Below are 57671 nucleotides of genomic sequence, written 5' to 3' on the forward strand. Positions count from 1 at the left end.
TAATTCATTTTGAGCCCTTTATGCTTTTACTAATCCATAGTTCACGTTAACTTATTATTGTCCCCATACTTAGAATGAATTAAGCTAATGTCAGGAATTGTATATATGATTGATAGGGTATTGATTATTTTTCTACTACTTATCTATAGTTGGGGATGCAAAAATAAACGTGATATCTGTGCTTCAATAGATGATCCAGTTACATCTTATCAAGATGTCGTTAACATAGTTCATGCTATTAGTACTAAATACAATGATACTCCCATTGAATTTCCTATTAATCTGAGGGAAGATAGTAGGTTTGAAAATCTATTAATAAATCCATGTACATATAAACCTCATCTTCTGAAAATTATTAAAGACGATAAATCCAGCTTTAATGAGAAATCAATAGCATTCTATGCCTTACAGCATTTATGTATAGATGATTATGTAGATGTAATTGATGTAGTGTTTACCCAATATCAAAATAAAAAAGTAAATGACTATTTTTTACATCTATCCATTTATCAAGGACAGTTTAGCATAGAGGTAATCAAAAATTATGACCATAAAAAACTCACTCAAAAGTTAGAGAATATCAAAACAGATCAGCAACGAATGGGCAAGGATGTAACCTATATTAATGACCTTCTTTCTGGAAAAATTTGGAAAGACCTTAATACCTTTTATAATCATAGTGGAGAGCAAATACCTTTTTCTTGTAATTAATTGTGTCAATCTTGCCATGAGTAGCTAAGAACACCAATTAATAACTTGGTGTAAAAAACCGAGAGTCATTTTATTTTAACTCCCATATTCAAGTTAAAATGTATTTAGAAAGTCAACTTCATTGGCTCATCAGTATGAAAGCCCGGCAGTCTTTAAGCTTAATTTTCTGTCTTTTTTTGTTACTAGTTCTAAATTTCCTGTTCAAATGTTGGGATAGGCCGCATCCGTTCCTCTTCAGTTCACCAACTATATTTATTCTATGACTTGTGTCAGATGTTTTTTTACACCATTAAAGCGTAAATTTATAGGGACAAATGAAGTAGATATGTGGGTAAGCTTGCCAAACTAGCCATTAGTCCATCTTCAAATATTTCCTCCAGTTATGTTGTTCTCTGAAGCCGAGTACTTCACGGATTTTGCGGTTTGAAAACAAGGCTTCATGTTCCCCCAATTCACGCGTAATAGGTACACCCGGAAAAAACTGTTGAGCCAGTTCTTTACTAGGAATAATGGCACCATTGTGATCATTGCCGGCATTGAAAATCTGATACCCAAGGCCATCTTTTTTCAAACATAAATCTACAATCTGTCCCAGGTCACGCGCATCAATATAACAGAAGGCATTCCTGCGGCGCACCTCTGGGTTTTTCAAATAATGAGGAAACAGCTGGGTGTATTCGTGCGGCTCAATCACATTCCCGATACGAAGGGCATAGATGTCAACTCCTGACCTGCGTTGGAAACTGCGTGCCGTTTGCTCATTAACCACCTTAGACAAACCATAGCTATCCATGGGATCAACATCGTAGTCTTCCTCCAGAGGCAGCACATGAGGGTTGGTTTGTCCATCTGAAAAACAGATACCGTAGGTGGTCTCTGAGGAAGCAATAATAATTTTCTTAATGCCCAGCTTAACCGCTGCTTCAATTACATTATAGGTACCTATGGTGTTGACCCGAAACGTTTCGTTATCGGGTTTGATCAAGATTCTGGGCACAGCAGCAAAGTGTACGACAGCATCAAATTTTGGTGTCCCAGTACCTGCTTCCAGCTCATCTAATCCGGCATACGAACGCATGGCATTAAACATTTGTCCGGAATCGGTAATGTCAGCTATCAGATTATCCACCCCCGGGTAATCTAAAGGCACCAGATCTACATTCATCACTCTATGCCCTTGGCCGAGAAGGTAGGGTACCACGTGCTTTCCTGCTTTTCCCGATCCTCCTGTAAAAAATATTCGCATTTTAGTCATGTGTTTTCCTTTTATTAATGATTTTATTTTTTACCCACTAAGAATCAGTACGCTGCATATTATATGTGGGTTCGTTTCACAAGTAGTATGCACAAATGTAGGAATTGGCCCTTATGTAAAGTAAGGCGCAGGAGGAAGAATTTATATTCCATTTTTCCCTCTTGCCTACTTTTTCATTGTAAGAGTGTAGAAAAGAGGTAGTTCAATTACCTCCTTCTTTTGAATAGCTATAAAATACACTTACCTAACATGTTCCTGAATGGAAGATTTTTTGAGCTGCAAGGTCCTGTTCTATGCTTAACGGGAAGATGATATAAGGGTTATCTTAAAAATAAGCTGATGTCGAGGAAATCCAATAGCTATGGAATGCTGGTATCACTGTTACTACATTTATCCCTGATTCGAAACAGCTTATCTGCCTTTTCTGCAAAACTTCAAGCAATGATTGGTGTAATAACATCGCCTTCATTATTCGACTATCTCGTTTTAGAAACGAACTCCTCTGTTCTGTAGAATTCTATCCTGAGGTAAATATACCTGCCTGCAACCTCGCTTTTGGAAGTTTGGGGAAAAATGTACAAGATTCCTCTCTATTTGTCCATTTCTTTGCCCTGTCCTGCGCTCTATCTTTGTCCTATCAAAATAATTACAGCAATATACTACTAACGAATTTATCTACCTTAAAAAACAACACCATGAAAACACGTATTTTAACACTCGCTTTTTTATTTACCCTTATTTTCCATTCTTCCATTTCAGCTCAAGGGAAAAGAGTACCAGCTTCGGCAGGTAGACAGGAATTCATTGAAGTAGAAAAAAACGTACGCCTGCATGTAACCGATCTTGGAGAAGGCCAACCCATTGTGCTTATTCATGGATGGCCATTGAGTGATGCCATGTATGAGTACCAATACCAGTACCTGGTACAAAAAGGCTTCCGGGTGATCGGTATTACGCTCAGAGGTTTTGGCAAATCCGATAAACCTTACGGCCGGTACGATTTTGATGTTTTTTCTGATGACATAAAAGTGGTTTTAGACCAATTACAGATTAAAGATGCCCTCCTGGGCGGATTCTCTATGGGCGGCGCAGTGGTTATTCATTATATAACCAAATACAACGCTGCGCATATAAGTAAATTAGCCTTGTTTGCCGCTGCCGCTCCCTCATGGGTACAACGCCCTGGTTTCCCCTACGGATTACCACAAGAAGGCGCTGCCTCTTTCGTTCAACTCACCAGAACAGACCGGCCACAGGTGATGGATAATTTTGACAAAGCCTTTGCTGCTACAGAGAATGGCCTTTCAAAAGGAATGTCCGAATGGTTAAAGAACATCAATATGGAAGCCTCTCCTTATGCAGCTTCACAGTCGATACAGGCGCTTGCCGGGCTTGATTTACGTCCCCAGCTTTCAAAGATCAATATACCCACAGCCATTTTTCACGGAGTAAAAGACAAGCTATGTGATTTTGTTTTTGCCGAGCAACTGCACAAGGGAATAAAAAATTCCTACATCGTAAAGTTTGAAAACAGCGGTCATGCGCTCTTCATTGAAGAAATGGAGAAATTCAATACCGAGTTAGAAACTTTCGCTAAAAAGTAAATTCAGTCAAACCGTTGCGGGATCATCGCATTCTGCAACGGTTACATTTGCTACTAAACTTCCGAATTTTCTATATTTTCAGATAAATTTCGATGGACGATGAATAAGCAAAATGTATTTGAGAGTATTTTGAAAAGGTTTGGGTTAGTTAATATAGATGAACACAGTGTAGATACCATCAATAGTGACATTTACAAGCCATACATCAAAGTATTATATCTGCCCAAAGGATATAAATTAACTGTAGATTTTGATGTATATGTTACCGGTGAATCTTCTTTGTTCTTTGTAGCACCCAATCAATTTCTTACTATTGAAACTGTGGGTATAGAAAAGGGATACCTGATCTTTTACAACCGCGATTTTTATTGCATTCAGATACACGACCAGGAAGTAGCTTGCGATGGCTTGCTGTATAACAACATCCACAATATGCCATTAGTTAGCGTCAGCAAAGTGGAAGAAAGCTTTATTAATTACCTGTTCCGCCAAATGGAAGAAGAATTTGCACTGCAGGACCCTTCCCTGGAAGAAATGATCCGCACTTACCTCAAGCAACTACTCATTAAAGCCACCCGCTTGTGGAAGAAACAACACCTGCAAAAGAACATAGTAAGCCAAAACAATGATCTGGAGTTTTTTAGAAAGTTTACCCGTTTGGTAGATGCACATTATAAGGAAAAACATACCGTTGCCGATTATGCAGATGTTCTGGCCATGGCTGCAAAAACAGTTACCCATAAATTTAAACGGCTGAACTTACCTCAGCCCAATGAAGTGATTAAAAACCGCATCATCCTGGAAGCAAAACGACTGCTTGTACACACCTCCCTGACAGCCAAAGAAATTGCACATGAGTTGGGATACGAAGACCCAGCCTATTTCAGCCGGCAGTTCCAGATAAAGACCGGAGAATCCCCATCAGGTTTCCGGACAAAATATCTTGGCACAAATAAAGTATAGCTTACATTTCATTAGCTGTTTTCCTGTTAAAGTTTGCAGCATCAACAGATGCCGGCAATGAGCCTGCTATGAAATCTGCTAAACAGGATTAGGTGTATGCCTTTCACTTTCCTGTGTTGAGGTAAAAGCATTACGCTGGCAGTGGAGCTTCTTTAATTTTTTGCTTGTGCATAGTACCCCATTCGGCTAAGGCATCTAATACTTTGGTGAGGGTCCGGCTGTATTCGGTTGCTTCGTATTCCACTATTACAGGCGTTGCCGTTGCATACACATTTCTTTTTACAAATCCATTCAGCTCAAGTTCTTTTAACTCATGGGAAAGTACTCTCGGTGAAATATCTTTTAAGGTGCGTTGAAGTTCATTAAAGCGCTTGTTGCCCTCCAGAAGCACCAGGGTGATCTTCAGCTTCCACTTACCGCCAATTACATACAGGGCATCTTCAATGGCTGGCAGACTTCTGCAACATTCCCTATTGTTGGGTTGATCTACTTCCTCCATCTTCATTTATGCTTGAGTTTATAAGGTTACGTAAAGGTTAGTGCTATCCTTTTGTATAGTACTACCTTTTGTATAGCAAAGATAGCTAATTTTGAACACAGATAACAACAGCCAATTTCCGGTGCATGGATAGTAAGCTGATCATAGGCATTATCCATTCCTGTGAAAGTACACCTGATAGAAACTACCCATACTAGCAAGGATAAGTATGGGTTAGCCAAAGGTTAGGTAGAGAAAAAAGCAAAACAGATCAATCAATTAAACAACCAAAAAAGTATGCTTGAAATAGCAATTATTATAGGAAGCACTCGCCCGGGCCGGGTGAACGAACAAGTGGCCCAGTGGGCCTTTGAAAAAGCAGCAGCACGCAACGATGCCGAATTTGAACTGGTGGATATAGCCGGCTACGATCTGCCGCTTTATGATGAGCCTTTGTCGCCCTTCTGGAACAAGTACACGCATGCACATACGAAACGGTGGTCCGAAAAAATTGCCACTTTTGATGGGTATGTATTTGTAACGCCTGAGTATAACCACAGTACATCGGGAGCACTCAAAAATGCCATTGATTATTTGTATTATGAATGGGGAAACAAAGCCGCTGGCTTTATAAGCTATGGCGGCTCAGCCAATGGAACAAGGGCCGTTGAACATTTACGGCTGATTATGGGTGAACTTAGTGTGGCGGATGTGCGGGCACAAGTAGCATTGTCACTGTTTACAGATTTTGAAGGCTATACTGTTTTTAAACCAACTACCGATCATGAAAAGCAACTCACCACTATGCTTGATCAGGTGATTGCCTGGTCTGCGGCATTAAAATCCTTGCGGACAGAAGGGGCCTATCAGGCTATGTAATGGCTTGATTCCCGTATTGAAACAAGGTAGAAGAGATGGAAACCGGCGGTAGAATGAGCCGGAAAATCTACCGGATTTTTAGAAACAGGTAAGGGCTTGTATCACTTACCGGCCCTTATCTTTATATATTTACATTAAACAATACTACCGGATTTGGCAGGAACAATCTTTTCAGACCCATAAGACCAGTATTATTATACGTTGTTTTGTAAGTGCTTCGCAGCGAGTTAAAAAACAGCAAAACAGGAAAGTTGACAAGAGCTATGCAAATTGAGTTTTTTCAGGAAAAGACTATTCCCATTAATAAAGACCAGACCATACTGGAAGCAGCACTGCAGGCAGGAATCCCTCACTTTCATGCATGCGGCGGCAAAGCAAAATGTTCTACCTGCCGGGTACTGATTCTGGAAGGCGAAGAATTTATAAGCCCGCCCAATAAAAGAGAAGCCCGCTTAACTTCGGTTCTCAAACTTCCCTCCACGGTCAGGCTGGCTTGCCAGGCAAAGCTGGAGGATGGGCCAGTGAAAGTAGAGCGGATGGTAAAATCAGCGTCGGAAATAGCCGCTTTTCTGAAACCCATTGAACAACGTCCCGGCCATTTTAAACTAAAGCCACTTGGAGAAGAAAAGCAGCTGGTGTTGTTTTTTCTTGATATCCGGGATTTTACGCCCTTTGTAGAGTCGTATCTGCCTTTTGATGTGATCTACCTGGTACGCAAACTGTTTGAGCTATTTTACACGGTACTAAGCAAGCACCAGGGGCAGATTCTTGAAACAGCAGGAGATGAGCTATATGCTATTTTTGGCGATGGTTATTCTCTGAAAAAAGCGGCCGATGCAGCTATAGCAGCAGGATTTGAAATTCTTGCCGAGTTGAAAACACTCAACCAAACCTATGGTAAGCTTTTTCTGAAAGAATTCGAGATTGGAATCGGAATACATTGCGGGAAGGTGATTGTAGGTGAGGTAAACTACGGAGGCTCTACAAGAAAAACTGCCATGGGACTGGCCGTAAATATTGCTTCCCGCATTCAGAACAGCACCAAAACGCTTAATAATTCGTTTGTGGTCTCTGAGGAGGTAATCCTGTTATCTTCCTACAAAAGCCACTCCGAAGTAAGAGAAATCAGACTAGCCGGAGTGAAAGCGCCCATTAAGGTGTATTCCATTGGGGAACCCTATACCAGGCAATCTATTCGGCTTAGTAGCTAGCTCAGCTCATACCATAAAACCTACTGGCTTGACACATGCGCTTCTCTTTTCAGAATAACAGTACGTAACCGCTGTTGGTGCTCATCGCCCCATTGTCCCAAAGCGTCAATAACCGGAATTAAGGTTTTGCCAAATTCAGTCAGGCTGTATTCTACTTTCGGCGGAACAACCGGATAAATGACTTTTGTAATTAGTTCATGCGCTTCCAGTTCGTTGAGCTGTACATTCAGCACCCGGCGGGAAGCATCGGGAATTTTGCGTTGCAACTGGCTAGGGCGTTTATATCCCTCATGGATGAACCACAGCAGGCGGATTTTCCATTTGCCATACAGCACTTCGCCAATCAGGTCGAGCCCGCAATGGAGGCTCACAGGTATTTTTCTTTCATACATATAACAAAAGTATTCTGATAGTCCAAAAGAGTCAATATGGGACAAATTTATCCCTATGCGATTCGTAACGCCGTACTTGTCTCAACTTCTTTTATACCCCAATTTTGCCCTATAATTAATTCTTAAAAGTGGGACAATACAATGGAGCAGTTTAATTTCAACAATGAGTTATCAGACAAGATTGCCTTAGTAACAGGAGGGACAAAAGGAGCCGGAAAAGCCATTGCAGAAAGGCTATTGAAAGCTGGTGCAACCGTTATTATTACTGCAAGAAACGCACCGGAACAAGAAAACAGCCAATTGCATTTCATTCCTTCTGATTTAAGTAAGGCAGAAGGAACACAAAAAGTAGTTAGCGAAGTGCTATTCACTTATGGGAGGCTAGACATTCTTGTCAACAACCTTGGTTCTTCAGTAACACCCGCTGGTGGTTTTAGCGTCTTAACCGATCAAGATTGGGAATCAACCCTACAAGCTAATTTGCTTGCTCCTGTCAGGCTTGACAGAGGATTTTTACCACAAATGATCGATCGAAAAAGTGGCGTTATTATTCACATCGCTTCCATTCAAGGCAAACTACCCTTATTTGAATCTACTTTGCCTTATGCGGCTGCAAAAGCTGGATTGATCAATTATAGTAAAAGCTTATCCAATGAAGTTACCCCAAAAGGTGTTCGCGTGCTAACTGTTTCGCCAGGATGGATCAGGACGGAAAATGTCAAACAGTTTTTGGAAACGATCGCTAAGAATTCAAATATTTCTATGGAGGAGGCTCAACAAAGTGTTGTGGATGCCTTGGGTGGAATACCTTATGGTAGACCTGCCGAACCTGAAGAAGTAGCTGAATTAGTTGGTTTTCTTGTTTCACCAAGAGCCAATTATTTAACAGGAACAGAATACATTATTGACGGAGGAACCATCCCCACTATTTGATATTCATAAACCCTAACGCCATGAATGTACCGAAAGTAATTGCCGAGTTAGTAAAAGCCCAAAACAACCAGGACAGTATTGCCTATGCGAATTGTTTCTCAGAAACAGCCCTGGTGTATGACGAGGGAAAAAACCACCATGGAAAAAAGGAAATACAAGAGTGGATAGCTCAGGCAAACCAAACGTTTAAAACAGTAATGAAACCCATCGGATATACCGGAACAGCTACCAGTGGTGTGTTGTCAGCAGAAATCTCAGGCTCATTTCCCGGAAGTCCACTTGTCTTGAATTACCATCTTGAACTCAAAGACGGGCTGATTGAGTCGCTGAAAATAAAGGGCTAAAAGGTTAGCTGAAACCAGAGATACACAATAGGTTACTGATAATATCACCCAATAAAGAGGTTGCCCAACCCATTCAAACCAGGTAGTATATTTAGCAATATATTTATTATAAATTTGAAAGAGGTGGAGATGGTCGTTTTATGAATCAGAAGTAAACTACCACCACCTTTGGTGGTGGCTTTGTATGGATAAAACACCCAAAGGGGGGGAGATTCAAAACAAGGTAAAGTTTGTACTATCGACCTCCTCTTTTCTGTCCTGCTCCTCTTGGTAATTGCTATATCTTTTTATCTTATTTTCATCCATACCTATGGACCGAGAATGATCCATTCGTGCTTACAAAATAGCCTCTGGACTAAAAGTGATTGCCCCAGTAGTTTGCTTTTTTAATTCTGAAAATTTTTAAACATACTTATCGCTGTTTTTCCTTTCAGGATCCCCATAAAGTCAGACACACTTATTTTGGAAGGTATGGAACAAACTAATTGAGCAGACACGCTCAATCTGCACATGCACTGCCCTTACATTTAACTCAGTGGATCAAACTCGATCCACATTTCTACCTCTTTCCAGGCACAGATGGTCTTATTCTTTCTTTTAAATTGACCATTCACGGTCAATATATCGGCTAAGGCATCCCGCATAATGCGAAACCGATAGTTAGGTGTCCAGACTATATGATATTTACAGCAATAGATACATTGAGATAACTTCCGATACTTTGCCATACCCAAAGTTACTACACTGGCAAAGCCTTCCAACAACACCACAGTCAAAGACGGTAGTTTTAACAACCAAATAAAAACAAAAGGCCTTACAAGCTATAAGGCCTTTTGTTTTTATAAGACTTATGGGTGATCTGCAAGTACTGTTCAAGCAACTTAATTTTTTAATAACTTCAGGGTGCTACTCTTCCCATGCTCATCTATGATTGTAAGCAAGTAAAAGCCTTTTCTCAACTCAACAGAGGATACATCTATAGGCAGAAGAGAGGATTCTATTTGTTGCTCGCATCGATAATACACGTTTCCCGTCAAATCTTGTAGGACAACAAATACATTCCCTTGCCATCCATGCATTGCTAAACTAAACTTATCTGAAAAAGGATTGGGATAGGATGTGGGCTGTGCTTGGTCTGTCTGAAGGAGGAGATTTTCTTTACCACTTGCAATAGCTGCTGTAGAGAATAAGGGTTGAATGATGACATAATTGATTTTGGTGTTAGCTCCACCATCCGCATTAATTGTCAAATGGCCATCCCTGACACTGACTCTGATGGAAGCCTGCTTGAAGCGGCTGATGCTGCCTTCTGTACCCTGAGGAACAAAATTATCGATTGCCTTTTCGCCTTCTACATTGATAGAATGGGATTCCGGGGTGATCCAAACCGATCCATCCCCTACTGACACGGTTACTTGATAGTCTCCATTTTCTAGGGCTAGTTCCCAATAGCTTTCCACAGGGGTACCATTAAAGTTAGGTACATCATCGCTTTGCATGTGCATCAGCGTAGAGAGCAGTAAGTCTTTGGGAAGGGGCCGCCAGCGGCCATTGCCTGGCAAGGTACCACCAACTGATAGATCTACAGGAGTGCCATTATCTCTGCGTTTCCATCCATAGCTATAACTATTTTTCTCTCCAAAAGCAAGGCCATAGTCTGTCTGCCAACCTTTTGGTGCAGGCGTATGACTTTTGCCAAAATTTACCCGCAGCGCAGGCGGCAGGTTCCCTGTTATTTCAAAATTTACACTATAGGAATTATCTGCCTTGCCTTGTAGGTATGGAGTAGCTTTCAGCGTATACTGCCCCGGTTTCCAATAATCACCCCAATAATCGATAGCACCTGCTTTCAGGCCATCGCCATACAATACATAGGGTAAATGCCTTTCTATATGCCGTATAGTAGTAGTGCTCCCACTAAGTTCAAATATGACGCTATCAAGTTTAACTTCTGCATTGGCCCGCACATTCAACAAGGGATTACCCAAGGTTACTAAATCTATTATATCTCCAGATTTTAACTCCCCTACATAGGAATCGATATCGGCATTTATTAGTATTAAACTCGTTATTGGGGATTTAATCTCTCTTGCATCGGCTGATAATTTTACTATACAGTAGTCGTTATCATAATATCCTTGATTTTTTCTATTCTCACTTTTATCCAACCCTGCATTGGAGTTAGAATATCCACCAAATATATAGCCGCCATCTTTTGTCTGCTGTAAATCATGCAACTGATCTTCGTAATTCCCCCCAATTGTTTTATCCCATTGTTTGTTACCAGAGGCATCCAGCTTCACCGCCCAATAGTCCCATTCACCTGTCTTTTTCTCACTTTTATCCCCTCTGGCATTAGAGTTAGAGTTTCCGCCCAGTATATAGCCACCATCCCTTGTCTGCTGTAAAGCATGTAAGACATCCCTGCCATCGCCGCCAATTGTTTTATCCCACTGTCTGTTGCCAGAGTTATCCAGCTTCACTACCCAATAATCAAAATCGCCTTTGGAATTTTCACTCTTATCTAAGCCTGCGTTTGAATTTGAATATCCGCCTAGGATATAGCCCCCATCGGTGGTCTGTTGTATACGCAACAATACAGCATCTGAATATGAATCTCCCCAAAGAATTTTATCCCATTCTTTTTCGCCTACCGCATTGAGCTTCATTACAAAGTATGTACTACTGCGATATACCATTGCAGGAGCAGAAAGTCCATCCACAATATAGCCGCCATCAGTAGTCTGTTGTATATATCTACCATTTCCAAAATAAGTTTTATCCCATTCTTTATCTCCGGTAGCACTTAACTTCACTATCCAGCCTACACCATTTCTCCAATCTTCACTTTTATCTCCACTTACCTCGGAGTTAGAATATCCGCTAAGAATATATCCCCCATCTTTTGTTTGCTTTATAACATTAAGTACATCAGTACGATTTCCCCCAATTGTTTTATTCCATTGTTTGTTACCAGAAGCATCTGTCTTCACTACCCAGAAGTCCGCATCACCTCTTGAAACTTCACTTTTATCAAAGCCTGCGGTAGAATATGTTGTTCCTCCCAAAACATAGCCCCCATCCGATGTCTGCTGTAATGACTTAATATATTCGCCATAATTGTCACCAGAATATCCTGGGATACGTTTCCCGCCAAAGGTTTTATCCCATTGTTTATTACCGGAAGCATCTGTCTTCACTACCCAGAAGTTTCCACCACTATAGTGTTCCTCACTTTTTCTCTTTTCACTCTTATCTCCACTTACACCAGAATCAGAATATCCACCCAGAATATATCCTTCATCTGACGTTTGCTGTAATGAGTATAACCGATCATCCGCATTTCCGCCAATCGTTTTGTCCCAAAGCTTCACAGGCGCTTGTCCATAGAGAAAAGGCAAAGTAGCTGTTAAAAATAGTGTTAATAGTAAAAATGGAAGAAGCACATTTCGTGAACTACTTCTCAGCTGTAGGTAGTGTCTCATAAATAGGTTTGTTTAGTTGAAAAAATATTTATAAATAATTGGGGACTATTTAACAGGAAAGCATTAGATTATACAAGAAGAACAATCATACAACAGGATGATCTATCGCATTGCAGTGGAAAAGCAAATCAAAATAAAACAAGCTATGGGACTGATCTTACTATTCGGTATGGCTGCTGCTTCTAATATAATATACTACAGACTACTATAGAGACAGCTCATATCCCTACGGTTTTGATGTATTCGATTGATGGGCGGGATGTTTTAGCTACTATGTGGATTTCATTCATTGATGCATTATATAGGCTAAATACAGTAAGCACTACGAAAAATTGAATGACCCTTCATGAAAATTAACAGGAATGCTATGAACAATAAAATTTACTAATCCGTAGTTTTTAGCTTACATAAAGATACTATAGGAGCTTGTATATTACAATACCATCTAGTAAACTTATTGCTCTGGATATTACTAGTCAACGTACACCTAACTATCTTGCTTACCATAATATTCATCAGGCATTCGCACTAACCTACCTCATGTGTTTTAGCAACTTCAAATCTATCTTAAGGCTAAAGTCATTGTTAGACTCAATCCAACCGTCATCATTTCTATACTTATGAAAACTTTCACCTGCCAATCATCATTTTCTGCTTGAAGTAAGCATGGAAGACTTACATAAAGATGTTGCTACATGGCTATCTGATGTTCATTTCTGAAGAGTTGAATTGTCTTTATTGACATAATTGGTAGAAAAATAGCCATTACGACTATTTCTGCAGAGGATAAACAAAGGATTAGTCTTTTTCAAAACCTGATTAATTACTATTAGGGAGAAGTACTAGATCAATTGAAGACACGAGGTTCATGCCCATGAGGTGTATTTGAAAAGCCTTTCGGAGAAAGATGATATGGTAAATAATCAGTTCTCCCGGGACACAAATCAAAAGTTAACTAGCTAGTTACAAAGCTTTGCCCATGCCATGAAGTCTTACAAGACTGACTTATTTAAATTCTCTGAACATCTACTCTGAGCAGTAACCAAAGATCATGGATCAAGCATTCGTTTACTTTCAACTTATCCTGTAGTGTTTCAATCTTCAAAAGATGGTTAGTACTGATGGAAAACTCCATTAATATGCTTGTATACGAATGTATAGTGGACACTAAACTCTGCTTTTGAAAAAGATTATAGTACCCACCATTTTTCTGCAAACGCCTATTATGCACTGGAATATGCGCTAACCATTGCCCGGAAAACACCTACCAAATCTATTTTACTTCATGCCTACCACTTACCCATAAGTAATACTATGCTTTGCGCGATATATCACCAATTCTAAAGCAGGACGCCGAAAGGGAATTGGCCGGGTTAGTTAAACAAGTAAAAAGTCAGTCAATAAATGATACTATTTGTCTAGAGCCAGTAGTCAGTAAAGGACACTTAATAAAACATCTTATGGCTTTGGTTCGTGACGAAAATATATTCTTATTTGTAATGGTTATAGGCGTTACACAAAAAGGGTAAAGTAGTTAAAAACAGCAAAAACGCCAGCAGAGGAATATATTGCTTATTTGTTGAGCAGTTCTAGCGGCAGTAGTTGTGCGCAAGCCGGCCAAGTCCTGAATGTGTCCCATGATGAAGTGAATTAGCAGGCTATTTTTGGTTAAGTAAACATCACAGAAGCTAGGCGCTTTAACCCTAAAATGCTTGATTAACTCCATGTATGAGATGATTCTGCAAGCTCAAAGACAATTCACCAACTTTGCGTAACTCCTCTCCTAGCTTAATTTCATTCAACAGATAATCCTGCTGCAAATTTGAACAACATATACTAGCAAGAAACATGTGCCACTTACTACTAGCCTTTTTTATCTATCTCTTATATCAACAGCCCGCGTCCAGCTTACGTGCCGATACACCTACCTTTACCAATCCTATTCTTTCTGAAGGCCCGGATCCCTGGGTATACAAACATACCGACGGCACCTATTACCTAATGGTTACCAGAGGCAACCGCCTGGATATATGGAAATCCCGTTCTCTTTCCAGTATAGCTAAAAGTTCGCCGGTTACCGTATGGAAAAAGCCAGATACTGGCCCTAACAGCCGCGACATCTGGGCACCTGAAATTCATCATATAAGCGGAAAATGGTATATTTACTATACGGCTACCGATGCAAAAAATCCGGGTGACGGCAGCCGTTATGTATTTGTGCTGGAAAATAGTTCTAAAGATCCCCTTCAAGGCACCTGGACAGATAAAGGAAAAGTAAATACCCACTATTCAGGTCTGGATGGTTCTATCTTTACACATAAAGGCAAACTATATTTCCTCTATTCAGCATATATAGGTCCGCAAAGTGTGCTGTGTATAGCTCCCATGCGAAATCCCTGGACGCTGGCTGCTCCGGAAGTAATACTCGCCAAACCTACCTTTGATTGGGAAAAACACAAAGAACGGGAAATTCTGGAAGGTCCGCAGCTACTGAAAGGAAAGAAAAACACGTTACATATTATTTACTCAGCCAGTGCCTGCTGGGACGATAATTATTCATTAGGCATGCTTACCGCTTTATCAACCAGTGATTTGCTAGACCCCCAAACCTGGAAAAAGGCCGCTAGGCCAGTATTCAGCAAATCCATAGAAAATAAGGTGTTCGGCCCCGGACATAACAGCTTTACTACCTCACCCAACGGCACCGAAGACTGGATTGTGTACCATGGCAAAGATACCGCCAATGGAGAATGTACGAACCGGAGCACCCGTATCCAAAAATTTACCTGGAAAAAGGATGGCACACCGGATTTTGGTATCCCGGTGGCTACTTCCACATCATTAAAAATTCCTTCCGGAGAAATTCATACACAGAAACGATAGCTTTCAGTCTGCAAGTATTTCTATATGGCCATTTATAGCCAGCGTGCTAGCACACTGATTTACTCGAAGCTTTGACTTTCACTTAAATCACTTCTTAAAACACGGCCTTCCAATAGGTGGCAGTAAAAAACGTAAAGAAATATGCTTCAAATGGCTGATTTTAAAATTTACCAGTCAATTATTTTCAACTTTTAAAATTGTATTATTAAATTATTTTTTTACATTTATCTCTGTTAATGTAAATATCCTGCCCTGATCTTCATCAACGAATTAACCTTTCAAAACAAACCAATGAACAAAAAACTTTACAAAGCAAAAGCGCTGAACATACCGCTGGCAGCAACGCTGATTAGCGGAATCATGTGTCAGGGGCAACTGCAGGCAATGAGCAGCGAAGGCTTAGCGCACCTTCATCCTACGAAGGTGATGGCTATGAATTTTCCTGCCAGCACGAACAGCAATACACCTATACCGTTTTTTAGAACTAACATACACAAAAGCGGTGTAGTCGACCCAGCAGATATACAAGTTAGCGGCAAAGTAACGGATGAAGCTGGTGCAGGCCTACCGGGCGTAAACGTACTGATCAAAGGAACAGCTACTGGTACCACTACAAGTTCTGATGGTTCCTACACCCTTACGGCACCAGATGGAAATGCCACCTTAGTATTTTCGTACATAGGCTATGTTACCCAGGAAGTTCCCATTAACAACCGGGCTACCATTAATGTGTCGCTTGTTCCGGATGTTCAATCGCTGAGCGAAGTAGTGGTAGTGGGATATCAGACTCAAAAGCGGAGTGATATTGTGGGAGCCGTAGGCGTTGTGGATACGGAAGAAATAAAGAAGGTACAGGCAGGTAGTGTGGGTGAACTGCTTCAAGGTCGGGCAGCTGGTGTTACGGTTACCTCTAGTGGAGCTCCTGGCCAGGCATCAGCCGTAAAAATCCGGGGTACGAATTCTATTACCGGGCAAGACAGTCCTTTATATGTTATTGATGGGATGTTTATAAACGGAGCCTTTCCTGATTTCAATCCCAATGATGTAGAGTCTATCCAGGTACTGAAAGATGCCGCCGCCACTGCTCTGTATGGCTCCCGTGGAATGAATGGCGTAATTATCATTACTACCAAACGCGGACGGCAAGGCACTCCTTCGCTTACCTATAACACCTATGTAGGAGCCCAATCTGTACCTAAGCGTTTGCCGCTGATGAATGCCGCCCAGTTCCGCGAAGCAATTACCCTGGCCTATGCTAATAATGGCGAACCGGCCCCTCCCCTGTCTGAAGGAGTAGACACCGACTGGCAGGATGCAATGTTTAAAACCGGGATGATAACCGACCACAACCTTACTTTATCTGGGGGTACTGAAAATGCCAACTACCTGGTATCCGGAAATTTCTTTTTTCAGGATGGTATTATCAAAGGCCCCTCTTTTAAACGCTACCAGTTGCGGGTAAATACTGAAATGAAAAAAGGAAGAGTACGGGTGGGAGAAAGCATTATGATGTCGCGCAACAGCACCGTAAATACCATTGGCTTGCCTTTCCTGGACGTGCTGCAGATGTTTCCTACCATTCCGGTATATGATCCTACCACAAGAAGCGGCTATGGCTATGGCAGAGGCAATCTGAATAATACCTTTGCTACCAATCCGGTAGGTTTACAGGAGCACTATAGCGATAGCAGAGTAAGCAGCAAGGTATTTGGCTCTGCGTTTGCCGAAGTAAGCATCTTTAAGTTTCTGACCTACAAACTGAACCTTGGCTTAGACTATTCCCAGTTCTACAACAAATACTTTGAACGCATAGGCGCACTTCGCCAGAATAACCCAGATGGAGGACCTGCTTTTGTAGACGACAGAGCCGGCGAGTTTTTCAATTTTCTGGTAGAGAACACCTTAAACTATAACCAGACTTTTGGAAAACATAGTATATCTGCTTTGGTTGGGTACACCCAGCAACGGGATAATTATAAAGAAATATTTGCCCATGTGGAAGGAATTAATGGCGAATACTGGGTACAGCAAAATGGCACCACCAGCCCCCGCACCAATGGATTTGTTAATCAACGGGCACTGGCTTCCTGGCTGGGAAGTATCAACTATACCTTTGACGATAAATACCTGTTTCAGGTAAATGCCCGCCGCGATGGTTCGTCCATTTTTGGCTCAGGCAACCAATATGGCGTTTTTCCATCTGCTTCTATCGGCTGGCGTGTGAGCAAAGAAGGATTTATGCAGGCGGTTCCCTTTATCAGTGATCTGAAGCTGCGGGCCAGTTACGGACAGGTAGGTAGCCAGGCCATAGGCGATATAGGCAGCCAGACCAACAATCCTTACAGAATCAGCCCAACTATCGATTACAATCAGAATTATGTATTTAACAATGGGATAGCTTTAGGAGCAATTAACCGGCAGCTGGTAAATCCGAATATCCGTTGGGAACGCAAAATTACAACCAATGTGGGTCTGGATCTGGGCTTGCTTGAAAACCGGATTATTTTGAATGCCGACTATTTTATCTCCCGGACCAAGGATTTGTTACTGGAAGTACCCATTCCGCTTTCTGCCGGCAGTACCGGAGCTAATCCTATCGACAACCTGGCATCTATTCAGAACAAAGGAATTGAGCTGGCATTAACGTATCAGGATCAGGTCGGGAACTTCAGATACAGTGCTTCAGCCAACATTACCTCTATCCGCAACAAAGTAAAGGGCCTGGTTCCGGCCAATAACAACCAGCCTATTTATGGAAACCTGCAACTGATCCGCCTGGCCGTAGATGAACCCATTTCCTTCTATGCCCTGAAAATGGATGGGATTTACCAGAACCAGGCCGAAGTAGATGCCTCAGGCATACAAGGAGTATCTCCCGGCGATGTCCGGTTTGTAGATACCAATGGGGATGGCCAGATCAACCTGGACGACAGGCAACGCGTAGGCTCTCCTTTTCCAACCTTTGAATATGGCTTAAACCTGACCGGCTCGTACCTGGGCTTTGACTTAACGGCCTTTTTTGCCGGGGTAGGCGGAAATAAGATTTTCAATGAAGGCCGCTGGTGGAATGGCCGCTACGACGATAACTTCAACTACCGTTCCGACGAACCTTTCTGGACCGGCGAAGGCTCTACCAATTCTGTTCCTAGGCCCCGCCATGCCGACCCAACCCGTAACCCCATTGTGCAATCTGACCGGTGGATTGAAAAAGGAGATTACCTGCGGCTGAAAACCCTGCAATTAGGCTATAGCTTGCCCGAAGGTTTAGTGAACAGCACCAAAATCCTTTCTAACCTGCGGGTATATGTATCTGGCCAGAATGTATTTACCATTACCAAATACAAAGGCTACGATCCGGAAGTAACCGGGGCATTTGGCCGCACCAGCAGCCTCGACAGAGGGCAGGATATTGGCAATTTCCCGGCTCCCCGCATTTTTAGTGCCGGTATACAGGCAGGTTTTTAATCAGGCAATCCGGAAAAAATTCATCACGCAAAACAAATCGACCATGAAGATACAAAAAGTACTGTTATCAATGGCTCTCACCTTCGGGCTTTGCTTAACAGCTTGCGAAAAAGAAGAGAACCTTCTCAATAAAAGCAATCCGAATGCCCAAACGCAGGAAAACTTCTGGAAAACAGAAGCAGACGCCATTAATGGGATTAATGCCACCTATGCCAATATTCAAAACAGAACCATTACGCTCTGGGAGGTATTCCATTATGACATGCGTTCGGATGAAGGCTATAGCCAGAGCCCCTGGACAGAACTGGCCAATGTGGGCAAGTTTATTATTAATGATTACAACGTGCCGTTTGTACGGGAAATGTACACCGATGTGTACCGGACTATTTACCGGAGCAACCAGGTACTTACCTTCGTTCCTGAGATTGAAATGAACGAAAGGCTGAAGAGCCGGATTCTGGCAGAAGCTAAATTCATCCGGGCCCATATGTATTTTAAACTGGTAACTCTGTGGGGAGGGGTGCCTATTGTAACTACTATTCAACTACCCACCGACCGTCCGGCACAGGCTACCGAAACAGAAGTATGGGCTCAGATAGAAAAAGACTTTACCGAAGCCAAAGCAGATTTATGGGCAAAAGAAGAATACACAGGCAATGATATAGGCCGGGTTAGCAAAGAGGGTGCTACGGCCTACCTGGGTAGAGTCTATCTGCAACAAAAGAAATATGCCGAAGCAGCAGCCCAGTTCAAAGAGATTATTGACCTAACGCCCGGTAAATTTGACCTGATGCCTAACTTCAAAGACAATTTCACAGAAGAATTTGAGAACAATAAAGAATCCTTGTTTGAAATTCAGTTTACGAATAATAATGGAAAAGTCAGCGGATTTCCGGTATATGATGCGGCCGGCGGAGATGAAACCAGTGAGCGGGCCCAGTTTTTTGGCGTACGGACATCCGATTTTCCTGCACCGGAAGTAGTAGGCGGCTGGTGCGACGGTCAACCCACCAAATGGTTATTAAACCAGTTCCTGATCGAAAAGGATAAGAATGGCAATGTTGATCCACGCCTGCAATATACCCTGTATTATAAGCACCCAGGTGAATTGCTTTTTGGAAAAACCTATGAGGAGCGGAAAATTGACGAAAACCAGCGGTTCTGGAAAAAATACACCAATTATTATAAAACGACGGAAGGGTATTTTTCCGGAATCAACACACGCGAAATCAGGCTGGCAGATGTGTACCTGATGTATGCAGAGGCACTGAATGAGCTGGGCCGTACGGCTGAAGCTATACCGTTTGCCAATCTGGTACGCCTGCGGTCTAATATGAACGAGTTGCCCTTGAGTATGGCACAAACGGAATTCCGGGAGCGGCTGCGGCAAGACCGGGTGCTTGAACTGGCCGGAGAAAGCAAGCGATTCCTGGATATGAAACGGTATGGTATACTAGGGCCTGAACTAGCCGGGCCGAATCCTGATCTTCCTCCCAATGTGGCTGACTTCGATACAGAGTTCAAAAACTTCGTGAAAGGAAAATCAGAGTATCTGCCCATTCCATTGTATGAAATAGATGCGCTGGGACCGGAAAAAATAAAACAAAACCCAGGGTATTAAAAGCTGTTCCTTGCCAGCTGAATAAACTAATCCCTGCTGGCTAGAAGCTACAGGGAAATCAGAAAATAAGGGCTATATAAAACAAGGAATAGCATATAGTGAAGCTACTTTATTTCTTCATTAGCTGTTATTCCTTGTTTTTTTCAATTACGCAGAGATGATGTTGCGTCCCTAAGATTATTTTTTACCCCTTACCTGACAGGTAAAGTGGTCTGCCCCTCTATCCGGACTATATGAAAATTTTAAGTACAACCTTAGGACTAGTTTTTTTACTTTGCTGTTGCACGAAGAAAAAAGAGCCACTATTCCAACGTCTATCGCCGCAAGAAACAGGTATTAGCTTTACAAATAGCCTGATAGAAAATGATACGTTCAATGTACTGGAATTTACCTATTTCTATAATGGCGGAGGAGTAGGCATTGGTGATATAAATAATGACGGTTTATCTGATATCTATTTTACAGCCAACATGACATCTAGTAAATTATACTTGAATAAAGGCAACTGGAAATTTGAAGATATCACTGACGTTGCCGGCGTAACTACAGACCGGTGGGCCAGAGGCGTTTCGATGGTAGATATCAATGCAGATGGCTTACTGGATATATATGTAAGTGTTTCTGGAACCACGCGTGCCACGGATCAAACCAACCTATTATTTATTAATCAGGGCAATAATGCAGAAGGCAAACCCATGTTTAAAGAGCAGGCAAAAGCCTATGGCCTGGCAGATACAGCCCACACCACCCAAACGGCCTTTTTGGATTATGACCTGGATGGGGATTTGGATGCCTATTTGCTTACGAATGCCATCGAATCTTTCTCGCCTAACACCATTCGTCCCAAAAAAGTAAATGGCGAAGGCTTAAGCACCGACCGCTTGTATAAGAACGAAGGCAAAGGCTCTGATGGCCATCCGCTATTTACAGATGTATCGAAGGAAGCAGGTATTAGCATTGAAGGATATGGGCTGGGAATAGTGGTAAACGACATAAATGCTGACGGATGGCCAGATATCTATTGCGCCAATGATTTTGTTAGCAATGACCTTATCTGGATCAATAACCGGAATGGAACCTTTACTAATCAGGCAGCTACCCTCTTAAAGCATCAAAGTTATAATGGCATGGGGGTAGACATAGCCGACTTTAACAACGATGCCTTTGTAGATATAGTGGTACTGGATATGTTGCCGGAAGACAATAAACGCCAGAAAACCATGAGTGGCGGCATGAAATACGATAAATTCCAGGCAGAACTCAAAGCTGATTATGAACCGCAATTTATGCGGAATACACTACAACTAAATAATGGCAACCGTCCCCGGACAAACGCGGATACCTCATCTGCAAGCAATATGCCTGTTTTCAGTGAAATCGGGCAACTGTCAGGCATTAGCAAAACCGACTGGAGCTGGAGTGCGTTGTTTGCCGATTTTGACAACGATGGCTACCGCGACTTATTTGTAACCAATGGCTATGGCAAAGATGTAACAGATTTGGATTTTGTATTATACCAAAGCCAGCAGGCCATGATCTACCAGGGACGCGAAAACATTCGTGCCCGGCAACGTGAAATTGCTAAAAAGCAACCCGGAGCTAAAGTACATAATTACCTGTTTCAGAATAAGGGTGACCTTACTTTTAGAGATCAATCAACCGAATGGGGAGTAACTTTGCCAACCTTTTCTAATGGAGCCGCTTATGCAGATTTAGACAATGATGGAGATCTGGACCTGGTGGTGAATAACATTAACGATCCGGCAGATATTTACCGCAATACAACAGTAGAAAATAGCACCAACCAAAGCAGCAACCATTATCTACGAATACAATTCAAAGGTCCTCAAAATAATGCAGCTGGCTTGGGAGCAAAAGTTAACTTGAGTTATCAAGGAAAAAAGCAATTTCATGAGCATACACCCTACCGGGGCTTTCAGTCTACTATAGAAAATGCAGTACATTTTGGTTTAGGTTCTATAGCCGTAATAGATTCTGTAGAAATAACCTGGCCCGATGGTTCGTATCAACTACTGCGACAAGTAAAAACAGACCAAGTACTACGTGTTGATCATAAAAATGCCAAAGACAAGCCAGTTGCGTCTGCCAGCACCACTGTAACTTTATTTGAAGAAGCACCAGAGGCATTTGGCATAGCCTATACGCATCAGGAAAATGAATTTATCGATTTTAAGCGGCAACCTCTGCTACCACAGAAATATTCCAGAAATGGCCCTGGCATTGCCGTAGGAGATATAAATGGAGATGGATTGGAGGATTTTTTTGTTGGAGGAGCCTCTGCTTCAGCAGGTAAAGTATTTCTTCAAAGTACATCCTCGGCTAATGAACCCTCATTTATCAGCTATGCAGTTGATAAAGATGGCAAACCGGAAGAAGATATGGGCACCCTCCTGTTTGATGCAGACAATGACCAGGACCTAGATTTATACATTGTTAGTGGGGGTAATGAATTTCCATCCAGGTCTCCGCATTACCAGGATCGGTTATATCTGAACGATGGCAAAGGAAATTTTACGAAAGATAGTTTGGCTTTGCCAGCCATTACGTCCAGTGGTTCTTGTGTAGTGGCGGCTGATTATGACCGTGATGGCGATCTGGATCTTTTTGTAGGTGGCCGTATATCGCCTAATGCCTATCCGTTTGTGCCACAAAGTTACTTACTTCAAAACGATACCGATACCCGTACCAGGAAAGTACACTTTACAGATGTGACTGATAAAGTTTGTGCTTCTTTAACGTCCATAGGAATGGTTACAGCAGCACTCTGGACAGATTTCAATACAGATGGGCAGATAGATTTGATAGTAGCCGGCGAATGGATGCCTATTAGTTTCTTCCAGAACCAGGGGGGCAAACTCACGGATGTAACCGCTACTACAGGCTTAGCCCACACATCTGGCTGGTGGAACAGTTTAGCCGCAGGAGACTTTGATAATGATGGAGATACCGATTATATAGCTGGCAACCTGGGGCTTAACTCTAAATATAAATCTTCTCCGGAAGAACCTGTGTGTGTGTATGCCGACGATTTCGATAAAAACGGCACCTTAGATCCTATTCTCTGCTATTATTTGCCGGGAGAAGAAGGAGGCGAAAGAGCAGCCTATCCTACCCACTCCCGCGATGTACTGATTGACCAGATCAATAGCATGCGCAGGCGTTACCCCAAGTATGCAGAATATGCCTTAACCAAAGCTGAACACCTGCTTCCAGAAGAAGAGTTAAAAAATGCCTATGTTGTAAAAAGCGAAACGTTCCATTCCAGCTATTTGGAAAATCTGGGAGGAGGAAAATTTACCATAAAACCTTTACCAACACAGGTGCAGGTCGCTCCCCTATTTGGCATGAGCACTGGTGATTATAACGAAGATGGAAACCTGGATTTATTAGTTACCGGTAACTCGTATGCTACCGAAGTAGTTGCCGGACAATACGACGCATTGATGGGCTTGTTATTACAAGGAGATGGCAAAGGTAATTTTACTCCTATAACTGCCTCCAGAAGCGGCTTTTTTGTAGAAGGCGATGCCAAAGGAATGGCCCAATTACCTTTAGGTAATGGAAACATCTTAGTTCTTTCTGCCCAAAATTCAGGTAGACTCAAGAGCCATATATTGAGACAAATAGAAATTAACCGTTCTCCTTCCCGCACCATCACACTCGCACCACTGGATGCCTATATCGAATTTACCTTGGCTAATGGAAAAAAGCAGAGACACGAAGGATACTATGGTTCTACCTATCTTTCTCATTCTTCACGTATGCTTTCTGTACCTGACCAAGTAAAAGAAGTAACTATTACAGACTATGCAGGCAAGAAAAGAAAAATCAAATTCAATTGATAAACTTTTACATTAGCCAGAGTAGATATTCTATAGCTTTGTCATTATACTTAGCAAAGGTTCAAAATAAGGCTTGAATGTGAGGAATTCTAAACCTGTTTTGCTTCTTATACATAAAACTCCTCTATTATCACATGAAGCTATGAAAGAATTTTCAGGTAAAAAGTTGATTGTTATCTTGTGTATCCTGTTACTTTTTATAGGAGAGGCCTGCAATAAAAAAACCGTTACGCCTGCTTCTACAAAAGCCCCAGTTACCAGCCTGCCTCCAGGTACATTTGCCAATCCTATTACTGACGGAGCCGATCCCTGGGTGTTTAAAAAAGATAATTACTATTATTTCTGCCAATCGAAAAATGGAGGAATTTATGTGGCTAAGTCAGAAAAGCTCTCGCAACCAGGTAATTTTTCCTTAGTCTGGAGTGCACCTACAAGCGGCTGGAACCGTCAACATATATGGGCGCCGGAGATGCATTATTTACAAGGCAAATGGTATATCTATTATGCGGCCGGGGAAGCCGGTCCACCCTTTATTCACCAGAAGTCTGGCGTGCTGGAATCTGTTACAGAAGACCCGTTGGGTAGTTATACAGATAAAGGCATGTTATACACTGGCGATAATATAGCCTCGCCGGAATCTGTAAAGTGGGCTATTGATCTGACTCCCTTTTATCTAAATGGCCAGTTATATGCGCTGTGGTCGGGCTGGGAAGAAAATGCAACTACCGACCGTACGCCCCAGCACCTGTATATAGCTACCATGCGTAATCCCTGGACTATCAGCAGCAACCGCATAAAAATTTCATCTCCCCAGCAACCCTGGGAAAAAGGCACCGAATTAGACTTGAACGAAGGCCCGGAAATGCTGAAGCATCAAGCGAAAGCTTTTATTATTTATTCCTGCCGGGAATCATGGCTGCCAGCCTATCAATTGGGGCAATTAACGCTAACGGATACCTTATTAAATCCGATGGAGCCGGCTAATTGGGTAAAAACGGGGCCAGTTTTTAGTGGAACCGATAAAGTATTTGGCGTAGGGCATGTGAGTTTTACTACTTCTCCCGACGATACCGAACATTGGCTATATTACCACGCCAAAAAATCAACTGCGCCTGGCTGGGACAGAGATATACGTTTACAAAAATTTACCTGGAACACAAATGGGTCACCAGATTTTGGTACACCTATTCCGGCAGGTATTCCTATTGCCTTGCCATCCGGCGAAAAATAGTATATTTATGTGATTTTCTTGTACACTCACACCTTTTACCATGAAAAAAATAATTTCTTACTTTCCCCCTTCCTGGATTCTACGAAGCAACCTTATTTTATGTAGTATACTTATTAGTTGTCAGGTTGCCTTTGGCCAGGCTGTTGCCTGGAAGCCTGTAGAAGGGCATATTATGACCAAGTGGGCCAAAGAAGTAACGCCCACAAATGTGTTACCTGACTATCCGCGTCCGCAGATGGCCCGCAAAGAGTGGAAAAATTTAAATGGTTTATGGGAGTATGCCATTGCGCCAAAAGATAATACTACGCCACAATCGTATAATGGGCAGATATTGGTACCTTTTCCGGTGGAATCGGCTATGTCTGGTGTAAAAAAGCTGGTGGGCAAAGAGAATAAATTGTGGTACCGTCATACATTTGAGGTGCCTGCCACCTGGGCAAATCAACGGCTATTACTTCACTTTGGCGCAGTAGACTGGCAAAGCACGGTATCCATTAATGGAAAACAGGTAGGCACCCATGAGGGTGGCTATGATCCATTTTATTTTGATATTACCGATGCTTTAAAAAAAGAAGGCAAACAAGAAGTGATCGTTTCTGTATGGGACCCCACTTCAGAAGGCACGCAGCCCCGCGGCAAACAAGTTGTAAAACCGGAAGGCATCTGGTATACCCCTGTTACTGGTATCTGGCAAACGGTTTGGCTGGAGCCGGTGCCCGTTTCTTCTATCAAAACGTTTAAAACTACGCCGGATATTGACAAAAAAACATTGACAGTAGCCGTAGAAGGCCAGGGAACCCAGCAAACGGATATGATAAAAGTCATTGCTATGGATGGGAACAAAGAAGTAGCCAGCGCCACCAATCCCATCGGACAGCCGGTGGCAGTAACCATACCTACTCCCAAACTCTGGTCCCCTGATTCACCCTTCTTATATGATGTGAAAATACAATTACTGCGCAATGGCAAAGCAATAGATGAGGTAAGCAGCTATGCCGGTATGCGCAAAATTTCTCTGGCCAAAGACAAACAAGGCATTCCCAGATTGATGCTCAATAACAAGTTTGTATTTCAGTACGGCACGTTAGACCAGGGTTGGTGGCCCGATGGGTTATATACGGCTCCGACCGATGAAGCGCTGAAATTTGATATTGAAAAGACGAAAGAGATGGGTTTTAACATGATCCGGAAGCACGTAAAAGTAGAACCAGCCCGATGGTATATGCATTGCGATAAAGTAGGTATTTTAGTCTGGCAAGATATGCCGAGTGGTGACAAAAGTGCCGAATGGAAAGCCCCAAGTGGGATAGATGGTCAAGAGATGACCCGTACAGCAGAATCAGAAGCCCATTACAAAAGAGAATGGAAAGCCATAATCGATGCCTTTTATAATTATCCGTCTATTGTGATGTGGGTGCCTTTTAATGAAGGATGGGGGCAGTTTAAAACCGAAGAAATTATCAATTGGACCACTAAATATGACCCTTCCCGCTTAATTAATGGACCTAGTGGGGGCAACCACTTCCCGGTAGCTCATACCATAGATCACCACCAATATCCTGGCCCTGGTATGCCGCCTACGCAACAGGAACGCGCTATGGTATTGGGTGAATTTGGTGGGCTAGGCTTACCTGTAACTGGTCATTTGTGGCAGGAAAAAGATAACTGGGGCTACCGGAAATATCAAACTTCCGATACGTTAACTATGAAGTATGCAGATCTGATCAATCAGATTCCAGACATGATAATTAAAGGTCTTTCAGCAGCTATTTATACCCAGACAACTGATGTTGAAGGAGAAGTAAACGGATTGATGACGTATGACCGGGCCATGATCAAAATGGATGCTGACCGGGTAAGGCAAATAAATAGTGTGCTTACTAAACCTACTGTAAGCCCTTCCAAAAAAGTTAATGCTGCTTCCGGGCAGTAAAGGAAAGTTTTATGAATGAATACGCATTGAATAGATTATGGATTGAATGCAGATTACCGTATACGAAGTACACATATCTTTAACTAAAAAGTATTCTGGCATAATCATATAGAGTTATAGTCGTATTTTGCTGTTTTGTTAAGGCCAGGCATTATATTTTTAAAGCCTATTTTAGAAAAGATGCCAATTTTTAGAAAGGTACTTTGAATAAGCTGAACTATGTTCTGCGAAATATTTATGGATACATGCATATATCCCAAAGGAATAACAGATATTTATAAAATAGTTAAGTGAAAGAGAAGTAGGGTCACAAAATGAATTTACTTCTCTTTCATGCCAAATAACCTTTGATTTTATTTTTTTGACCATATGAAAAAATTGCTTTACCTCTATTGCCTCTTATTCTGTGCTTTCTATTCATGCCGGCAATCTGCCGGTACCGAAGAAGCATCCACTGATACGCTGGCTGATACCACAACTCAAGTTGCCGTTTCTACCATCTCGTTTACTAATCCAGTATTACCTGGCGATTTTGCCGATCCTTCGGTTACTAAAGTAGGTGACACCTACTGGGCTACCGCTACTTCATCCGAATGGGCTCCCTTATTTCCACTGCTGAAATCTACCAATCTGGTAGATTGGGAAATTGTAGGCCATGTCTTTCCTGATAAATCACCAGACTGGGCAGATGCGCACTTTTGGGCTCCGGAAATAGCCTATGAAAATGGCAAAACCTATATTTACTATACCGGCAAGAAAAAAGGCGGCAACCTGTGCGTAGGTGTGGCCAGCGCTGATAATCCGGCAGGCCCGTATACCGATCATGGGCCTCTGGTATGCCAGCCGGTAGGTTCTATTGATGGCTTCCCAATACGCGACGAGAACGGACAACTATACCTGATCTGGAAAGAAGACGGAAACAGCCAGAACCAGCCTACGCCTATCTGGGGCCAGCAGATGAATGAAGAACGTACCAAACTGCTGGGTGAAAAATTTGAGCTAATCCGTAATGACAAACCCTGGGAAGGAAGGCTGGTAGAAGGTCCTGCGTTGTTTAAGCGGGGAGAGTACTTTTATATGATTTATGCTGGCGATGCCTGCTGTGGAAAAGAGTGTACCTATGCCACCGGCGTAGCTAGGGCAAAGAAGCTTACCGGCCCTTGGGAAAAATATGCTAAAAACCCAATTCTTACAAAAAACGAAACCTGGAAATGTCCTGGCCACGGCACTGTAATCACGGATGCATCCGACAATTATTATTTCTTGTATCATGCCTATAACACAGATAGTTTTGTATATCCTGGCCGTCAGGGTTTATTAGATAGGTTCACTTTTAATGCTGAGGGATGGCCGGTTTTTGAATCTAGGTCGCCGAGCGCTCGTAAAGCCCGGATTGCCAGAAATGACATGAGCCTGCAAGATGAATTCACATCCGACAGCTTATTACCTACCTGGCAGTGGCCTGTAAACATATCGCCATCGTATAAAATGGAAGATGACGCCAACGGTACACTACAACTTAAGGCTAAAACAAATAACTTAGGCTCTGTTTTGGCTCAACGGACCAAAAGTGCTAATTATGAAGCCATCACAGAAATTAGCAAAGCTTCCCTGAAAAACAATTTACAAGCAGGCCTGGCTGCCATCGGCGATCCGGAAAACGCTATTGGCGTATCTACAACCGGAAAAAGAATCATACTCTGGCAGGTAAAAGGCGGAAAGCAAAACACCCTAACCCAAACGAGCATTCCCGACAGTGCAGCTATTCAACTACGTTTGGTTACCAGAGGAGGCGATAAATTTCAGTTTTCCTGGAGTATAGATGGCACAACCTGGAACCAGCTTGGGCAAGAACCAGTGAATGGTTCCTACCTTCCCCCCTGGGACCGTGGCGTACGCGTGGGCTTGGTGGCCAAAGGAGTTCCTTCCACTACAGCCCAGTTTAACTGGTTCCGGCTTACAAATAATTAACTTCACCGCACAGAAATAGACCAAACAGGGACTAACGTGACTAGTTCCTGTTTGATCTTTGTAAACCGGGCCACGTATACGGTTTAAAATGCACCTACATGGCTTTTTCAGCTACGTTTAGCTTTCATGGCTCTCTAGCAGACTTTTTCCCAAAGAACAACCAAGAGCCTATTCCTTATGTCTTTAAGGGTACGCCTTCCATAAAAGATGCTATAGAAACCATGGGCGTACCCCATGTAGAAGTAGATGTAATTCTGGTGAATAATAGCCCGGTAAATTTTACATACCTTCTCTCGCCTAACGACCAAGTTCAGATTTATCCTAAAAATCATTTGCCTCCAAATCGAACATTTGTTCATCTGATTAAAAAATTCCCGGATTTCCCACAGTTTATTCTGGATGTACACTTGGGTAAGCTTGCCCGGTTGCTACGTATGCTAGGATTTGATGCCCTGTATGAAAAGAATTATACAGATACACAAATTGCAGAAATAGCTTTTGCAGAAGTTCGTATTGTGCTTACCAGAGACATATTACTATTGAAAAGAAAATCAATAGAATGGGGATATTGGCTCCGCTCCAAACACCCGAAGGAACAGTTGCTAGAGGTGCTGCACTATTTTGAATTACAGCAGGCTTTTCGGCCGTTTTACAGGTGCATGGCTTGCAATGGATGTATTCAGAGAGTGGAGAAAAAAGAAATTGTACATCTGCTGTTACCGGAAACCAACAGGTTTTTTGAAGAATTTTACCAATGCAGCCAATGCCATAACATTTATTGGAAAGGGTCTCATTACGAAAAAATGGAAAGCTTTATTAAGCAATGTACATCTAACTCCTAAGGCTAAATAAGGGAATGGAATATTGTAAGGAATAACCTTTTTCCTATTCAGCAAACAGGTAGTTCTGGGCGCTACTATTTCCATACATTCTACCGCAGTTACGGTTACTGGAATCCATTTAGCTCATCAAGTGGGATTGAATAAATGAAATAATAAATTTCTCTATTTAATAAACTATAGATAACGTCTGTATAAAGTGGTTGCAATAAAAATTAAGTAGGTTTACGCTATTGGAGATCCGGAAATTTTATAGCTCAGGTGGTCATTTTTCAGGTTTACCGGCTACTTAGTTTTGCACATCAATATTTTTCAAAAAAAAATTTAAATTATCATATTTGAAGGAAAATTTTTAAAATTTATTTCTATATTTATAAACAACTTTTTACCTCAAATTAAGTAAAAGACACATATATGAACTTTCAACTATCCAGCATGAATCAGTTTAAGGCTTTAAACTCATTTTTAGTAGATCATCATAATGCCGAGGAGCAAATGTTGCTTGAAACGCAAAGAAACCTGATCGCTTATAATAAATTACTTAAATCAGCTACGGTGCTGTTGCTTTTTATTTCTCAAATAGAAGAATTTGAAGAAGAATTAAAGCAAGAATTAAAAACAGCTATTTACCAGAGAGCAGAAAAAACAATATTTAACAGTTTGTATTCAAAAATTGGAGAAGCCCTTCAAGCTCATAAGGAAAAGCGTTTTCCGAGAAGCTAATAGTCTTCCATTCATGCTGAATAGTAAAGTCAGGTAGCCACTACCTGACTCCGGCTTACCCCCATCCGTCTTTTAGCTTTAGTAACTCACATCTTTTTTACTTTGGTTACCTCTTTTCCCGCAGGCGTTTATACATGCGGATAGCCAATAACAGCAAGGCAATAAATACTATTAACCCTGCTAAACCCCATAACATACTAAGCGCATTTTTTAATACCACCAGAAAAACAATGCTTACGAGCAAAACGGTTGCGCCTTCGTTAAAAACCCGGAGTTTAAAAGAAGAATACTTAATATTGCCCTTTTGCTGCTGCCTGAAAATACGGTGACACCAAAGATGATACCCATATAATACCCCGACAAAAAACAACTTATACTGCAACCACTCTGGCGTTGTGCGGTAAAGATACCAGGTATAGGTGCCCAGCAAAAGTGTAAGAACGGCTGCCGGCCAGGTAATGCCATACCACAACCGCCGTTGCATCAGCAAGAATTGCTCTTGAAGAGCTTTTTTTTCAGGTTCAGGTTTATCGGCCGCTTCCACATAATAGATAAGTAACCGGGGCATATAAAACAAGCCTGCAAACCAGGCTACCACAAAGATGATATGCAGTGCTTTTATATAAAGAAAAGTCATATGGCAGGTTAAGCAAATTAGCTGCTAAGGTAAGCCTTTTACTAGTATTTTATGGTTATTACTAGCTGTAACAGGTAAAGTTTCCACAAACTTAGAACTACTTCTGCTGCCACTTCACAAAGGGTAAATAGCCTTTTATAATCCTTTCATTAGTCATCTTCTCCAGATCTTCTTTACCCAGCCCAGCTTCTGGTAACGAAAGTATTTTAGCAGTTTGTAAAAAGCTGTGTTTGTAACTTTTTCCCGGCAAAAATTCATTTCTAGAAGATATACAGGTTAGTAGTAGCATTTTAGGTTGGTATGTTTATTATCTGCTGATGAAATATTTTTTTATGAAAAGATAAAAAATACAGCTTTAAACAAGGGATACAGGTAGTAATATTTACAAATACATTGATCTTGGTAATTCTCTAAAACTGCCAATATTTGCTTTTATTAAACAATAAACAGGTATAACCCTAATTTAAGAATGAAAAAGATTGTATTATCAGCATCTTTAGTAGCCTTATCATTATTTGCCAAAGCACAAGATGCTACCGGTGAGCACAAACCAGTTTTAGGCGATGTAACTACCGAATTCAGCTATGGTGGAATATTCAACAACACCCAGTTAGGTCTGGCCAATGGTCAGTTGAAATTCCGGTATTTTGTGGCCGACAATCTGGCTGCCCGTATTGGTTTCAATATCTCTTCAAACAGCAAAACAGATCATGTACTCGGCAACGACGATGAAGTAGGTACTAGTACAGAATCTACCAGTAATGTAGGCTTCAACTTAGGTGTGGAAAAGCACTTCAGCGGTTCTGAGCGGTTGTCTACCTATGCCGGCGCTGATTTACTTTTGCAACTCAACAGCGAATCGCAAAAACTGACTGATACCGATTATACTGGTTCTAACTATGTAAAAGGCACAAGCGGTAAATACAAAACAGGTTCTACAGGCCTTGGCTTACGCCTGGTTACTGGTGCTGATTACTATATTGTAAAGAAAGTATATTTAGGCGGCGAACTTGGCTGGGGCTTCTTATATACGATGGCCAGAGATAGCAAAGTTAATTTTAAAAATGGCTCTACAACTATAGACGAAGTAAGCCCTGCTGAAGAAGGTGCTAGAACGTTTGAAGTAAAACCATCTGTTGTAGGTGCTATCCGCTTAGGTTTCCGCTTTTAATTAAATAAAAAATACATTTGTTGCTAAACCCGCCAGAGATTTGTTTCTTTGGCGGGTTTCTTATTAATAAGTCATTACTCCTAAACCTATGAAAAAGCTATTTTTTATCTGCCTATTAGTTGCCTGGATGGCAAGTTGTATGCGGAAACCAGCGGTATCAGATGGCTGGATCCCCTTATTTAATGGAAAAGACCTGAACGACTGGTCGATAAAAATTGCTGGTTACCCGCTGAACGAAAATTATGGCCAGACATTCCGGGTCTCTAATGGAGTTCTGCAAGTTTCTTATGATCATTATACTGATTTTGGTGTGAAGTATGGGCACATTTTTTATAAACAGCCCTTTTCTGCCTATTTATTATCTGTAGAATACCGCTTTACTGGTGAGCAAGCCAAAGGCGGCCCCGGATGGGCTCTCCGCAATAGTGGCATTATGTTTCATGCACAGAATCCTCAAACAATGGGCAAAGATCAGGATTTCCCTATTTCTATTGAAGCGCAATTTTTGGGAGGTAATGGGAAAGATGAACGTACAACACTTAATTTGTGTACACCAGGCACAAATGTAGTACTGAAGAATGAACTATATACCCCTCATTGCATTAATTCCAGTTCTAGAACATTTCATGGCGACCAGTGGGTAAAAGCTCAATTACTAGTGTTGGGAGATTCTTTAGTGAAGCATATGGTAGAAACAGATACCGTGCTGGTGTATACAAAACCTCAAATTGGGGGTGGCAATGTAATTAATTTTGACCCGGCCGTAAAAGTAGATGGTAAACTGCTGAAAGAGGGATACATTGCCTTGCAAAGTGAGAGTCATCCGGTGGAGTTCCGTAAGGTAGAACTCTTTAATCTGGAAAAGTACATGGATAACCCCGCTGAATTAAACAAATTGTTACAGCGCCTGCGTACGAACTAGTGGCAAACCATATATAGGCGGGTAAGCAACCTAACTTACAGGCTTAAAAACTGCACACAATAGTCACTACTTCCGGTAAATGACTTAAAGTTTTCGGAGAAAGAGTTGCGGCATTGACCTGATCCGCCATTTGCTCCGGGGTGCCAGTACATGCAATTCAGACAGACATTTTTGCCTTCCAGCTGAACGTGCTCATGTTGCTTCTGAATGCTGGTATAACATTCATTGCAAATGATCTGGAGAGGATCTTCCCCCCATCTAGCATATGTATCACGGCACTGATGACAATATTTAATTTCACTCATATACGTAATTTACTATCCTTATTTAAAATTTCAAATAAATTTTAGCGGCTCCTTTCCAGAAAAAATAGCCTGTATTCAAGTAAGTACCAAAAGGGGGTTATGCCTGATAAATTTTTACAAATAGCCTCCTGCTCTGTAATACAAGGCTTCTACATTTGAGTTATACTTAAAAAGTCATTCACCTGCGCAGTATTTTACTTAGTACAGCCGGGAAAAAGTAACTCCATTGTTTTAAATAACTCTATCAATTCTATGTAATTTTTATAGAGATTACTCAATGCCGTTAACTGATCTGTGCATTTATCCGATGGTACTAAGCTTATGAAAATACCCTGTTTTAGCAAAGAAGGAGGAGTATTTTATATTTGTGAAACTATATTCAGTTACTCAGTATATGCACGCAAGAAACTATCACAAAAAAGTGATCGGCGATCCGCAGGATATCAACTTTATGGAAAAATGGTTAGCCGGACTTAATGATGAGCTGCAAACCAGTTTTCTGCAAGCTCTTACCAAACAAAATATTAGCCTGGAAGCCGTACTTAACGGAGATGCCGTGTTAGAACTGGTAGAAAATGAGAATTATCCGACCAGGCAACAAATATACCAGATAGATGGAAAACCTTTGCTTCAAGTAACTCAAATTCAAAATAATATAAGCATACAACTACTTTAATAATTTTTAGTATACCCGTACATATTGGATTGTTCATATATGATCCGGATTTTGTAAAACCACAAACCTATGAAAAGAATAGCCATTGATATGGACGAAGTAATGGCGGATGCCAACCTACGGTTCCGGGAATGGTACGAACGGGATTATGCCAGGAGGTTAACAGCAGAAGAAATGCATGGCAAGCATTATAAAGATATGGTGCTGCCTGAACACCGCGAACTAACCATGAAATATCCGTATGTAGAAGGTTTCTTCCAGGATATGCCAGTGATAGAAGGAAGCCCGGAAGTAATTCTAGAATTATCTAAAAAGTACGAGATATTTATTACTACTGCAGCTATGCAGTTTCCTACTTCTTTTGTCCATAAATATGAGTGGCTCAAAAATCACTTTCCCTTTATTCCAACCACGCATTTCGTCTTTTGCGGAGAAAAGGGTATTATTCTGGCAGACTACCTCATCGACGATCACGTACGGAATTTTAAACGCTTTACCGGACAAGGCATACTTTTTACCTCACCTCACAACGTACACGAAACCTGGACACCTAGAGTAAATAACTGGCAGGAAGTGGCCGCTCTGTTGCTGTAAACTACTTCAACTCTTCAAGCGTAATATCTTTATAATAAGCTTGTGCTTTGCCTCCTCCATGAATTTGCAAAGCAATTAATCCGGACTGCGGAATGGAATTATCTTTTTCTGTGTAGTCTACGGTTTGCTTACCATTAATCCAGAGCCGTATTCTTTTGCCTTCACATCTGATCCGGTAGTCGTTCCAGTCGTCGGTTTTCAGCAGATCAGTAACTACGTTTGGAGCCGGTCTAGCCAGTACAGAATCACGGCGGGATTCATCATACAAACAGCCCCAGTATTTATCTCCTAGATCTGCCTGGTAGCCAATCATCTCGTAAGCAGGGTTAGTATGCCGCTTGCTGCGTAATTGCACACCTCCATTGACAAAGCCAGTACCGGCTAACTTAAACTTCAGCTTCAATTCAAAATTGCTATAACTTCTGGTAGTGCTCAAAAACTCATTATGCGGCACTTCTGTTTCTAACGATCCACCTACGATCGCTCCATTTTCTATCCGCCAGGTCTGCAGTGTATCGCCTTGCCAGCCTTTAAAAGTTTTACCATCAAATAAAGATACCGGCTTAAATGCGGGTGCAGGCACAAAAAAATAAGTTAACCCTTGCCAGATTAAAAAAAAGAATACGGATGCAGACATACGAAATACAATGAATGTTGAACTATACGAATGTGCAAATAAATAGCATATAATCATCATTTTTATGGATGAATTTTAGGCACTCCGTTTCTTTTTTGTTTTTGTAAAGGAAAAATACCCGACAAGTTTGTATTTCAGTTTGCTGCGTTATAAGTTTAACAGCCACATATCAGCAGTAGTATGGAAACTAATTTCTTTGTAAAGTCTCATGGTCTGGGAAACGAATACATTGTATTTGATTCAGAGAACATCAATTTTTCTCTTACTTCAAAAAGTATCCAGCGAATCTGCAACGTAAATTTTGGGATAGGCTCCGATGGCCTGCTGCTGAAGGTTCCCAGTAACAACGCGGATTTTGGTTTGCAGATATACAACCCCGATGGCAGCGAAGCCGAGAAAAGTGGAAATGGCTTGCGCATCTTCTGCAAATTTCTCTATGACTACCGGTTTGCTACCAGCAAAGTATTTACCGTTGAAACAAAGGGTGGACTGGTAAATGTAGAGATAGTCGAAGAAAAAAATGGCAAAGCACGTGTCATTAAAATAGATATGGGCAAGGCTGAATTTACCAGCCGGTTAATTCCGGTGTTGCATAGCCAGGAAGAATGTATAGATGAACCTCTGGAAATAGCTGATAAAATCTACCAAATTAACTGTGTATCGATGGGAAATCCGCATTGTGTAATTGTGAAGGAGCATCTGGATATAACAGAAATAAAAAAATATGGCCCGCTGCTTGAAAATAATCCTAAGTTTCCAAACCGGATAAATGTGCAGTTTGCCAGGCCCATAAACCGGGAAGAAGTAGAAGTATTAATCTGGGAAAGAGGTGCAGGATTTACCCTGGCTTCTGGCAGTTCTTCTTGTGCAGTAGCCGCTGTTATGGTGAAAAGGGGATTTACTGGCAAAAATGTAACTATTAAAATGCCTGGTGGCGAGCTAAAAATAGAGGTAGATGAACAATGGCACATCCGCATGACTGGCGAAGTCAGACAAATAGCAGAAGGTGTGTTGAGTCCGGAATTACTTGAAGATTTTATTCATTAAAAGACTACAGGCACCTTTAACAGCGTGCCTGTAGCTAATAAGATAAGTTAAGAAAATATACCCAGGGAAGCTACATAGTCTTTGCTGCCGTCGTTTACCCAGGAATCCAGTTGGGCGGGGTCTTTCATCTGCTGGCCGCGTAGCCTTGGTACAGCAATATACCCACACTGCACATCTGGCAAGCCCGACATATCACTCCATAGTTTTTCTACTTGAGCTACCGGATAAATATCTTCCTGCCCATGCCCCCAGCGGTATTTTACATCTTTAATTGTTACGTAAGTAGGCATGCGGTGAGCTACTTTTCTAACGGCTTTTGCCAGTAATGCATCGTCGCCTTTCAGATCTTGCCGGCTTAAGCCAAAAAGTTGCAATAACTGATCAATAGAAATCCAGGTGGTCATAGAGTTGTAGTAGCGGAGTTTTAGTTCATCCTCTTCATTTGGTTGAGCTAACCCTTCCAGCAGGCGTACTTGTCCGTTTACCCGGGCCAGGCCACCGCCCCGGTCGTCTATATGGCGGGGCACCACTTCAAAGGTAAGCACATTGCCAGATAACAGATGATGTCCCAAAGACTTAGGATCTATATCGGCTCCTAACGTATCAATATTATGCAACATGATAGTATCTACCTCCGGGTTCTCCTCTAGTAAGGTAGCCAGTGTACCATTCCGTATCAGGTTAGATACTTCGTACCAGTGGCCTAAGGGTGAAAACCGTTGTCCGGCAATATTATCCACATAGTCAGTGCCTTCCCCTTTAGACTTCGCCCAGTTAATCATAGTCCGCCTTACCGCATCGCGTACTTTTTGTTTGTTTTCATCCAGGGTTTCCTGGGGCATTTCTTCCCACATAAACCGCAAATCTCTTTCCATAGGCACAAACCGTTGCCCGATGGATCTGCCTGGGGAGAGATATACTTTTCCCTGATAGCCAAAATTGGCACTCTCTTCCAATTTCTTCTGAATAGGTTTATGAGTGAGGTAACTGGTAGCCACAATATGTGGGATAGAGGCTCCATACTGTTCGGCAATCTTCCTAGTTTTAGCCAAGTGTATTTCCAGAAAATTGCGGTGTATGCCATCAATTTCTACAAAAGGATTCAGGGCTTTTATCACCCCTGCTCCTTTCGTCCAACGGCTACCCACCCCGGCAGCCAGGCTTAACACCGCCACTTTTCCACTCCGAATGGCTTGCTCGCCTGTTACCTTCACTCCTTCCAGAGAAGTAAGCTCCACCACATCTTTATTTTGTACATCTTCAATCGTTGTTTCTACTGGCAAACGGTTTCTGAATAAACCTATCCGGCCTCTTTGCAAGGCTTCCTTGATTTCTTCATGCTGAATATAGTCGAATCCGTTTTCCCTTTTAATCCGGTCTGCTTCTTCATCTTGTGCATGCCGGTTGGTTTGAGTGGATGGGTCGGATACTTTAAACAAGTTGCTAATGATGGTGCGAAGTAAAGGATAGGCCTCATCATTTTTATCGCAGAGGGTAGTAAAATAGTCTATTTCAGCCCGGCGGATATAAGAAATAGAAGCCGGATCTTTACGTACCAGGTCAGATACTTGCAACGCATAATATTGTGTAGGCATCAGTGCTTCACTACCTTCCAACAACCTGGCAAAAGTTCCGTTTGTATTAATCTGCCAGTTGTATACAACTGGTTCCATAGCAAAGGGCAAGGAAGCCGAAAGTTCAGCTTTGGTAGTTTTCAAAATAGCCAATACTTTCTCCTGATATTCCTGGTACCGCTCCGGATTAACAAACATACCCATTCCCCCACCCGACATGCCTCCTAGCATAAGGAAGCCATAATAATCTGCCCCAAACTGCTGCTTGGCTTTGGCGATGATCCGTTCTGTAAAATGTGTGGATGCCCAGGGAATAATTGTTTTTATTGGTCCGCTAAAGTTCTGTGCTGTGTTGGAGGCCAGTTTTTGTATATCGCCTTCTTTCAAAGCCGTTAAAATATTGTCGAATATTTGATTGGTTTGTTTGCGGGCATTCGATTCTTTCTCTCCCCGTAATAGGTATTTTTCAGTAACCATTTCCAGAATAGGGCCTACATTGGAAGCCATTCCGCCATGCATCAGCACCAAAGAATGCGTCATTTTTTCGGCTATTTCCGGATGTACGGCCTCTCCTTGAAGAATCCGGTGCCTGGGCAGTAATGTACCCCGGCTAATGCCATATTCCGGGTCGCCTTCTCTGGCTAAGGTTCCTTCTATGGCTTTAATGCCAGGCCATACCCCACCGGAATCTTGCCAACCGCCGCCAGAGCCACCCAGCCATTCACCTAAGATTGCCCTGGAAGCTACTAAGCGCCGTTCACTTTCCTGAAGCCCGCCCTCAAACTGACTAGCCTGGCCAGTGGCCCGCATCAGCAAGGAGATAATAGAACCCAGTAAGTTGGTGGAAACTGCTAATCTGGAACCTTTGGGAATATCATTTACTCTGGTGACCAGTTCTATGCCCATTCCAGGAGCTACAATTCTGGCTAATATTTGGTCTAATGGTTGATTCGTTCCTTCGAAAGATGGGGGAATTAAGCCAGAGGCAATAATACCAGCTTTTACAAGGCTCAGGTAATCGTTTCCAAAATTATATAAATCGGCTAAGTCTGTAATATCTTTTGTTGCACCCAGGTCAATGCTGGTAATCCGCAAGATAGGTTCTGGAATTACCCGGACATATGTTTGTAAAGGCGGTTTAATGTCTTTGTCTCTCCCAAATACCCCCAGATCTATAGATACATTGATCACCCTGGCTCCTTCCGGATAGTCCATACCCAGGAAAAATATATCCGACCAGCCACTATGCGTTAAATCCATCCGCACAGGGGTGCGTTCTTCCAATACCGGATAGAATAAGGAATTTGCCTGCCGTTTTAGTAACCTGGGATGAATCTTTATTGGGTGGTCTTCCAGATGGCCTACCCGGAACATCCACTGGTTGCCTTTGCTAGACCGTACACTTTTACGCACCTGATCTGCCAGAATCTGGAAAGACAAATGATGATAACTCTCTGCCAGACCGCTGAACAATGCTGCATTAGGGCCTTGTTTCTGAATAGTTTCCAGAAAATACGTAATAGCTTGTTCAAACCGCCTGCCTAGTAAGTCTTCAAATCCTTCATACGGGATATGTCCGGTCTGGGGAATATCTTTCGCTTCTGAGAGAAAAAATCGGTAACCTGCATATAAAAACAAAAGAGCCCGTACCCGGTCGTATAAATTGTGGCTGGCTTTGCGAAAAGTATCCAGTTCCTGAAAAAGGGTAAATAATTCTTTAGAAGAAAACTGCCTGGATAACTCGTAAAAAGAACGGTTTCTTTTGCCAGGATCAGCACTCGTTATGGTTTCTATAAAAACATTCATAGAGAAAAGTCATTAATTTCAGTGAAATTGCTAAGGTCTATTGGTGTCGGGTAGTTATTACCTTGACCGCAGGTTACGGGTAGCCTCTGCCAGACTTTCTACCAGGGTGGTCAGCGTCTGGTCATGTCCTTTGCCAGCCAGACCTAATGCAATCTGCGCCTGTAGTAAACCATATTTTCTGCTTATATCGTAGCGGTTTCCTTTTACTTCCAGCGCCAGATATTTATCTTGTACAGACAATTGCTGTAGAGCTGGAGTCAGCAACACATTTTTGGTAGTTTGCACTTGTATAGATTTCTCCAGTAACTGGAAAATGAGGGGAGTTAATACGTGCATTCCGAAAAAGCAGAGATAATACCCTATCCGCAGGCCGGGCGTTTGTAATTCGAGTTCAGCCATACTCAGCGAAGGTTTTTCTATCAATTTTTCTATTTGATATACGCCGGGCATATTGGGCATATGTTTACCTGTAACCGTACCGTACTTTCCTATCAGGTGTTCAACCGTAGGGTTAACTGCCGAAACCGAACAATTTTCACTGATGGCCAGGTCAATTAATTGCTGGGCGCAACGTTTCCCTGCCAGATGCGATACATACAAATAATCTCCCAGCAGAAGCAGAAAAGGTTCATTATTAACAAACTCTCTGGCACAATATACGGCATGTCCGTAGCCTAAAGCTTCCTGCTGCTCGGCAAAATGCATGCGGCTCAGCAAATGATCTATTCTGTCTGCTTCTTCCTTTGCCCAATCTATACCTTTGTAGGACTGTAGTAAATTAGTATGCAACGATTGAAAAGCACTAATATATCTGGGCCCATCTCCCGGAGCACATACTACACAAATTTCTTCAATCCCACTGGCAAACGCTTCTTCAGCAATTATCTGAATCACTGGTTTATCTAATCCATCGGTATCCATTACAGGCAACATTGCCTTTTGTACAGTATCAGCCACCGGGTAGAGGCGTTCGCCTCTGGCAGCTGCAGTTATAACAGCTTTTCTTATTTTCATTTCTAGGTACAGAATAATTTTGTGCTGTAAAAATAACAGTTTTTTGCCCTTAAAAAACCTATTTGGGTTTTATGTATCTATTCCTTTCCTCATGAAGTTCATTCAATATACATCCATTTTGAAACCTCCCATTATAGAGCCCGTAAAAATTATAATTTATAAACTCAATTTATGCTGTATTTGAATGTCTTATTAAATAATGGGCTTATCTGTATTGCTGTATTATACAAGTTTTGCGTATAAGCATGATTAGTTTACAGTGTTGTATGTATCTAAACAATAAATATTTATTTCAACTTTGTAGAGGAAAGTATTCCACGATCTTTTAGTATACATTATCTTCGTCATCAATCAACTTTACAGCTATGCAAAAAATATTTTATGCCTTTTTATCCCTGATACTTTTTGCTGGTATGGCCCAGGCTCAGGTGTCAATTGTACCCAAAGCAGGGGTTAACTTTGCTAATGTTTCAGACCATTCTACATTTAATAACAGAAACTCACTTACTGGCTTCACTGCCGGACTTGGATTAAATTACAGTTTAAGCGGAGATAACTTTCTGTCGGTACAGCCTGAATTGTTATATTCACAAAAAGGCTTTTCGGCCGAGGGTGGAATTACTGGCGTAAATTATGAAGGAGATTATAAGCTCAACTATCTGGAGCTGCCATTACTCGTAAAAATAGGTTTCGGTACGGAAAGTATTGCTGCGTATGTAAACGCCGGTCCAAGTGTAGGATATTTGTTAGATGGAAGAATAAATGGCCGGGTGAGTGCGTTTGGTATTGGTACAGACTACGAGGAGAAACTTGAATTTACAGATAACCCAAGCATAGGCAACATTAATGAAATAGAAGCCAACCGGATAGAATTCGGATTAAACTTTGGTGGGGGTATAGGTTTTAACTTTGCAGAAAATTCTACGCTATTTTTTGATATCCGGTATAATTTAGGCTTAACGGATTATGACAAAAATCAGGATTCGAAGAACCGCGTAATTGCGCTAACAGCCGGCGTAAAACTTCCGCTATAAGAATAAAGGTATCTTACTATACAAGCTCATAAGTTGTTAAAGCTTATAAGCTTGTATAGTTTATACTATCTTATACAGCACCGTACACCAGGGAGGCAGGTCAATAACAGCGTCCGCTTTTATTTTATCTGGTAAAGCTTTGGCCGTTTTTTTAGCAGTAGATTCTTTTTCTTGCCATTTACCCTCGGTAGAATCCAGAAGTTTTTGAGGCAGTTCTTTGTGGGCTTTATAGGTGGCTACTTTCTCTGAGATATTGTAGAGGCACACTACCCGGCTATGCTCATTCCACCGTTCTATTTCCAGAATTCCTCCGTCAGTAATACGTACCTGTATGCAATCTTTGTTATAGTTATGTAAGGCATCGTAGTTTCTCCGTAAGCCGATTAGTTCTTTGTGCCAGTCTAAGAGGACGCGGTAATGGCCTTTTTTGCGTTTTTGCCACTGTAGTTTAGATTTGGTATAGGTATTTTCAGATTGCGGGTCTGGCGCTTCTCCTTCAAACTGAAACTTGGCAAAATCTTCTTTCCGGCCTTCCTGTACTGCTTTTATGAGGTCTTTATCACTGTGGCTGACAAAATACAGGAAGGGATTATCTTCGCCATATTCTTCGCCCATAAATAGCATCGGAATATAGGGTGAAAGCAGCACCAGAGCAGCCGCCAGTTTCAGTGCATCAAAAGAAATAAGGATAGAAAGCCTCTCGCCTAGCATGCGGTTGCCAATCTGGTCGTGGTTCTGGATAAAGGCAATAAACTTATCTCCGGATACCCCAGCCGATGACCTACCATAGCGGCGGTGGCGGAATTCTACAAACTCTCCGCTATGTACAAATCCATCTTTTATGGCTTTTTCCAATTGTTCCCGTTTACCAAAATCAGCAAAATATTGTTGCCCTTTTGGGTCTAGTAATACATACAACGCATGGTGAAAATCGTCGAGCCATTGCAAATCAAACCCATAGCCCCCTACTTCCGGGGATTTGATCACTTTGGGGCTGTTCATATCGCTCTCGGCAATCATGTAAGTGCGGCGGCCACTCTGCACGGAAAACTTTTTTACCTTTTCATTCACATACTCCCAGAAATGAATAGCACTCATATCAAAAACCATATGTATGGCATCCAGGCGAAGTCCATCCAGATGATACTTTTCTAACCAGAACAGCGCATTCTCAGCAAAGAAATCCCGTACCCCATCGGCATAATCCGCATCAAAGTTTATTGCATCGCCCCAGGGTGTTGAGTATTTATTATTGAAATACGGTCCGAACTTGCCGAAATAATTTCCTTCCGGCCCCATGTGATTGTATACTACATCTAAGATTACGGCTATTCCTCTGGCATGGCAGGCATCCACAAATTTTTTAAAATCATCGGGTGTGCCATAGGTATTTTGTACAGCATACGGATGCACACCATCGTAGCCCCAGTTGCGGTTTCCGGGAAATTGCGAAACTGGCATAATCTCTAATGTATTTATTCCTAATTCTGCCAGATCGTCCAGCTGGGCTATAGCTGCTTCAAAAGTACCTTCCTTCGTAAAGGTGCCGATGTGTAGTTCATACAAAATAATGTCGTGCCACTCTACGCCTTTCCAGTCAGCATCCTGCCATTTATAGGTATGATCTACTACTTGTGAGGGACCGTGTACGCCATCGGGCTGGAAATGCGAAGCCGGATCGGGCAGATTAGTATCATTATCTATCTGGTAAAAATATTTTGTTCCCGGACTAACATCATCCAGTTCTGCCAGGAAGTATCCCTCCTCCCCTTTTTTCATTTTAACCGCTCTCTTTTTCGGAGCTATGATGTGTAGGGTTGCTTTTTCTGCTTTAGGCGCCCATACCGTAAATGTACACTGACCGTTGCCAGTATAATGTGTTCCAGCTTTCATATTTTTACTTATTCCAGTGAATGTTATACTGGTAATAGCTCAAAAAAGTTGGTAAGTAAACTCAGCCTGCCTGGTAAACACGACAATACTATGTGTATACTTTCCTATTTTTTTGAACTTTTGCGCCTATATATCCTGTGGTAAAAGCTGCATAATTGTTTATTTACCTTTACTTTGCAGGGTGCATAATAATTATTACTACATACGTCAACTCTCCGGAGAGCTACGGAAAAAACTTACCGGCTGGACTCTAACCACCTGTTTCAGTCAGGAGAAGGATGAGCTGGTAGTAGGCTTTGTCCGGGACAAAGAAGAATTTTATATAAAAGCAGTTCTGAAATCCGACTTTGCTTGCCTGGTATTTCCGGAAACGTTTCACCGGGCTAGAAAAAACAGTGTGGATCTGTTTGAAGAGCTGATGGATTTGCAAATTCTGGATGTGGTACAATACCAGAACGAACGGAGTTTTTCACTTGTGTTAGAGAAAGATTACCTGTTGTTGTTTAAAATGCATGGCAACCGCTCCAATATTATTCTGTTCAGACATAATGAAGCTATTGATTTATTTCACAATAAATTAGCCAACGACTTTTCTATTACCCCTGAGGCTTTACACCGCCATCTCGATCAACAATATGAAGCTTTTGTAGCCAATGGGTATCAGGTTCAATCTTTGTTTCCGACTTTTGGCAAGCCAGTTACCAGGTATCTGTTAACTAATGGGTATGAGCAAGCTGATGGTGCCGGAAAATGGAAGATTATAACTAATACCCTTACGTTTCTGGAAGAACCAACATTCTACATCACCAATATAGATGAAACTCCTGCCCTATCTCTTTTACCGGTAGGAGATGTTCAGCAAACTACTCAGAGTGCTATAGAAGCAGCTAATCTTTTTTATGCTGCGTTTGCGCGGATTACAACACTGGAAGCAGAAAAACGGGTTGCTGTTAAACTGCTGGAAAAGAAAAAGAGCCAGACAGAGAATTACTTACTGAAAACGTATGGCAAGCTGGAAGAAATAGAAAAAGAGTCTAAAAATGAGCATCTGGCAAATATCATTATGGCCAACCTGCACCAGATTCCTGCAAGAGCTGAAACAATAGAGTTGTATGATTTTTATCATGACCGGATGATCCCAGTAAAATTAAAAAAGGATTTAAGTCCGCAGAAAAATGCCGAAACCTATTACCGGAAGGCTAAAAACGAGAAGATAGAAATAAACAAATTAAAGGAAGCTATCTCTGTAAAAGAACAGGAATTACAGCAGATAGAAACCCACCTGCAGGTAATTGATAACATAGAGCAGTTTAAAGAGTTGCGCAAATACCTGAAAGAACACAAACTGACCGATGAAAAAGCGGAGCCTACGCCAGAGTTGCTTTTTAAAAAAACAGAATACATGGGCTACGAAATTTGGATAGGCAAGAATGCTAAAAACAACGATCTGCTCACGCAGAAATATGCGTTTAAAGAAGATTTATGGCTGCATGCCAAAGATGTAACCGGATCGCATGTGATTATTAAATACCAGGCAGGAAAAAATTTCCCCGAACCAGTGATAGAAAAAGCAGCAGAACTGGCAGCCTATTATTCCAAGATGCGTACCGACAGCTTATGCCCGGTTATTTACACACCAAAAAAATATGTACGCAAACCCAAAGGTTTACCCGAAGGAGCAGTAGTAGTAGATAAGGAAAAGGTGCTGATGGTTGAACCCAAGGCAATCTAAAAACTTGCATATGTAATACGATAAAGATGCTCTGAAATTAAAATTTTTATTAAACTTCCTAATGCCTAACACTCACACATGATTGCTGTTATTCAAAGAGTTTCCCAGGCTTCCGTTCAGATTGAAGGTAGTATCAAATCATCTATTGCTACAGGTTTTTTGGTACTGCTGGGTATTACCCATACAGATACAACGGAAGACATAGGGTGGCTTTCTAAAAAAATGGTAAACATGCGCATATTTGGTGATGCAGAAGGAAAAATGAATATAGCATTGCCGGAAGTAAACGGTGATATTCTGCTGATTAGTCAGTTTACGTTGCATGCCAGCACTAAGAAAGGCAACCGCCCTTCTTTTATCGAAGCAGCCAGGCCGGAAATAGCTATCCCTTTGTATGAACAGATGATTAAGGCACTGGAAAAGGAATTGGGCAAAAAAATTTATACCGGAGAGTTTGGAGCCGATATGAAAGTAAGTTTAATCAACGATGGTCCGGTAACTATTCTCATTGATTCTAAGAATAGAGTATAACAAAAAAGGCAGCTGAAAGGCTGCCTTTTTTGTTTACCAAGTTTATAAGTAATCAGTTATCTAGCGTTTAATTTCTACCCATCCATTGAACTGGCCTTGAGCAGCTATATTTACTGTGTAAAAGTAGATACCCTCTGCATAGCCTTCGCCATTCCAATCGTTCTGGTAATTGTTGCTTGTATAGATAATTTTGCCCCAACGGTTGGAGATAGTGACAAATGTACCGGTTGGCAAGTTACGGATGAAGAACGTATCATTTACTCCATCCCCATTTGGCGTAAAGATGTTCGGAATGGTAAACTTACTTTCTTTGATTTCTGTCTCATACTCTTTCACACAGCCATTGGCATCCCGGATGTACACCACATATTTACCCATTGGCTGAGTGGTGATCACTGTATCTACCGGCAAAGTCTTGTCTTTTACCACTGCCCAGTTACGTCCATCTATGCTGACTTCATACGGTGCGTTTCCACCCCGGATATCCGTAATCTTAATCTCTCCGGTAGGCTCATCAGGCAACGAAAGCGTAGCAGTTACCTTAGCTGTTATCTTATTGTCGATGCGAACACGAACCGGAACTGTAGAGCAACCTGCATCATCCGCTACTACAATGGAATATTCGCCAGGAGCCAGATTCGAAGCCAAATAATTAGGACTTTGTGGGAATATATAGCCACTTACGAATGTTTTGCCGCCATCCAGACTTACTCTGTATGGAGAAGTACCCCCCTTGATATTCAACACCCGTACATCAAAGCAATCTACTTTCTCCAGGTCATATGTTAAAGAATCCGGGCCTGCCACTGTAAACTCTGTTTGTTTCGGACAAAGATCATTCGCACTTTCTCTAACATACATGGTGTATTTGCCAGCTTTCAGGTCTAAGAATACCGGAGACTCTTGGAACCGGTTGTTATCAATACTATAGAAATACTTCTTAGAGGCATCTGCCATCACCGCTGTTGCACTGCCATTGGACGCACCGCAGGTAGCCGCTGTTGTGGCTACACCCACAGGTAATCCACCAGAGTAAATATTAATATTTCTTACCGCTGTCTGGCAACTTGCTCCGTATTTAATAATCAACTGATACATTTTAGGAGCCAGGTCATTGTAGGCAATGCTGTCATTCTGAACAAACTGCCAGGTGCTGCCATTGTCTAAACTTACCTGGTAAGGCTTGTTACCACCTTTTATTCCATATACTACTATTCTGCCTTTATTGCCACCCTCACAACCAATACTTACCGAATCTACTTTGTAGGTAATGGCCGTTGTACCAGGGATAGTAAATACATCTTTTACCACACAACCGGAAGGTGTATTATCCCGGATAAATAATTCGTATTGTCCGGCTGTCAGTTTCTCGAACACTGGACTTCCCTGGAAGTTAGTTCCATCAATACTGAACAAGTAAGGTGCTGTACCGCCGCTTATGTTTGTAATTTCTACTTTACCTGTAGCTTCGCCACATGCAGAAGTAGCAATATTACCGATCTGGTAATTGATGCCTTCAGGTTGTGAAAGTTCATAACTAAATGCATATATACAGCCGGAAGCATCTTTCACACGCACCGTGTATTTACCTGCCTTCAAAGAGGTGAATTTCGCTGAAGATTGATAGATAACACCATCCATGCTATATTCATAAGGTGCTATGCCATTGGCCACAGTATTCATGGTTAACTCACCATCAGTGCCACCTTTACACGTAGGCTGAACAATGGTTGGTATACCGACAGTTACTGCATTTGGTGAAGCCAATGTTCTGGTATATTGTGCGACACAACCTTTACTATCTTTCACATAGATGGTATAGGTACCGTTGCCCATGCCCGAGAAGGTTTTACGATTCTCGAAGGTAATATTATCTAGACTATACAGATAATCAGCTGTTCCGCCACTTACAGTTCCGATAGTAATCTCACCATCCGTAGATGTACAAGTTGATGGATCTTTCTTTGTAACATCTGCTATAATCTGAGCTGCTTCTGTTACAATCACCGGGTAAGAGGCTGTACATCCATTTGTCTGATTTTTATCACGTACATACAGCACATAGGTATTTGCAGCCAGATTGGTAAATAGTGGGGAAACCTGATAGGTTATTCCATCCATAGAGTATTCATACGTGCCTGAGCCGCCTGTTACATCAAAGATGCGGGCACTGCCGTCTTGCTTACCGCTGCAAGAAGCTGAGCTAACTACTTCTGCTTTCGCTGCAATAGCATTAGCCACTTTCAAGCTTTGCGTAAATGTAGCGGTACATCCATTTGCACTTCTTACGGTAACAGTATAGTCGCCACCGGAAAGAGCTGTAAATGTATTTTCTGTTTGGAAGCTTCCATTATTAAGCTTGTATGTAAACGGAGCCACACCGCCTGCAGTAACCTGTACTGAAATTTCTCCATCACTTACTGAGCAGGTCGAAGGATTCTTTGGTGTTAAAGCAATTACCATTTTTGCAGGTTCTGCAACTGTTACTTTGAACGTGTTGATACAAGTACTATTCTCGCTCTGATCTTTGATGTATACGGTGTAATCACCACCTTTCAATCCTGTAAACTCCTGGGTTCCGCTGAAGGTAGTTCCATCCAGAGAATACACGAATGTACCTGATCCGCCTTTTACATTATCAATCTTGATTTTACCGTCGTTTTCTCCACTACAAGATACTGGAGCCGACTGTGTAACGGTTGCAGTAATTGGCTCAACCCCTCTAACCGTAATGTTTACACTAAACCGGCAATTATTTGCATCGCGGATTGTAGCCGGATATATACCTGGGTCCAGATTCGCATACATGGTGTTCGGTCCAAAGGTATTACCATCTACACTGAAGGCATAATCAGCTGTTCCACCGGATACATTGGTGAACTCAATACTTCCTTTATCATTACATGTTTTCGGCTCTGTTACTACAATAATTCCACTTACATTAAACTTGCTGGTAACAGTTGTAGTGAACGAAGCGGTACAAGACGTTTTATTTTTATCTCGGACAGTGATCGTATAAGTACCTGCTGCTAGATTTGCAAAGTTCGGACTATCCTGGAAAGTAACTCCGTCTATGCTGTAGGCATATCTTCCGCTTCCACCAGTAATCTCAATCAACTCTGCTGTACCATTTGCTTGTCCATCGCATAATACCGGGGAGCTGATTATTCTGGCAGTTAAGTCACATGTAGGAACACATGCATTATTCACAGTAGCACTTGTAGTGAATATACATCCATTGGCTGCTACCACCCGTATTGAATATGTTTTAGGAGCTAACCCAGTAAACACACCGTTAGAGTTAAGTACACCATCTATAAAATACTGATATGGTCCAGCTGCACCTGTAATAGTACCGACAGTGATAGTTCCATCGTTTGCACCACAAGCTGTTTCAGCGGTAGCATTCAAAGTAACTGCTGTTATACCACCTGCTACAGTTAAATCCTGTGTCAAGCTAATCTGACAACCTGCCCCATCCTTAATGAACACCGTGTAATTCCCTCCAGTCAACCCGGCAAACGTAGCTTCATTTTGATAGGTTGTTCCATCTAAACTATAGGTATATGGTGCTGTGTCACTCGTTACATTGACTGTAATGCTTCCGTTTGCTGTCGTACAGTTTGCCGGATTGCTTCCGTTAATGGTTGCAGTAATAACAGGAATAGTTAAGGTAACTACAGGTAAGGTTACAGTACATCCATTCGCATCTTTCACCATTAGACTGTAAGCACCTTCGCCCAGGTTAGTAAAGCTATTGTTGCTAACAAACGTAGCTCCATTGTCAATAGAATAGGTAAGCGTACCTGAACCTCCATTGGCTGTTACTGTAATACTTCCACTATTGCTGCTACACGTTGGATTTGTTCTGTCAGAAATACTGGCAGTAATCGCAGCCGGAGCAGTTATTATTACATCTGCTAAAGTGGTAATACAGTTGTTGGCATCTTTCACAGAAATGGTATAAGTACCGGCTGCTAAACCTGTCAATATACCGTTTCCTGCTGCGAACGAAGCACCATTTATTGCATATTGATATGGTGATCTCCCGCCGTTTACTGTAATGGTAATCTCACCATTCGCATCGGTGCTGCAAGTAATCGGCTTAGATAATACTGCATTTGCAGTTAGAGGAGTTGCTCCTTTAATCTCTACGGTTGTAGTGAATGTGCATCCGTTGGCATCTTTAATTGTAGCAGGATACATACCTATCCGTAAGTTAGGGAACACATCTGTAGAACTAAAGCTTATACCATCTACACTGTAGGTATAGGGTGCAGTGCCACCAGCTACAGAACGGAACTCAATACTTCCTCTATCCTGGCAAGCTTCCGGATTATTAACCACAATTACTCCACTTACATTAAATTGCTTACCTACCACAACCGGGAAAGAAGCGGTACAGGAAGGATTGTTTTTGTCTCTGACAAGAATGGTATACGTACCTGCCGCCAGACTACTAAAATTCGGACTATTTTGATAGGTAACCCCACTATTTACACTGTACTCATACGTGCCGCTGCCCCCGCTTACATTTACTAAAATAGCGGTACCATTGTTTACTCCATCGCAGAGCACAGGTGTAGAGTAAGCTTCCGCTGTTAAATTGCATACAGGTGTGCAAGCATTAACGGTGGCTGAAAGGGTATATGAGCAACCATCATTTGATACTACCTGAATTGTATACGTACTTGGCGCAAGCCTTGAGAATACTTCGTTACCGGCCCCATCTGGATTAATTACTCCATCTATAAAATATTGGAATGGAGCCTGGCCACCGTTGACAGTAACTATTATGGTACCATCATTAGCTCCGCAGGTAATTTCTGCTGTAGAAGATGCCGTGGCTATAAATCCACTTCCACTGTTCAATGTCCAATTCTTGGTGATGAAACAGGTTGTATTATTTTTATCTCTTATAGTGATAGTATAATCTCCGTCTGGCAGACCTGGGAAGGTAGTTTCATCCTGGTAAGTTGTACCATCTATACTGAATTCAAATGTTCCACTGCCTCCGCTAATATTACGTATGGTAATGGTGCCATCTGTAGTACTGCAAGCGGTTGGATTACTTCCGGTGATATCAGCCATGATTGCATCTGGCTGGGTGATGGTTACAGCAGGCAGCACAGCGGTACAGCCATTGGCATCTTTCACAGTAATTGTATTGTAGATACCTGCTTGTAATCCGTTAAAGGTATTGCTTGCTGCGAATATGACACCATCTAAAGAATAGGTATAGTTTGACGTTCCGCCTGTTGCTCCTACTGTGATTGACCCATTCGTATTCCCATTGCAACCTGTTACATCGGCCTTAGCTATTAAGCTGATTGCTAACGCTTGTGGTTGGGAAATAGCAAGATTCAAGCTAGTGCTACAAGCATTATCCGCTACATCTCTGACATAGATGGTGTAACTGCCAGCTGCTAAGCCTGTGAAACTAGCCACCGCCTGATAAGCTACGCCATCCAAGCTGTATTCATAGCTGCCACTGCCCCCACTCACCTGCACACTTACCCTTCCATCACTTGCCCCATGACAAGTAACATCCTGTTGGCTCTGCACACTTGCTGTCAAACTGCAAGGACAAGATGAAGGAATGGTCACGGCCTCACTGGTATAGCTACAGCCATTGGAAGCTTCGATACGGATTCTGTATGACTGTTTTCCGTTTAGTCCGGTAAACAAGTTGCTGTTGATGCCTATGGGATTGGCTACAAACACGCCATTGCCTGCTAAGTCAATGTAGAAGTTGTAAGGAGCACTGCCCCCACTTACCGAGCTGACCATGATCATGCCATCATTGTTTCCACAGGCACTCTCAGCCATCGGCGTTACTCTGGCAGTTAGACCTCCGGCACTTGTCAGCGTCTGTGATTGAGAGATCTGACAACCGGCAGCATCGCGGATGTAGACGGTGTAGCTGCCATCAGATAGGTTAGCAAAGCTATTATCTGTCGAGAAAGTGGTTCCATCTAAGCTGTATTGATAGGGAGCACTGCCGCCATTGACACTGCTGACAGTAATAGAACCATCCTGGGCAGTACACCCGGTAGGAGCTACTCCCTCTATTACCGCTGTCAAGGCTGCAGGTTCTGTAATCGTAGCTGTTACTGTTACTTCACAATTCGCTGCATCTCTGATAATAAATGTGTAATCTCCGGCTGCTAAACCAGCAAAGGTGCTAGTACTTACAAAAGTAACTCCATCCGTAGAATAAGTATACGGAGCTGTGCCTCCGGTAGTAGTTAATACGATGCTTCCATTGTCGTCACCAGCGCAAAACACATTATTTACTTGTGCTGTAGCGGCTAATGTACAGGTTGGAGTACATCCGGTTCCAACGGTAACATTGCTTAAAATAAATTCACAACTATTGGCATCTACTACTTTGATAGTATAAACTGCAGGAATCAGACCTGAGAATACACTTTCACCTGCACCAGCCGGATTAGGATTTCCATTAATATAATATGTATATCCTGTAGAACCAGAAGCAGTAATGGTAATGCTACCATCTGCCAGGTTACAAGCAGTTTCATCCGAAACTGTTGCTGTAGCAACTACTCCATCCAGAGCTATCAGGTTCCTTGGCTGACTTGTTACACATCCTTTAGCATCTTTAATATAGACTACATATGATCCGGCAGATAAGCCTATAAAGAATTGGGAAGGCTGATAATTGGTACCATCCAGGCTGTAACTATAGGGAGCGGTACCACCAGTCACATTGCTAATAGTAAACATGCCATCGTTTGCCTCACAACTAGAGGGATTGATAGCATTAATAGTAGCCGTGATGGTTGATGAAGAAGAAATTGTAACACCGCTTAACACAGCTATACAAGCACCGGCATCTTTTACAGTAACAGTATACGTACCAGCAGCCAGATTAGCGAAAGTAGCACTATTAATGAAGGTAGTTCCATCTATTGAGTATGTGTAACTACCAGAGCCTCCATTTGCTGATACAGTAATGGAACCATCCTTTCCATTTCCGCAAGAAATATCTGTTTTAGAAGCCAGGCTAATGGCAAGAGGCGCTGGCTGTGTTATTTGCTGAGGAGCCAGTGTAGCTGTACATCCATTGGCATCTTTTACGATAATGGTATAGGTTCCGGCAGGAAGATTGTTGAATACACCTGTGCCGGAAACAAAATCAACACCATTTACTGAATAGGTATATGGACTGGTACCGCCACTAACGTTTGTGGTTATCTCTCCATTAGACTCCCCATTGCAACCCGTCACATTTGTTTTTGCAGTTAAACTAATAACTAACAAGGCAGGCTCATTTACCACTACACCAACTGTGGTAATACAAGTTGTAGAAATATCTCTTATAGTAACGGTATAATTCCTACTTGCAAGGTCTGTAAACGTAGCACTATTCTGGAAAGTAGTACCATCCAGACTATACTCATAATTTCCACTTCCGCCACTTACATTATCAACCGTGATGCTGCCATCTGTAGCTCCATTACAAGTAACATTTAACGTTGAAGCGGTAGCTGTAAATCCTGGGACACTTGTCAAATTTGCTGGTAGAGTAATAGTACAACCCCTAGCGTCTTTTATGTACACTGTATAACTGCCATTGGCTATGCCTAGGAAAGTTGTTGTCGTTTGAAAAGTAGTATTATCCAGACTATAGCTATAGGGTGCAGTTCCACCATTTACCGTAGCAATTGTGATAGAGCCATCATTGTTCGAACAAGTAGTAGGATTGCTGGTTGATAAAGTTGCCGTTAACGCTTGTGGTTGGGAAATAGCAAGATTCAAGCTAGTGCTACAAGCATTATCCGCTACATCTCTGACATAGATGGTGTAACTGCCAGCTGCTAAGCCTGTGAAACTAGCCACCGCCTGATAAGCTACGCCATCCAAGCTGTATTCATAGCTGCCACTGCCCCCACTCACCTGCACACTTACCCTTCCATCACTTGCCCCATGACAAGTAACATCCTGTTGGCTCTGCACACTTGCTGTCAAACTGCAAGGACAAGATGAAGGAATGGTCACGGCCTCACTGGTATAGCTACAGCCATTGGAAGCTTCGATACGGATTCTGTATGACTGTTTTCCGTTTAGTCCGGTAAACAAGTTGCTGTTGATGCCTATGGGATTGGCTACAAACACGCCATTGCCTGCTAAGTCAATGTAGAAGTTGTAAGGAGCACTGCCCCCACTTACCGAGCTGACCATGATCATGCCATCATTGTTTCCACAGGCACTCTCAGCCATCGGCGTTACTCTGGCAGTTAGACCTCCGGCACTTGTCAGCGTCTGTGATTGAGAGATCTGACAACCGGCAGCATCGCGGATGTAGACGGTGTAGCTGCCATCAGATAGGTTAGCAAAGCTATTATCTGTCGAGAAAGTGGTTCCATCTAAGCTGTATTGATAGGGAGCACTGCCGCCATTGACACTGCTGACAGTAATAGAACCATCCTGGGCAGTACACCCGGTAGGAGCTACTCCCTCTATTACCGCTGTTAACGTTGTTGAAGTTAATGAAACAGTTGGTAACGAAATAGTACAGTTATTGGCATCTTGTACCTGAATTGTATAGTCTCCGGCTGCTAAATTAGAGAAAGTGCCAGTACCTGATGTAAAGCTGCCTCCATTAATGGAATATTGATATGGGCTTACCCCGCCATTAACTGCTACTATTATATTTCCTGTGTTACCTGCTGAACAACCTGGGTCAGTTTTCGATGTTAAGCTGATAGTAAGTAAAGTAGGTTGCAAAATTGATTGAGCTGGTAAAACAGCGGTACAGCCATTGGCATCTTTGACAGTTATTTTATCATAGGTACCTGCAGCCATGTTACTAAAAATATTGTTAGAGACAAAAGTATTTCCATCTATGGAATAGGTGTACGGAGAGGTACCACCGGAACCTGCTACAGAAATACTACCACTGTTTTCTCCGGTGCATTTTACGTCTGTTTTACTTATCAGATTAATTATTACCGAACTTGGTGCTGTCAGGGTAGTAGCTGGCAATGTATACGTACAAGAATTAGCATCTTTTACAGTAATAGTATAAGTACCAGCCGCCAGATTAGAGAAGGTAGCATTATTGACAAAGCTAGTGCCATCTAGCGAATAGGTATAGCTGCCAGAACCACCACTAGCCGATACCGTGATTGATCCATTAGTTATACCACATCCAGTAGGATTTGTACTCGTAGCTGTTGCGGTTATTGTAGCCGGCGCAACTATGCTTACGGGAATAGTAACTGTACAAGATGATGTATTTTTGTCTACTACTGTAACTGTATAATTTCCGGCTGAAAGACTGGCAAATACTGGTGAATCTTGGAAAGTACTTCCATCTACACTATACGCATATGAACCTGAACCGCCAGAAACATTAGTTATTGTGATAGTACCATCGGTATTATTATTGCAGGTTGGATCGGTTTTGTCAGCAGTTGCTGTTAACACACCCGGCGTAGTAGTAATAGTTACAGGTATCTGTGCTGTACAATTATTGGCATCTCTTACCTGTATGGTATGATTGCCTGATGAGAGGTTACTGAATGTAGCATTTCCACTGAAAGACCCACCATCAATAGCATACAAATAAGCCGCCGTACCACCAGAGGCAACCACCGTAACACTACCTGAATTTGTACCTGTGCAAGCATTAATATCAGTTTGTGAAGATATGGCCAGGGTTAAGGCAGCAGGCTCGGTAATAGTTACTACAGGCAGGGCAACTGTACAATTGTTAGCGTCATTTATTACGATGGTATAATTACCAGCTGATAAATTATTGATTGTACCTGTAAATGCAGCCGATGCCCCTCCATTAATAGTGTAGGTATAGGGTGCATTTCCACCAGATACAGATAAGCCGATGCTTCCATCTGTTCCAGCTGCACAAGTCACCTGGTTAGTTGAAGCAACAGCAGCAATAATGGCAGAAGGCTGCGATACAACCACTCCTGCTACAGCAGTTGTACAGCCGTTGGCATCTCTTACAGATACGGTATATGTACCTGCTGTTAATCCAGAAAATACATTACTTGTGCTGTAACTACCATTGTTTATGGCATATTCATAAGGTGCAGTACCTCCGGTACCATTAATAGTAATACTTCCATTATTTCCATTATTGCAAGTAGGATCTGTTTGAGCAGATACACTTACGGATAATACTGCAGGATCAGTTAATGTTTGTGGGGCTAGTTCAGCTGTACAGCCGTTAGCATCTCTCACCCGGATGGTGTACGTACCTGCAGACAAAGTATTGAATACCTCACTGCTGCCGAAACTTCCTCCGTTAATGGAATACTCATAGGTTGCTGTACCGCCAGAAGCTACTACAGTAAGGCTACCTGTATTTTGACCGTTACAAGTAGGATCTGTTTTAGCAACCAGAGTAAGTAGTAGCTGAGCAGGTTCTGTAATTGTTTGAGTAGCTAAAGCAGTAGTACAACCTTTAGAATCTTGTACTTCTATAGTATAGTTACCGGCTGGCAAATTAGAGAACGTACTACTATTAGTAAAACTTCCTCCGTTAATAGAATATGTATAATCCGCTGTACCACCTGATGCAGCCACTGAAATACTACCATTGTTTCCATCTTTACAAGATACATCCGTTTTGGTAAGTAAGCTTATGGTTAGAGCCGTTGGCTGGGCAAGAGTGATAGTAGGTAAAGTAGCGAAACACCCTTTGCTGTCTCTTACCTGAATGCTGTAGTCGCCAGCCACTAAACCGCTGAAACTTGCACTGGCTACAAAAGCTGCTCCATTGATGGAATATTCGTAACCTGGTGTGCCGCCACTAGCTGCTACCACAATCTCGCCTGTGCTGTCTCCAAAACAAGCTTCTATATCTTTCTTGGATACAAGTGCAATGGCTACTTGGGTAGGTTGGGTAATAGTCACCGGAGCTAAACTAGCACTGCAGCCATTGGCATCGCGCACGACAATAGTATAGTTACCGGCCGCTAGGTTGCTGAAAGTGCCTGTTCCGGCAGCAAAAGCTCCCCCATTCACTGAATAGGTGTAGCCGGCTGTACCGCCTGCAGCTGTGACCACAATCTCCCCTGTGCTGTCTCCAAAGCAAGTTGTTATATCTGTTTGGGAAGTTAAGGCAATAGTTAATAAAGCAGGCTCCGTTATAGTTACTGTAGATAAAGTTACCTGGCAATCTTTACTGTCCTTTACGCGTATGGTATAGTCACCAGCAGGTAAGTTGTTGAAAATATTCGTTGTAACAAAGGCCCCACCATTAATAGAATAGGTATATGTAGCTGTGCCACCCGAGGCTGCTACGGTAATACTGCCTGTATTT

36 protein-coding genes (1 of these 36 running past the window's edge) are annotated in these 57671 nt (G+C 42.1%); 24 read left to right on the forward strand and 12 right to left on the reverse strand.

Features of this window, described 5'->3' with window-relative positions; translation table 11 throughout:
* Positions 1-87 precede the first annotated feature (87 nt).
* A complete protein-coding gene (locus tag Q0590_RS29605; RefSeq protein WP_302041269.1) occupies positions 88-711 on the forward strand; it encodes a hypothetical protein in 624 nt (207 codons plus the stop codon).
* A gap of 352 nt (positions 712-1063) precedes the next feature.
* On the opposite strand, the gene Q0590_RS29610 is transcribed toward Q0590_RS29605, so the two are convergent.
* Positions 1064-1966 carry an NAD-dependent epimerase/dehydratase family protein gene (locus Q0590_RS29610; RefSeq protein ID WP_302041270.1) on the reverse strand — a complete coding sequence of 301 codons (903 nt, stop codon included), beginning with the start codon at positions 1964-1966 and terminating at the stop codon, positions 1064-1066.
* A gap of 695 nt (positions 1967-2661) precedes the next feature.
* On the opposite strand from Q0590_RS29610, the gene Q0590_RS29615 reads away from it, so the two are divergent.
* On the forward strand, positions 2662-3570 hold the full coding sequence (locus tag Q0590_RS29615) for an alpha/beta fold hydrolase (protein ID WP_302041271.1): 909 nt from the start codon (positions 2662-2664) through the stop codon (positions 3568-3570).
* Between the two features lie 99 nt (positions 3571-3669).
* Positions 3670-4533 (forward strand): helix-turn-helix domain-containing protein, encoded by an 864-nt coding sequence (locus tag Q0590_RS29620; RefSeq protein ID WP_302041272.1) that lies wholly within the window; start codon positions 3670-3672, stop codon positions 4531-4533.
* A 130-nt stretch (positions 4534-4663) separates the two neighbouring features.
* Here Q0590_RS29620 and Q0590_RS29625 read toward each other — a convergent pair whose 3' ends face one another.
* Entirely contained in the window at positions 4664-5038 is a 375-nt protein-coding gene (locus Q0590_RS29625) for a winged helix-turn-helix transcriptional regulator (RefSeq protein ID WP_366970539.1), read from the reverse strand.
* A gap of 270 nt (positions 5039-5308) precedes the next feature.
* Here Q0590_RS29625 and Q0590_RS29630 point away from each other — a divergent pair, with 270 nt between their 5' ends.
* Complete coding sequence (locus tag Q0590_RS29630) at positions 5309-5890, forward strand: NADPH-dependent FMN reductase (RefSeq protein WP_302041273.1); 582 nt, start codon at positions 5309-5311, stop codon at positions 5888-5890.
* A gap of 263 nt (positions 5891-6153) precedes the next feature.
* On the forward strand, positions 6154-7101 hold the full coding sequence (locus Q0590_RS29635; RefSeq protein ID WP_302041274.1) for an adenylate/guanylate cyclase domain-containing protein: 948 nt from the start codon (positions 6154-6156) through the stop codon (positions 7099-7101).
* Between the two features lie 20 nt (positions 7102-7121).
* Here the strand turns inward: Q0590_RS29635 and Q0590_RS29640 are convergent, their stop codons facing one another.
* Positions 7122-7493, reverse strand: a complete 372-nt coding sequence (locus Q0590_RS29640; RefSeq protein WP_302041275.1) for a winged helix-turn-helix transcriptional regulator — start codon at positions 7491-7493, stop codon at positions 7122-7124.
* A 141-nt stretch (positions 7494-7634) separates the two neighbouring features.
* On the opposite strand from Q0590_RS29640, the gene Q0590_RS29645 reads away from it, so the two are divergent.
* Together Q0590_RS29645 and Q0590_RS29650 are read left to right on the forward strand one after the other, a co-directional pair.
* Positions 7635-8426, forward strand: coding sequence for an SDR family oxidoreductase (locus tag Q0590_RS29645; protein ID WP_302041276.1), 792 nt, complete (start codon positions 7635-7637; stop codon positions 8424-8426).
* A 20-nt stretch (positions 8427-8446) separates the two neighbouring features.
* Positions 8447-8770 carry a nuclear transport factor 2 family protein gene (locus Q0590_RS29650; protein ID WP_302041277.1) on the forward strand — a complete coding sequence of 108 codons (324 nt, stop codon included), beginning with the start codon at positions 8447-8449 and terminating at the stop codon, positions 8768-8770.
* Between the two features lie 527 nt (positions 8771-9297).
* On the opposite strand, the gene Q0590_RS29655 is transcribed toward Q0590_RS29650, so the two are convergent.
* Positions 9298-9498 (reverse strand): hypothetical protein, encoded by a 201-nt coding sequence (locus Q0590_RS29655; RefSeq protein WP_302041278.1) that lies wholly within the window; start codon positions 9496-9498, stop codon positions 9298-9300.
* Between the two features lie 153 nt (positions 9499-9651).
* Entirely contained in the window at positions 9652-12255 is a 2604-nt protein-coding gene (locus Q0590_RS29660; protein WP_302041279.1) for a T9SS type A sorting domain-containing protein, read from the reverse strand.
* 1848 nt (positions 12256-14103) lie between these two features.
* On the opposite strand from Q0590_RS29660, the gene Q0590_RS29665 reads away from it, so the two are divergent.
* From Q0590_RS29665 to Q0590_RS29705, 9 genes are all read left to right on the forward strand, one after another.
* On the forward strand, positions 14104-15138 hold the full coding sequence (locus Q0590_RS29665) for a glycoside hydrolase family 43 protein (protein ID WP_302041280.1): 1035 nt from the start codon (positions 14104-14106) through the stop codon (positions 15136-15138).
* Positions 15139-15429: 291 nt separating this feature from the next.
* A complete protein-coding gene (locus Q0590_RS29670; RefSeq protein WP_302041281.1) occupies positions 15430-18603 on the forward strand; it encodes a SusC/RagA family TonB-linked outer membrane protein in 3174 nt (1057 codons plus the stop codon).
* 43 nt (positions 18604-18646) lie between these two features.
* A complete protein-coding gene (locus tag Q0590_RS29675) occupies positions 18647-20224 on the forward strand; it encodes a RagB/SusD family nutrient uptake outer membrane protein (RefSeq protein ID WP_302041282.1) in 1578 nt (525 codons plus the stop codon).
* 233 nt (positions 20225-20457) lie between these two features.
* Positions 20458-24087 (forward strand): VCBS repeat-containing protein, encoded by a 3630-nt coding sequence (locus Q0590_RS29680; RefSeq protein WP_302041283.1) that lies wholly within the window; start codon positions 20458-20460, stop codon positions 24085-24087.
* Between the two features lie 142 nt (positions 24088-24229).
* On the forward strand, positions 24230-25318 hold the full coding sequence (locus Q0590_RS29685; RefSeq protein ID WP_302041284.1) for a glycoside hydrolase family 43 protein: 1089 nt from the start codon (positions 24230-24232) through the stop codon (positions 25316-25318).
* A 40-nt stretch (positions 25319-25358) separates the two neighbouring features.
* Complete coding sequence (locus tag Q0590_RS29690) at positions 25359-27251, forward strand: glycoside hydrolase family 2 protein (protein ID WP_302041285.1); 1893 nt, start codon at positions 25359-25361, stop codon at positions 27249-27251.
* 369 nt (positions 27252-27620) lie between these two features.
* Positions 27621-29222 carry a family 43 glycosylhydrolase gene (locus Q0590_RS29695; protein WP_302041286.1) on the forward strand — a complete coding sequence of 534 codons (1602 nt, stop codon included), beginning with the start codon at positions 27621-27623 and terminating at the stop codon, positions 29220-29222.
* Between the two features lie 98 nt (positions 29223-29320).
* On the forward strand, positions 29321-30064 hold the full coding sequence (locus Q0590_RS29700; RefSeq protein ID WP_302041287.1) for a Mut7-C RNAse domain-containing protein: 744 nt from the start codon (positions 29321-29323) through the stop codon (positions 30062-30064).
* Positions 30065-30475: 411 nt separating this feature from the next.
* On the forward strand, positions 30476-30784 hold the full coding sequence (locus Q0590_RS29705; RefSeq protein ID WP_302041288.1) for a hypothetical protein: 309 nt from the start codon (positions 30476-30478) through the stop codon (positions 30782-30784).
* Positions 30785-30890: 106 nt separating this feature from the next.
* Here Q0590_RS29705 and Q0590_RS29710 read toward each other — a convergent pair whose 3' ends face one another.
* The gene (locus tag Q0590_RS29710) at positions 30891-31421 is read right to left on the reverse strand and encodes a CopD family protein (RefSeq protein WP_302041289.1); all 531 of its coding nucleotides are present in this window, start codon (positions 31419-31421) and stop codon (positions 30891-30893) included.
* 469 nt (positions 31422-31890) lie between these two features.
* Between Q0590_RS29710 and Q0590_RS29715 the strand changes: the two genes are divergently transcribed.
* Positions 31891-32592, forward strand: coding sequence for a BT1926 family outer membrane beta-barrel protein (locus Q0590_RS29715; protein WP_302041290.1), 702 nt, complete (start codon positions 31891-31893; stop codon positions 32590-32592).
* 88 nt (positions 32593-32680) lie between these two features.
* Positions 32681-33514: a 3-keto-disaccharide hydrolase gene (locus Q0590_RS29720; protein WP_378410453.1), complete on the forward strand. Its 834-nt coding sequence runs from the start codon at positions 32681-32683 to the stop codon at positions 33512-33514.
* 35 nt (positions 33515-33549) lie between these two features.
* Here the strand turns inward: Q0590_RS29720 and Q0590_RS29725 are convergent, their stop codons facing one another.
* Positions 33550-33819: a hypothetical protein gene (locus Q0590_RS29725; protein ID WP_302041291.1), complete on the reverse strand. Its 270-nt coding sequence runs from the start codon at positions 33817-33819 to the stop codon at positions 33550-33552.
* A gap of 394 nt (positions 33820-34213) precedes the next feature.
* Between Q0590_RS29725 and Q0590_RS29730 the strand changes: the two genes are divergently transcribed.
* Positions 34214-34495, forward strand: coding sequence for a hypothetical protein (locus Q0590_RS29730; RefSeq protein WP_302041292.1), 282 nt, complete (start codon positions 34214-34216; stop codon positions 34493-34495).
* A gap of 69 nt (positions 34496-34564) precedes the next feature.
* Positions 34565-35089, forward strand: coding sequence for a 5' nucleotidase, NT5C type (locus Q0590_RS29735; protein ID WP_302041293.1), 525 nt, complete (start codon positions 34565-34567; stop codon positions 35087-35089).
* 1 nt (position 35090) lies between these two features.
* Here Q0590_RS29735 and Q0590_RS29740 read toward each other — a convergent pair whose 3' ends face one another.
* Positions 35091-35726, reverse strand: coding sequence for a 3-keto-disaccharide hydrolase (locus tag Q0590_RS29740; RefSeq protein ID WP_302041294.1), 636 nt, complete (start codon positions 35724-35726; stop codon positions 35091-35093).
* Between the two features lie 180 nt (positions 35727-35906).
* Here Q0590_RS29740 and dapF point away from each other — a divergent pair, with 180 nt between their 5' ends.
* Positions 35907-36773: a diaminopimelate epimerase gene (gene dapF / locus Q0590_RS29745; protein ID WP_302041295.1), complete on the forward strand. Its 867-nt coding sequence runs from the start codon at positions 35907-35909 to the stop codon at positions 36771-36773.
* Positions 36774-36820: 47 nt separating this feature from the next.
* Here dapF and Q0590_RS29750 read toward each other — a convergent pair whose 3' ends face one another.
* Both Q0590_RS29750 and Q0590_RS29755 read right to left on the reverse strand, forming a co-directional pair.
* Positions 36821-40153 (reverse strand): UTP--glucose-1-phosphate uridylyltransferase, encoded by a 3333-nt coding sequence (locus tag Q0590_RS29750; protein ID WP_302041296.1) that lies wholly within the window; start codon positions 40151-40153, stop codon positions 36821-36823.
* A 57-nt stretch (positions 40154-40210) separates the two neighbouring features.
* Complete coding sequence (locus Q0590_RS29755; protein WP_302041297.1) at positions 40211-41167, reverse strand: UTP--glucose-1-phosphate uridylyltransferase; 957 nt, start codon at positions 41165-41167, stop codon at positions 40211-40213.
* Positions 41168-41532: 365 nt separating this feature from the next.
* Between Q0590_RS29755 and Q0590_RS29760 the strand changes: the two genes are divergently transcribed.
* The gene (locus Q0590_RS29760; RefSeq protein ID WP_302041298.1) at positions 41533-42201 is read left to right on the forward strand and encodes a porin family protein; all 669 of its coding nucleotides are present in this window, start codon (positions 41533-41535) and stop codon (positions 42199-42201) included.
* Between the two features lie 60 nt (positions 42202-42261).
* Here Q0590_RS29760 and treZ read toward each other — a convergent pair whose 3' ends face one another.
* The gene (treZ, locus tag Q0590_RS29765) at positions 42262-44094 is read right to left on the reverse strand and encodes a malto-oligosyltrehalose trehalohydrolase (RefSeq protein ID WP_302041299.1); all 1833 of its coding nucleotides are present in this window, start codon (positions 44092-44094) and stop codon (positions 42262-42264) included.
* 181 nt (positions 44095-44275) lie between these two features.
* Here treZ and Q0590_RS29770 point away from each other — a divergent pair, with 181 nt between their 5' ends.
* Complete coding sequence (locus tag Q0590_RS29770; protein WP_302041300.1) at positions 44276-45826, forward strand: NFACT RNA binding domain-containing protein; 1551 nt, start codon at positions 44276-44278, stop codon at positions 45824-45826.
* 78 nt (positions 45827-45904) lie between these two features.
* On the forward strand, positions 45905-46357 hold the full coding sequence (gene dtd / locus Q0590_RS29775; protein ID WP_302041301.1) for a D-aminoacyl-tRNA deacylase: 453 nt from the start codon (positions 45905-45907) through the stop codon (positions 46355-46357).
* A gap of 60 nt (positions 46358-46417) precedes the next feature.
* Here the strand turns inward: dtd and Q0590_RS29780 are convergent, their stop codons facing one another.
* On the reverse strand, positions 46418-57671 hold the 3' portion of the coding sequence (locus tag Q0590_RS29780; RefSeq protein ID WP_302041302.1) for a T9SS type B sorting domain-containing protein. It continues 2108 nt past the right edge of the window; only the last 11254 of its 13362 coding nucleotides appear in the window; its start codon lies off the right edge, out of view; its stop codon occupies positions 46418-46420.

It is taken from the genome of Rhodocytophaga aerolata, assembly GCF_030503435.1.
Lineage (GTDB): Bacteria > Bacteroidota > Bacteroidia > Cytophagales > 172606-1 > Rhodocytophaga > Rhodocytophaga aerolata.

Bases quoted from the DNA above. Each gene is read 5' to 3' on its own strand.
- Q0590_RS29680 (WP_302041283.1), top strand. From the start codon at position 20,458: ATGAAAATTTTAAGTACAACCTTAGGACTAGTTTTTTTACTTTGCTGT.
- Q0590_RS29660 (WP_302041279.1), bottom strand. From the start codon at position 12,255: ATGAGACACTACCTACAGCTGAGAAGTAGTTCACGAAATGTGCTTCTT.
- Q0590_RS29665 (WP_302041280.1), top strand. From the start codon at position 14,104: ATGTGCCACTTACTACTAGCCTTTTTTATCTATCTCTTATATCAACAG.
- dapF (WP_302041295.1), top strand. From the start codon at position 35,907: ATGGAAACTAATTTCTTTGTAAAGTCTCATGGTCTGGGAAACGAATAC.
- Q0590_RS29675 (WP_302041282.1), top strand. From the start codon at position 18,647: ATGAAGATACAAAAAGTACTGTTATCAATGGCTCTCACCTTCGGGCTT.
- Q0590_RS29630 (WP_302041273.1), top strand. From the start codon at position 5,309: ATGCTTGAAATAGCAATTATTATAGGAAGCACTCGCCCGGGCCGGGTG.
- Q0590_RS29755 (WP_302041297.1), bottom strand. From the start codon at position 41,167: ATGAAAATAAGAAAAGCTGTTATAACTGCAGCTGCCAGAGGCGAACGC.
- Q0590_RS29655 (WP_302041278.1), bottom strand. From the start codon at position 9,498: ATGGCAAAGTATCGGAAGTTATCTCAATGTATCTATTGCTGTAAATAT.
- Q0590_RS29670 (WP_302041281.1), top strand. From the start codon at position 15,430: ATGAACAAAAAACTTTACAAAGCAAAAGCGCTGAACATACCGCTGGCA.
- Q0590_RS29715 (WP_302041290.1), top strand. From the start codon at position 31,891: ATGAAAAAGATTGTATTATCAGCATCTTTAGTAGCCTTATCATTATTT.
- Q0590_RS29640 (WP_302041275.1), bottom strand. From the start codon at position 7,493: ATGTATGAAAGAAAAATACCTGTGAGCCTCCATTGCGGGCTCGACCTG.
- Q0590_RS29730 (WP_302041292.1), top strand. From the start codon at position 34,214: ATGCACGCAAGAAACTATCACAAAAAAGTGATCGGCGATCCGCAGGAT.
- Q0590_RS29705 (WP_302041288.1), top strand. From the start codon at position 30,476: ATGAACTTTCAACTATCCAGCATGAATCAGTTTAAGGCTTTAAACTCA.
- Q0590_RS29690 (WP_302041285.1), top strand. From the start codon at position 25,359: ATGAAAAAAATAATTTCTTACTTTCCCCCTTCCTGGATTCTACGAAGC.
- Q0590_RS29615 (WP_302041271.1), top strand. From the start codon at position 2,662: ATGAAAACACGTATTTTAACACTCGCTTTTTTATTTACCCTTATTTTC.
- Q0590_RS29645 (WP_302041276.1), top strand. From the start codon at position 7,635: ATGGAGCAGTTTAATTTCAACAATGAGTTATCAGACAAGATTGCCTTA.
- Q0590_RS29740 (WP_302041294.1), bottom strand. From the start codon at position 35,726: ATGTCTGCATCCGTATTCTTTTTTTTAATCTGGCAAGGGTTAACTTAT.
- Q0590_RS29735 (WP_302041293.1), top strand. From the start codon at position 34,565: ATGAAAAGAATAGCCATTGATATGGACGAAGTAATGGCGGATGCCAAC.
- Q0590_RS29620 (WP_302041272.1), top strand. From the start codon at position 3,670: ATGAATAAGCAAAATGTATTTGAGAGTATTTTGAAAAGGTTTGGGTTA.
- Q0590_RS29725 (WP_302041291.1), bottom strand. From the start codon at position 33,819: ATGAGTGAAATTAAATATTGTCATCAGTGCCGTGATACATATGCTAGA.
- Q0590_RS29695 (WP_302041286.1), top strand. From the start codon at position 27,621: ATGAAAAAATTGCTTTACCTCTATTGCCTCTTATTCTGTGCTTTCTAT.
- treZ (WP_302041299.1), bottom strand. From the start codon at position 44,094: ATGAAAGCTGGAACACATTATACTGGCAACGGTCAGTGTACATTTACG.
- Q0590_RS29605 (WP_302041269.1), top strand. From the start codon at position 88: ATGTCAGGAATTGTATATATGATTGATAGGGTATTGATTATTTTTCTA.
- Q0590_RS29760 (WP_302041298.1), top strand. From the start codon at position 41,533: ATGCAAAAAATATTTTATGCCTTTTTATCCCTGATACTTTTTGCTGGT.
- Q0590_RS29720 (WP_378410453.1), top strand. From the start codon at position 32,681: ATGAAAAAGCTATTTTTTATCTGCCTATTAGTTGCCTGGATGGCAAGT.
- dtd (WP_302041301.1), top strand. From the start codon at position 45,905: ATGATTGCTGTTATTCAAAGAGTTTCCCAGGCTTCCGTTCAGATTGAA.
- Q0590_RS29635 (WP_302041274.1), top strand. From the start codon at position 6,154: ATGCAAATTGAGTTTTTTCAGGAAAAGACTATTCCCATTAATAAAGAC.
- Q0590_RS29610 (WP_302041270.1), bottom strand. From the start codon at position 1,966: ATGACTAAAATGCGAATATTTTTTACAGGAGGATCGGGAAAAGCAGGA.
- Q0590_RS29650 (WP_302041277.1), top strand. From the start codon at position 8,447: ATGAATGTACCGAAAGTAATTGCCGAGTTAGTAAAAGCCCAAAACAAC.
- Q0590_RS29750 (WP_302041296.1), bottom strand. From the start codon at position 40,153: ATGAATGTTTTTATAGAAACCATAACGAGTGCTGATCCTGGCAAAAGA.
- Q0590_RS29700 (WP_302041287.1), top strand. From the start codon at position 29,321: ATGGCTTTTTCAGCTACGTTTAGCTTTCATGGCTCTCTAGCAGACTTT.
- Q0590_RS29710 (WP_302041289.1), bottom strand. From the start codon at position 31,421: ATGACTTTTCTTTATATAAAAGCACTGCATATCATCTTTGTGGTAGCC.
- Q0590_RS29625 (WP_366970539.1), bottom strand. From the start codon at position 5,038: ATGAAGATGGAGGAAGTAGATCAACCCAACAATAGGGAATGTTGCAGA.
- Q0590_RS29685 (WP_302041284.1), top strand. From the start codon at position 24,230: ATGAAAGAATTTTCAGGTAAAAAGTTGATTGTTATCTTGTGTATCCTG.